The organism is Aliihoeflea aestuarii (assembly GCF_024105665.1).
Taxonomy (GTDB): Bacteria; Pseudomonadota; Alphaproteobacteria; order Rhizobiales; family Rhizobiaceae; genus Aliihoeflea; species Aliihoeflea aestuarii.
Genome location: NZ_JAAAMK010000003.1, coordinates 446,873 through 500,444, shown reverse-complemented (window position 1 = coordinate 500,444; position 53,572 = coordinate 446,873). Strand labels below are relative to the sequence as shown.

Here is a 53,572-nt window from a genome sequence, read left to right as displayed (position 1 = left end):
TTTTCTGGCGACGGCGCTCTCCTCCTGCCAGGCGTTCGATACGGCCTCGCTCTCGGAAGATGCCTTCCGCCCCTCGTCCAATCCGGTCACCGTCGATTCGGTCACGCGCGACGACCGCATGGCCGCGATCGCGCGCGAGCAGCATCCGCGCATTCTGGCGACCTATGGCGGCGAATATTCGGACCCCAAGCTCGAACGTTCCATCGCGCGCATCATCGGTTCGCTGACGCTCGACCCGGACAATCCGAACCAGACCTACCAGATCACGATCCTCAACTCGCCCAACATCAACGCCTTCGCGCTGCCCGGCGGGTTCCTGTATCTGACGCGCGGTCTTCTCGCGCTGGCGAACGATTCGGCCGAAGTCGCTGCCGTCGTCGCGCATGAAATGGCGCATGTGACCGCCAATCACGGCATCCAGCGCCAGCAGCGCGAGGCCGAGGAGGTTCTGGCCGCGCGGGTCGTCTCGGACGTGCTCGACGGCGGCGGAACCGGCGGACAGGTCGCGCTCATTCGCGGCAAGCTCCGGCTCGCCCAGTTCTCGCGCAATCAGGAACTGGAAGCCGACGCCATCGGCATCCGCTCGATCGGCCGCGCCGGCTACGATCCCTACGCGGCCGCCCGCTTCCTGCAGGCGATGGCCGCCTATTCGGAATCGCGAACCGTCTCGTCATCGGCCAATCCCAATCTCGACTTCCTGGCCAGCCACCCCAATCCGCCGCAGCGGATCGATCTGGCCATGCGCCATGCGCGCCAGTTCGGTCAGCCGGGAACCGGCAACCGGGATCGCGACGCCTTCCTCGACGGCGTCGACGGCATGCTTTTCGGCGACACGCCCGACGAAGGCTTCGTGCGCGGCACGAGCTTCATCCACCCGGTCCTGGGCATCAGCTTCGACGTGCCGCAGGGCTTCGTCATCGACAATACGGCCGCCGCCGTGACCGCGTCGGGACCGGGCGACATGGCCGTCCGCTTCGACGGCGTCACGGTCGAACAGCGCCAGTCGCTGACCGATTACGTCCGCTCGGGCTGGGTCGCGGGCCTCGATCCGGCCTCCGTGCGATCCATGACGATCAACGGAAACGAAGCTGTTAACGCGCAGGCGCGCGCCGAAGGCTGGCAGTTCGACGTGACGCTGATCCGTTCCGGCCGGCAGGTCTACCGCCTCCTGACGGCGGCCCCGCTCGCCTCGACCGATCTCCAGCCCGTCGCCCGCGCCGTCGCGGACAGCTTCCGCACCCTGTCCGCCGCCGAAAAAGCCCGGATACGCCCGCTGCGCATCCGCGTGGTGACGGTCGGCGCCGGCGATACGGTCGCCTCGATGGCCAACCGCATGGTCGGCACGGACCGCCCGCAAGACCTCTTCCGCCTCCTGAACGGCCTCGGCCCCGGCGCCAGCCTCTCGGTCGGCAACCGCGTCAAGATCGTGACGGACCGGTAGAAACGGGCGAACGCCTACAGCATTCAGCGACTGGTTTGAAGAACGTCGGGGTTGCTCGACGGTCAAGGCCTGGATTCCTGTGACGAGCACAGGAATGACGACAGCAAAAATAGCTTTGCAAATCTTCGGCGTTGGAGACTGGCTTCAAACCTTTCCACCGTCATTCCTGTGCTCGTCACAGGAATCCATGCCTCAACCTTGCCACCGCACACCGATGCCCAACGTGACGCTGCTCCCCTAGAGTCCGCTTTTCCCATCCGAGCTGATATAGGCGATTCGCAGCATGTTGGTCGCGCCGGGCGTCCTCAGCGGCACGCCGGCGGTGATGATGATCCGGTCGCCCGAATTGCCGAACCCTTCGCGATGCGCGATCCGGCAGGCGCGGTCCACCATGTCGTCGAGGTCGCTGGCGTCTTCCGTCACAACGCAATGCGTGCCCCACAAGAGCGACAGTCGCCGTGCAGTCCCGATCACCGGCGACAGCGCGATGATCGGCACATGCGGACGCTCGCGCGCGACGCGCAGGCCGGTCGTGCCCGACCCCGTGTAGCAGATGACGGCAGACAGGTTGAGCGTGTCGGCGATCTGCCGCGCGGCGAGCGCGATGGCGTCCGGCCCGGTCGCGTCCGGCTCGGTGCGCTGCGCGTTGATGATGCCGGGATAGAGCGGATCGCGCTCGACCTGAACGGCAATCGCATTCATCGTGGCGACCGCCTCGACCGGATATTCGCCGGCCGCCGATTCGGCCGACAGCATGACCGCGTCTGCGCCTTCGAAGACGGCGATCGACACGTCGGACACTTCCGCGCGTGTCGGCACGGGAGCGGAGATCATCGATTCCAGCATCTGGGTTGCGACGACGACCGGCTTGCCGGCGCGGCGCGCGGCGCGCGTGATCTGCTTTTGAATGCCCGGAACGGCTTCGAGCGGCATTTCGACGCCCAGATCGCCGCGCGCGACCATCAGCGCGTCGGACAATTCGATGATTTCGGCGAGCCGGGCGACGGCCTGCGGCTTTTCGATCTTCGACATGATCGCAGCGCGTCCGCGCGCTATCTTGCGCACTTCGGCGATGTCGTCCGGCCGCTGCACGAAGGAGAGCGCGACCCAGTCGACGCCGGTCGCGAGCACCGCGTCGAGATCCTTGCGGTCCTTTTCCGTCAGCGCGCCGACGGGCAGATCCGTGTCCGGCAGTGAGACGCCCTTGCGGTCGGAAATCTTGGAGCCGGCCAGGACGACGCAGCGCACCTTGCGTCCGTCTGTCTCCTCCACCTTCAGCGCCAGGCGGCCGTCGTCGATCAAAAGCCGATGCCCGGGCTGAACCGATGACAGGATTTCGGGATGCGGCAGGTTCACACGGCTCGAATCGCCCGGTGCCGGATCGTCGTCGACGGTAAAGCTCTGGCCGATCTGAAGCTGCTCAGCGCCGTTCCCGAACTTGCCCACGCGCAGCTTCGGTCCCTGCAAATCGGCGAGGATGCCGATCGGCCGGCCGACTTCGCTCTCGACCTTGCGCAGCCGGGCGACCAGCGTGCGCATGAGGTCGTGGCTCGAATGGCTCATATTGATGCGAAAGACATCCGCGCCGGCATCGAAGAGCTTGCGGATCATCGGTTCGTCGGACGAGGCCGGTCCAAGCGTTGCGAGGATCTTGACCTTGCGGCTGCGTCTCATGGGGATTCGCCTGGTGTGGAGCCGTTGGCCGGCGCGCCGGTCATCGGGGTTGTGGTGCCGTCCGCCGGCTCGTCGGTAAGCTGGACCATCCAGCTCGATTGTTCACGCGTGTCGTATTCCTGGAAGCCGGCGCGCTGGAAGCCGCGCGGGACGCAGTCGCCGGGGCCTGAAATCTTGAACTCGCGCTCGGCCACGCACATGTTGATCGGGCCTTCCCAGCGCCCGCCGCGCTGCGCGTCCTCGGCGTAGAGATAGTAATAGCGCGAGGCGAGCGCGCCCTCGATCAGCGTGCGGCAACTCGACGCCTCGATGTGCCACCAGCCTTCGGTCACCCAGCCCGCCTGCGCGCGATAGCCGATCGCGACGCCGACGAGGCTTTGCGTGGCGTTGCAGACGCGGAAATCCGCCATGGCCGGAACCGCCGTCGCGCCGAGCCCGAGTGCGGCGAGGAGGCCGACGAGCGGTATGCGGCGGCGAAGCCGTCGCACGACGGCTGAAAGCAAGTGTTTGAGGGGTGAAATCAGCATGGTTTCAACCTTTTCGGCAATCGCCCGAGTCTTGTCAACGCGTCTGCGGTGCCACATGAATCGATTTAGAACTGGTCGATCGCGAATCATCCACACCTGCTGCCGGGAACGTCCATCGCGATCTTGTCGCATGGATGACATTGCATGGGCCTTGCGTCCATGACACATGGAAATGTCTTCCAACCAGCCGGACCTTGCCTTTTCATGACGCGCGCCGCTGTTTTCAATCCCGTCGAACTGATCGAAGGCGATCGCATGCGCGGCATGGTGCTGATCGCCGACCACGCGCGCAACGCGCTGCCGGACGAATATGGCGATCTCGGCCTGCCCGCAGTCGAGTTCACGCGCCACATCGCCTATGACATCGGCGTCGAGGCGGTGACGCGCGCGCTTGCCGCGCGGCTCGCCGTCCCGGCCGTGATGGCGACGTGGTCGCGCCTCCTGATCGACCCGAACCGGGGCGAGGACGATCCGACGCTGATCCGCCAGCTCTATGACGGAACCATCGTTCCGGCGAATTATCCCATGAGCGAAAGTGAGCGCGAAAACAGGCTGGAGCGCTTCTACCGCCCCTATCACGACGCCGTCTCAGCCACGGTCGCTTCGGTCGCGGCCGAAAGTGAAGGCACGCCCTTCATCGTCTCGATCCATTCCTTCACGCCCACGATGCAGGGCCGCCGCCGGCCGTGGGAGATCGGCATATTGTGGGATTCGGATTCGCGCGCGGTCGAGCCGATGCTGGAGGCCCTGCGCGCCGACGCCGGCCTGACGGTCGGCGACAACGAGCCCTATGACGGCGCGTTGCGCGGCGATACGATGTTCAAGCACGCGATCGTCAACGGCTACGCGCATCTCCTGATCGAGATTCGGCAGGACCTCATCGCGGACGAACGCGGCGTGGAGGAATGGACAAACCGCCTCGCCCCGATCCTTGAAGCGATCAATGCGCGCTCCGACATTCATGTCGCACGACAATTCGGGTCCAGGACCGGCCCAGTCTGATGGAGAAAGCCATGACCGACCTCGACGACACCCAGACGCAAGCGCTGGAAGCTGCGGCGTTCCGGCGGCTCGTGACGCATCTTCGCGAGCGCTCCGACGTCCAGAACATCGACATGATGAATTTCGCGGGATTCTGCCGCAACTGCCTGTCCAACTGGTATCGCGAAGCGGCGGAAGCGGATGGCATCCCGCTGACGAAAGACGAATCGCGCGAGATCGTCTACGGCATGCCCTATGCCGACTGGCAGGCGAAGCACCAGACCGAGGCGAGCGCGTCACAAAAGGCCGCTTTCGAAGCGTCCCGTCCGAAAGACCATTGACCGGCCGGCCCGGCTGAGGCAACGAAGCGCCCGATCCTTATCGCCGCGCATGGTCACCGAGTCGCGACCGCGTGGCCGAACCGCCTGTTTCCAAAGCCGCGCCAGCCGCGCCCATCCCGAATTGAGAGGTCGACCATGGATGATGTCACCACGCAGGACAATGTCGCCGCCGCCGAACTGCGCCAGCTGATCGAACGCATCGAGCGCCTGGAAGAGGAAAAGACCGCGCTTCAGGACGACATCAAGGAAGTCATGGCCGAAGCCAAGGGTCGCGGCTACGACACGAAGGCGATCCGCGCCATCATCCGCCTGCGCAAGAAGGACCCCAACGAGCGGCAGGAAGAAGAAGCCTTGATCGAGCTTTACATGACCGCGCTCGGCATGGCCTGAGCCGACCGGCTCCCGAACGACATGCCGGACCCGTCATGGATCAGGGCGCTTGTCGTCCTCCTCGCATGCCTTTCCTCCGCCATGCCGGCTACGGGCCAGGAGCCCGCGCCCACCCAATGGCAGGTCACGAAATGCCGCGTCTATGCGGACGCGTTGCGTGATGCGCGGCGCGACCGCGAGGACGGATTGAGCAGGTCGTTCATCGAAGAGAACGATGCGTTCATAGCCAAAGGATGCACCGAGCGCATGCCGGTCTGCCCGCGCACGCAGGCCGATCTCGAAATCGCGAACATATTGACGATCCTCGCCATGAACGCCGGCACGGCCAGCACCTTCCTGCCTTTCGCCTGCACGGACGGTTGAGCCGTTAATCGTCAACCCGCGTTGAGAAAGTCCGGCCCCTGCCCGAGGATCATCGGGTCCGGCGCGGCCACCTTATGGCTGTCCTTACCCTCATAGTCGAAACGGCCGAGAATGTGGCGCATCACCGCCAGTCGCGCGCGCCTCTTGTCGTTGGCGCGAACGATCGTCCACGGCGCGTGAGGGCTGTGCGTGCGCTCGATCATCCGGCTGCGGGCTTCTGTGTAGTCGTCCCATCTGGTCATGCCCTGCACATCGATGGGCGAGAATTTCCAGGTCTTGAGCGGATCGTGCAACCGGTCATGAAAGCGCTTGAGCTGCATTTCCCGGCCGATATTGAGCCAGAACTTGAAGATGTGGATGCCCTCGTCGACGATCAGCCGCTCGAAACTCGGCGCGTCCTCCAGAAAGGTCTCGTGCTGCTCCGGCGTGCAAAAACCCATCACGGGCTCGACCACGCCGCGATTGTACCAGGAGCGATCGAAGGTGACGAATTCGCCGCTGGTGGGAAAATGCGCGACATAGCGCTGGAAATACCACTGCCCGCGCTCGCTCTCCGTCGGTTTGGGCAGGGCGACGTTGCGGGCCGAGCGCGGGTTCATGTATTGGCGCAGGACGAAGATCGTGCCGCCCTTGCCGGCCGCATCCCGCCCCTCGAACAGCGCCATCACCCGTTCGCCCTTGGCCTGCAGCCAGTATTGCAGCTTGACCAACTCCTCCTGTAGCGCCTCCAGTTCGGCCTTGTACGCTTTCCTCGCCATCTTTTCGGAATAGGGATAGTCGCCCGAGCCGAGCGCCTCCGATGAGATCCAGTCCGGCAGTTTCGGGTCTTCGATGTCGAAGCTGCGCTTCCGCCCGTCGATCCTGAGATCGACAGGCTTCATCTTTTCGCGGCCATAGCTGGTCTTTTTCGAGGGCATGCCGTCCACCTTTCGATGCGTTGGCTACATGCTAGTCCATCGAACCGGAAAGTGGAATTGCCGGGCGGCCCGCGTCGGGCGCGGGCCGCCCCCTCGTTCACTCGTGGTCGTGAACCGCGCCCGAGCCGCCGACCGTGACGATCGTATAGGGCGTGCCCTCGATTTCGATCGTGCCGGTCTCTTCCAGCGTCTCGGTCGAAATCAGCCGGACGACGCCTTCGCGCGGATCGGTCAGCGCGATCCTGTCGCCGGCAACGGCCAGACGCGGGCGCGGGTCGCGCCAGTGGCCATCCATCGAATAGGGCTCCGTCACCGCCGCGCTTTGCGCAATCGTGCCCGCGACGATGTCGATGAGATGAAGCTGGCCGTCCTCGGTCAGGACATAGGCATTGCGTGGCAGCGCCGGGTCGAGCGCGAAATCGACGCGGCGGGTCGGCAGGTCGATCTTCGTGAACCCCGTCTCGTCACCGGGCTCGATGACGACCACGGATGACGGGCCGTAATTGCCGAGGAAATAGGTCATCGCTGTGCCGCCCTTCAGCGTCGAGACGTTGCCTTCGCCAAGATCGGCGGTTGGAACGTGCCGAAGCGTCGGAGCTTCGCCGCCCGTTCCCGGCGAGGCGATGACGATCCCGTCGCGGCAGCCGAACGCGAAAAGGCGCGCCGACTGCGCCTGGCCGTGGACACCGGGGCACGACACCACCTCGCCGACCTGATCGCCGTCCGCGTCGACGACCTTCAGCCCCACACGCGGCTCGTCGGCGTTTTCGTGCGGCACCGACACGACGAGATGATCGCCCATCGGCGCGGCAAGGCCGTGATGCGCGGCCCCCGGCTTGAGGATACGCGGCTCGAAATTGCCGTCCAGCACCCCGCTCTCGGCAAAAAGCGAAACGTCGCCCGATCCGTCGTCGAACAGCGCGATCCGTCCCGATCCTTCCACCACATGCGCGGGTTTCACACCCTCGATCGCGACATCGAGCAGCGCGGCGTCCTCGACCTTCAGGTCGGCATGGTCGCCATGGTCCTCGAAGGAAATCCCCGTGCTGATCACCGCCACCTTTCCGGTATCGCCCTGAACGGCGAAGAGGGTGCGGCCGCTTTCGCTTCGCGTCAGCGCCGGCGTCTGGTCGATTTCGAAGGTTCCGGCGGCGGCGCCGTCATGAATGTCGAAGGCACGCACGACACCGTCCGCATGGTCGCCGACGAACAGCCGGTAATGCGCTTCATGCGCGTCATCCGCCATGGCCGGAATGGAATGACCGGTGCCAAAGGCAAGCGCGCCGACGGCTGCGCAAAGGCCGAGTGCCCGTGTGGAACGAGAAAGGGAAATCATGGACTGCTCCGTTGATTGAACAGAAACGTAATAACATAACGAAATCGAACGGCAATGGATAAGTCATGAAAATCCGACCTCTCCCCCAAAACGAAAACGAGGCGTCCATAACGGACGCCTCGTTGCAAAGGATCGACGATGAAGTTGCCGGCGTCACCGCTCCTCGATCGGCAGCGCTTTCTTCTGCGCCTCGACCGGATCGGGCTCGTCGCCGCGCGTGGCGAACAGCGAGGCGATGACGCCGATGGCGAGGATCGCGAAGGTCACGCCGAGCGAGATGGTCGGCGGGATTTTCTCGATGCCCATGATGCCGGCAGCGAACACCTTGCCTCCGATGAAGATCAGTACGGCCGACAGCGCGTATTTCAGATAGACGAAGCGGTGCGCCATCGCCGACAGGGCGAAATAGAGCGCGCGCAGGCCCAGAATGGCGAAGATGTTCGACGTGTAGACGATATAGGGGTCGGTCGTGATGGCGAAGATCGCCGGCACCGAATCGACTGCGAAGATCACGTCTGCGATCTCGATCAGAACCAGCGCCATCAAAAGCGGCGTGATGTAGAGCACTTCCTTGCCCGTTTTCGGGTCAGGCAACCGCACGGTGAAGCGCGAGCCGTGGAAATCCTCGGTGACGCGGAAGCGCCGACGCATGAACCGGATCAGCGGATTGTCGCCGATCGGCTTTTCCTCGTCGGAGGAAAACAGCATCTTGATGCCGGTGATGATCAGGAAGCCGGCGAAGATATAGAGCACCCACTCGAAATTGGTGACGATCGCCGCGCCCGCGCCGATCATGATGCCGCGCAGGAGGATGACGCCGAGGATACCCCAGAACAGCACGCGGTACTGGTAGATGCGCGGCACCGCGAAATAGGAAAAGATCAGCGCGATGACGAAGACGTTGTCCATCGCCAGCGTCTTTTCGACGAGGAAACCCGTGACGTAGTTGAGTGCCGGTTCCTCGCCGAGCTGCCACCACACGAAGCCGCCGAAGGCAAGGCCGAGCGCGATATAGAAGCCGGACAGCGCGAAGCTTTCCTTCACGCCGATCTCGCGGTCCTCCTTGTGGAGAACGCCGAGGTCGAAGACGAGCAGCGCGATGACGACGGTGATGAAGCCGAGCCACATCCAGGCGGGCTTGCCGAGCCAGTCGGCAAAAAGAAACGCAAATTCCATCGGAAGAATATCCCTCTCACGGCCGGCACACGATATCGGGGATAACGGTCCGACATCACAAGAGAGCCGGCGCTCTTGCCAGAGGGGCCCGGACCAACGGGACGGCAACCATAATGGGGAGTCTGCGCCTCTTTTTCAAGACGCACCGGTAAACCGGGCTCAGCCTTTCGCCGCGATACCGTGGAAACGGGAGACGATTTCTTCCAGCGGTTCGGGGCGATGCAGGAAAAATCCCTGCCCGAACGCGATGCCGAGATCGGCGAGCAGCGTCAGCGTCTTTTCGTTCTCGATCTTTTCGGCCACGACGTTGAGGCCCGCCGCGTGGGCAACGTCGCGGATTGATCGGACGATCGCCTGATCGAAGGCCGAACCCGCCAGATCCTCGATGAAGTCGCCATTGATCTTGATGCTGTCGACGGGAAAGCGCCGCAGATAGTCGAACGAACTCAATCCCGATCCGAAATCGTCGAGGCTGACGCGGCAGCCGCGCTCGCGCGCCGCGTGGACGAAGCGTTCGGCGGCCGCGAAATTGGTCACCGCCGCCGTCTCGGTTATCTCGAAAACGATGTTGGTATGCTCCGCCTTCGCGGCGGTCGCCTCGTGATCGATGAAATCCCAAAGACCCGGATCGCTCAGCGTCTGCGCGGACAGGTTGAAGCCCAGCACGAGGCCCGCCGGCCCGTTCATCACATGGCCGAAGCGATTGAGCGCGCTGCGGATGATCCAGCGGTCGAGCCGCGCGGCCATACCGAACCGCTCGGCTGCCGGAATGAACGCGCCGGGCGGGATCAGCCGTCCGTCCCTTCCTTCGAGCCGCGTCAGCACCTCGCATCTGCGCGATCGGCTCCAGGGCTCGCCGAGAATGTGGATCTGCTGCGCATAAAGCTTCAGGCGCTGGTCTTCCATCGCGTCGACGGCTTCCGAAACCATACGCGCCGCCGTCAGTCCCGAGGTCAGGCCGGATGCGCCTTCACCGAATGCGACGCAGCGGTTACGCCCGGACGCCTTGGCCGCGTAGCACGCGTCGTCGGCCCGCGCGAGCGCGTCGGCCGGCTTGATCGTGCTGTCCATGATGACCGCGTGGCCGATGCTCGCGCCGAGCTTCGCCGCACCGGTCGGCTCGCCGAAATCCTCTTCGGCGATGCGTGCCAGGATTCGTTCGCCAAGCGCTTCGGGGCCGCCGCCCGCGACGAGCGGTGCGATGATCGCGAACTCGTCGCCGCCGAGCCGGGCGGCGACGGAAGCGGGGGCAAGCACATCTGTAATGATCGTGCCGATCGCACTGAGCGCACGGTCGCCCGCCGCGTGCCCGGCCACGTCGTTCAGGGCCTTGAAATAATCGAGGTCCAGATAATAGACCGCGAACGGACGCTCCTGCGCGGTCTCGATCGCCGCGTTCAGTTCCTCGTCGAAGGCGGCGCGATTGAGAAGACCCGTCAGCGTGTCGTGGCGCGCGGCATAGGCCAGGCTTTCCTCGTGCAGCCACGCCTCGGTCACGTCCCGCACGGTGCCGACGAACTGGCCGGCCTCGCCGAATTCGGGCACGAAACGTGTCAGCGTCTCGATATGGCGGACAAGCCCGCCATTGCGCACGATCCGGTAGCGCAATCTGAGTGTCCTGCCGGTTTCCTGCGGCATCAGATGCTCGCGAACCGCGTTTTCTCGGTCCTCAGGATGCAGCAGGGACGTCCACAGGCCTGTGGGAACGTCGCCTGGAATGGCCGGCAGTCCGAATATTTCGTGCGTGCGTCCATCCCAGAAACTTGTCTGCGTGATGACGTCGTGATGCCACATGCCCGTGCCGCTCGCCTCCAGCGCAAGCCGGAACCGTGCATTGAGCTGGATGAGCCGGTCCTCAGCGCCCTTGCGTCGCGTGATATCGGTCTGGACACCCAAAAGCCGCAACGGCTCGCCCGCCGCATTGCGTTCGACGATACCGCCGCGATCCAGCACCCAGATCCAGCGACCGTCCTTGTGGCGCAGCCGCATTTCGGTTTCGATGCGTTCGGACTGGCCCGCCATGTGGCGCTCGCCGCTGGCGATGGCAGCTTCCCGATCGTCGGGATGGAGCAGCGTCAGCCAGAAATCCGCATCGGCTGGAAGTTCGTTCAGTTCGAAGCCGAGCATCCTGGCCCATCCGGGCGAATAGTAGCAGGTGCCCGCTTCGACATTTAAGTCCCACACACCAAGCCCGGCCCGCTCCAGTGCGCGTAGCCAGACGTCCTTGCGTGCCAGATCGTCTTCGTCTTTCTCGGTCATCATCACCGTTGATCTGCCCGGCAGGCCGGCTTCTCGACTGCCTGCGGACATCGTTCTTGCCTACGCTGGACCGGAAAGCCAGAAAAAACAGTTAAGGGGCGGGCGCTGCCTGCGGGGATGACGGCTGCGCGCATGTCTCGACGTTGAACGCGTCGCCTGCGATGCGGTCCTGAACGATAAGCGACAGAGCCTCGACATCGACATCGCCGCCGCCGACCCTTTCGATCGCGGCGATCGTCAGGTCCGGCGCCACCCAGTCGGGCTTGTGCCCCATATTGCGCACCCACACGCCCTCGGCTCCCGGAATGTCCCGGATCAGGCCCGCGGCATGGATTTCCTCGTAGACGACCGTGTCGCGGTCCCCCGAAATCACGATCGTCGGCGCGGCGATCTCGCGGTAGCGCGGGGAAAGGATGAGCGTCTGTTCGTAAAGGCCGGCGACGTCGACGGCGTTCGCCCGGAAGGACGAGGGCCGCAGGACGAGCGGGATCCCCGCATCGTCGAGATAGGTCTGCGAAAGCCGGTTCGGCGAGAACACGCAGGCCGACGCCGCGCCCATGCGCGTCCATCCGACCGGCAGCGTCAGCGTTTCGGAGAAGATCCGCCCGATGACAGGCCGCGCCGTCAAATCGTAATACCAGGACGTATCGGCGCCCGGCCAGGGATGGCTGGCAGGCGCGAGGAATACCAGACCGGCGACCTTTTGCGGATGATCGAGCGCCAGCGCGGCGGTGATCGCCGCACCGAACGAATGGCCGACGATGATCGCGCTTTCGATCCCCACCTCGTCCATCAGCGCCGCGATCGTGGCGGCCTGTCCTGCCGGCGTCTCGTTGTTTCCGGGGCCGCGATGCGACCAGCCATGGCCCGGCCTGTCGAGAAACAAAAGTTCGGCCCGCCCTTCAAGCTGCCCGCGCACCGGAATCATCGTGTCGAGAAAGTTGCCGCTGGCGCCATGAATGAACACCACCGGCGGCAGGTCCGCATTAGGCCCGGCGGGCAGATGCACATGGTGGAGCCGCGTGTCGTTGACGGTCGTGAACAGGCCGACCGGCGGAAACTTGCGCTCGATCAGCCACACGCCGGCACGGGTGACGCCGACCAGAACAACCAGCACGGCGATGACGAAGACGGCGAGCGCGGTCAGAAAATTCATGCCGGTCCCGCCCCGGAAGGAAATCGCGTCAGATGCCCTGCCCCGCAAGTTCGTCGGCCAGCGTGCCGACCTTGTCCTGCGCGCTGCGCATCATGGGATAAACCTCGAGCACCCGTTCATAGGCCTGTAACGCGCGTTCCTTGCGCCCGCCCCGCTCCAGAATCCGCGCCATGCCGGAGAGGGCGCCGAAATGGCGCGGTTCGAGCCGAAGCGTGCGGTCGATATCGGCCATCGACATCGCGTAATTGTCCATCATGAAATGCACGGTCGCGCGCCGGTTCCAGCCTTCCGCATAGTCCGGCGACAAAGTGACGACCTGATCGAGAAAATCGAGCGCGACGTCGAATTTGCGCGCCTGCATGGCGCTCGCCGACCATTGCATCATCAGGTCGATCGAGCGACTGCCGGAACGGGTCCACTGGCGCTCGATCCGCGCGGCGATCCGCGCCGCGGCCTGCTCGTTTCCGCTGCGCTTCAATTCGGTGAAGAGCGTGTCGAGCGCCCCATCCCGCGCAGCGTCCTGCGCCTCGTCCACCGGACGCGCGGCCTGCGACCCGGCATCGCCGGCATGGGCTATACCGGCGAGAAGGGAAAGTGCAACCGCACATGACAAGACGTTCCGCATGCGCGCCATGGTAGGCGCGCCATGCGGAACGTCAAACTGAAAACTCCGTGAGAAGCGGCCGAACGGCCGCCGCCATCGTCTTTCGCAGTCCCGCCGCAAACCGCGCCGCGCGCGTTTGCCGGACCGCTGCCGATCAGCCCTGACGCGCCTTGAAGCGCGGGTTGGACTTGTTGATGACGTAGATGCGGCCCTTGCGGCGCACGAGGCGGTTTTCGCGGTGACGGCCCTTGAGCGCCTTGAGCGAGTTCTTGATCTTCATCGGTCTGCCCGTTTTTCTTCTTGCCCTTGATCGGGCGCCAAACGACAAGGACGCGCCGCAGGGCGCGCCCGAATTTGTTGGCTGGCTCTTACCGGACAAGGCCCGCGCCTGTCAACCGGACTCGGGCGGGCGGCGGCTCGTCTTCCATGGTGACCGGCGACGAAAAACGCCGCGCCTCACCGGGCGCCCGACCGTCCGTCTCGAACACGGGGAAGCAACTCGGCGAACAATATGTCCCATTGCCGGTCGCTCATCTCGACGAGGCCGAATGTGCGCAGCATGAATGCCCCCTCGCCGGCAAGCAGCGCCAGAGCGGCGTCCCTGTCGGCCTGATCGGTCAGGTCCAGTTGCGCGAAGCGGCTGTTGTACCATTCCCGCGCTGCCGAAACCTGATCGGGATGCTGCAAAAGCGCGGTCATCATCACCGCCGAGCGCGAATACTCGGCCGCATCGGTGTCGCGCGTCGCCTCCAGATGGGCGCGGATGACCGACCGGGGTGACGTGTCGTCCCCTATGCGCGCCGCGACGTCGTGATCGAAAGCCTTTCCCCACCGATCGATCATCGAGCGGATCAGATTGTCTTTGGTGCCGAAGCAGTATTGCACGCCGCTTTTAGTGATTCCGGCCTCCTTCGCCACGGAATCGAAGCTCAAGGCCGCCGCGCCCGACTTCGTGACGATCGCCTCGGCGGCGTCCAGAACCTTGTCCCTGTCGATGCTTCGCGGACGTCCCGACATTTGGCTCTTCCTTTTCTGTACGATCGTATTTATATGGGCCGCCGATAAGGCGCAACTTCGCTATTCAGGAAAATTCGATGACCGACCAGAACCGATGGCTCGTGCTTGTGATCGTCTCCGGCGCCCTGTTCCTGATCGTCATCGACATGACGGTACTCTACACGGCACTGCCGACGCTCACACTGGCGCTGGGTGCGACCGCGAGCGAGAAGCTCTGGATCGTCAATGCCTACCCGCTTGTGGTCGCCGGATTGCTGCCGGGCCTTGGAACGCTGGGGGACCGTCTCGGCCACAAGCAGATGTTCATGGCAGGTCTCCTCGTCTTCGGCGCGGCATCTTTGGGCGCGGCTTTTGCGCCGTCTCCAGCCGTGCTGATCGCATGGCGCGTGGTTCTCGCGGTCGGCGCGGCCATGATGATGCCCGCCACGCTGTCGATCATCCGCATCACCTTCACCGACGACAAGGAACGCTCCTTCGCCATCGGCATCTGGGCGGCCGTGGCATCCGGCGGCGCGGCGCTGGGGCCGGTCGTCGGCGGCGTGCTGCTCGAATATTTCTGGTGGGGCTCGGTCTTCCTGATCAATGTGCCGGTGGTGCTGCTCGCCTTCATCGCGGGCGCGCTCCTGCTCGCCACACGGCCGGGCGATCCGGATCGCCCGTGGGATCTCGTCGCATCCGTCCAGATAATGGTCGGTCTCGTCGGAATCATCTACGCCGTCAAGGAAATGAGCAAGCGGGACCCCTCGCTGGCCATGGCGGCACTGACCTTCATGGCGGGGGTCGCGTCTTTGTTCCTGTTCGTGCGCCGACAGCGCACAAGCGCCGCGCCGCTGATCGACTTTTCCCTGTTTTCCAACCCCAATTTTTCCTCGGGCGTCGCCACGGCTCTGGTGGCGTCGGGAGCGCTCATCGGGGTCGAACTCGTCTTCAGCCAGCGCCTGCAACTGGTTCTCGGCTATTCGCCGCTGGAAGCCGGGCTCCTGATCCTTCCCATTCCGCTGGCCGCCTTCGTCGCGGGACCGCTGACCGGACTGGCGCTTCCTTATATCGCCACGTCCCGCATCCTGTCGGGCTCTCTCCTGCTGACGGCACTGGCCCTTGGACTCTTTCTTCTTACCCGTCACGGCGCGCCGGCAATCTGGATCGCGCCGCTGGCCGCCATGGGCTTCGGCATCGGCGCCGCCATGACAGCGGCCTCCAGCGCCATCATGCTTTCGGCCCCCGCAGAGAGAGCGGGAATGGCGGCCTCGGTCGAGGAAGTCTCATATGAACTGGGGGGCGCGCTTGGAATAGCGCTCCTCGGCAGCCTGCTTTCGATCCTCTACACGCGCGCTCTGGTCATTCCCGACGGGATCGAGATTTCCGCCCGCGCACGCGACAGTCTCGACGAGGCGCTCATCCTGTCGGCAAATCTGGACAGCGACGACGCCGCCCGGATTGCGGCGCTCGCCCGCGACGCCTTCGACCATGCGTTTGCCGGCGTCGTGGGTACGGCCATCGTCTGCCTGTGCCTCGTGACCGTTCTCGTGTGGCACATCTCACGAAAGCGGCCATGATCGCTGTATCGCGACCGCCGGTCGCGGTCAGGATTTGCGCGAAATCCGCGTGAAATGGCCCATCTTGCGGCCGGGCCGCGCATCGGTCTTTCCGTAAAGGTGCAAAACGAGGCCGGGTTCGGCGGCGAGCCTCTCGGCCTCGTCCAGATCGTCGCCGATCAAATTCTCCATCACGCAATCCGAGTGCCGCGCCGTATTGCCCAGCGGCAGGCCGCAAATGGCGCGGATATGCTGCTCGAACTGCGAGACGGCGCAGGCCGCTTCCGTCCAGTGGCCGGAATTGTGGACGCGCGGCGCCATTTCGTTGGCGATGACCGAGCCGTCCCCCAGAACGAAGAATTCGACGCCGATCACGCCGACATAATCGAGCGCGTCGAGAATACGCAACGTCGCCGCGCGCGCCGCCGAAAGCGTCTTGGGCTGGACATGCGCCGGAACGGTCGACCGCTTCAGGATACCGCCCTGATGCAGGTTCTCGCTGGCGTCGAACGCCGCCTTCGTGCCTTGCGCATTGCGTGCCGCCACGACCGAGATTTCGGTCGAGAACGGGACAAAACCTTCCAGAATCAACGGCACGGAGCCCATGCCCTCATAGACGCCGGCCGTCTGGTCGCCGCCGGCATCGCGAAACACCTTCTGTCCCTTGCCGTCGTAACCGAGCCGGCGGGTCTTCAACACGCCCGATCCGCCGAAAACCGCCAGCGCATCGGCAAGGCTTTCATTGCTGTCGACAGCCTTGAACGGCGCCGTCGCGATGCCCGCATCGTTGAGGAACTGCTTTTCCGTCAGCCGGTCCTGCGCCATTTCGAGAGCGCGCGGCGGCGGGAAGACCGGATGATTTGCGCCAAGGCTCTTCGCCGCCTCGACCGGCACGTTCTCGAATTCGTAGGTGACGATTTCGCATTCGGACCCGAGCCGCGCCAACCCGTGCGCGTCGTCATAGGCGGCCACGATCTGCTCGTTGGCGACCTGCGCGGCGGGGCAGTCGCCCTGCGGATCGAGGACGACCGTGCGATAGCCGAGCCTCGCCGCCGCCATGGCCAGCATCCGGCCGAGTTGGCCGCCGCCGATGATGCCGATCGTCGAGCCGGGCTTCAGCGCGCTCATGCCTCGTCCTTCGGCCGCTCTGTCACCGCCTCGCTCTGCGCCCTGCGCCACGCGTCGAGACGCGACGCCAGCGCCTCGTCGTGAAGCGCGAGCACGGCCGCGGCCAAAAGCGCGGCATTGACGGCGCCAGCGCGGCCGATCGCCAGCGTGCCGACGGGAATGCCGGCCGGCATCTGGACGATGGAGAGAAGCGAATCCTGCCCCGAAAGCGCCTTCGATTCGACCGGAACGCCGAAGACCGGCAACGGCGTCAGCGCCGCCGCCATCCCCGGCAGATGCGCCGCGCCGCCCGCGCCCGCGATCACCACCTTGAAGCCTTCACCCTTCGCGCCCTTGGCAAAATCGTAGAGCCGGTCGGGCGTGCGGTGCGCCGAGACGATCCGCGAATCATAGGCGAGTTCGAGCGCGTCGAGCGTCTCGGCGGCGTGGCGCATGGTCGCCCAGTCGGACTGGCTGCCCATGATGATGGCGATTTCGGCTTTGGCTTGCGGCATAAAATCCGTCGCGTGGAATACGGGGTTCAGGCGATGATGTCGGGGATGATCTTATCCTCGAGCTTGGACAATTTGTCCTTCAGCGCGAGCTTTTTCTTCTTCATGCGCTGGACCTGGAGCGGGTCGCATCCGACCTCTATCATCGCATTGATCGCGGCATCGAAATCCGCATGCTCTTGCTTGGTCCGGGCAAATTCGAGACGAATCTCCGCCTGATCCTGTTCCGACATCTTCACCGTCTGCTGAATGCGGGACGCGCCCACGAAAGAAAGGCCGCGCCAAGGCACGGTCCTCATCGTCGTTTCATATCACATGTCGATTTGTCAGGAAATGCTACTACTGGGTGTTCGACAGCTTTTAAGAGTGATGGCACACTGTCACCGTGCTGTCATATCCGGTCCCGACCGGGGGCCGGACGACAGGCACGCAAACGAGGAACCAGGAAGGGAGAGCCCGGAATGTCTCTTGCGTCCCATCTACAGGAACTCCAGCGTAAACACGGCGATGTCGACAGAAAGCTCGACGAGGTGATGGCACATCCCTCGGCGGACCCGCTCGAAATCGCTTCATTGAAACGGCGGAAGCTGGCCCTGAAGGACGAAATGGAAAAAATCCGGTCGCATCCGACCAGACACTGAGCCTGAGGGAGGTTCAAAACGGGGGACCGGCCGGTGGCGTCAGCGCCGCCGGCTTTGTTTTTGGATTACCCCTCCCAGAACTGATCCAACCACAGATTGAGCTTGAGGAACCCGCCGGGCTCGATGGCGTAGACCCGTTTCGTGCCCTCGCTCGTGGCCGAGACGAGACCCGCATCCAGCAGCGCCTTCAAATGTTGCGAAACCGCTGGCCGCGAAATCGGGAGGCCGGTGGCCAGTTCACTCACCGCTTTCGGCCCGCGCCGCAATTCCTCCAGCAGATGCCGCCGCGTCGGGTCGGCGACCGCAGCGAAGGCATCCGCCCCGCTCATGCGGCGGCGTCCCGCTGTTCCTCGACAGGCTCATTCGCCTCTTCGGTGTCGCTGCGCGGGTCGAGCAGCACGGCCTGCGGCGTGACCGCCCGTTCGGACGGCAGCGTCTTGAACGCCTCGCGATCCTCGATCGGCACCGGCGCACGGCGCGAGATGCGCAGCATCGTATATCCGGCAAGAACGAGATGCGGCAGCGCGGTCGCCAGGAACAGGCTTTCGGGGCGCAGATAGTCCATCAGAGGCGCGGCCATCAGCGGCCCGACCATCGTGCCGAAGCCGTAGAGCAGCAGCAATCCGCCCGAAACCTTGACGAAATCCTCCGGGCTCGCATGGTCGTTGGCATGCGCGACGGCGATTGAATAGAGCGTATAGGCGAGCATGCCGTAGGCGCCAGTCATGCCGAGCACCACGATGCCGTTGCGCGGCGCGGCCAGGAAGATGACGAGCGCGATCAGCCCGCAAAATGCCGACGCCCCGGCAAGCACGAAGCGACGGTCGGTGCGGTCGGAGATGCGCCCCACCGGCATCTGCGCCAGCGCGCCGGCAAGCACGACGAGGCTCATCATCAAGGCGATCTCGAAGGTGGTGATTCCGATTCGCGCGCCATAGACCGCGCCCATTGTGCCCCATGCGCCGTTGGCGACGCCGACGAGCAGACAAGCCGCGGAGGCGACCGGCGAGTTGCGGTAAAGCCCCTTGAGATCGAGCGACACGCTTTGCAGGGGCTTCGGCGCCATCGCCGAGGAGATCGCGGTCGGGATCAGCGAGGCGCAGAACAGGATGCCCGCCATCATGAACAGCGACGCGTTGCCGATATCGGCCGAGGCGACGACCATCTGGCCTGCCATGATCGAGGCGTAGGTGACCATCATATAGAGGCCGAAGACCGTGCCGCGATTTTCGTTGGTCGAGCGTTCGTTGAGCCAGCTTTCGATGACCATGAACGCCCCCGCCATGGCAAAACCCGTGCAGGCGCGCAGCAGGATCCACGCAATCTCGTTGATCCAGATGCCGGTCATCAACGCGACGATCGAGGCCGTCGCGGCGAACGCGCCATAGGCGCGCACATGCCCGACCTTGCGCACGAGGCGCGGCGCGAGATAACAGCCTGCGACGAAACCGATGGCCCAGGCCGTGCCCAGAAGGCCGAGCGAGGTCGTCGAAAAACCTTCCGCCTGCCCGCGCAAAGGCAGGACGAGCCCATGCAGGCCCGAGCCGGCAAGCAGGAACGCGGTGCCCCAGAGCAGCGACAGGACCGGACGGAAGGACATGAACATCAGGCGAATCTCTTGATAGTCGGTGCAGGCGTCAGGCGCCGGGACAATAGACCCTTTACGACCTTTTGACGGCGTCGCTGCGACAGCGGCTTGGGAAAAACCGTCGCGCCCGTCAGGAGGGCTTGAAAAGCGCCTCGGCGGCCGTTCGCGTCGAGCTCTTGGCCTCGATATCGGCTTCCAGCCGCGCGATCTCCGCTTTCAGCGCCTCGATGCGCTCGGCCAGTTCGCCGACGGAAAGCAGGGATAGATCCTGCCCTATCTCGTGGATTTTCGTCTTGCGAACCGGCTCGTCGTCGAAAATGGCCATGGCGCATTCTCCCGTTTGATCGTCGGAGACTAAAGCTACATAAGGAGACGCTGACGATCAAACCCATCGAAGGAGCACGAGATGAGCGCAGACCTGCCGGAGAAAATGACCGCGATTGCGATCACGCAGCCGGGCGGACCGCTCGTCCTGAAACCCGAGCGCCGCGCGCTGCCCGAGCCGCGCGAGGGCGAAATCCTGATCCGCGTGCGCGCGGCCGGCGTCAACCGGCCGGACGTGCAGCAGCGCAAGGGCGCCTATCCGCCGCCGCCGGACGCGTCCGACCTGCCGGGTCTGGAAGCTGCCGGCGAGGTCGCCGCCCTCGGCCCGAACGTGACGCGCTGGCGCGTCGGCGATCTGGTCACCGCGCTCACGCCCGGCGGCGCCTATGCCGAATATTGCCGCGTCCACGAAACCAATGCGCTGCCGATCCCGCACGGCTTCACCTTCACCGAAGCCGCCGCCATCCCCGAGACCTTCTTCACCGTCTGGAACAACGTCTTCCAGCGCGGCGCGCTTCAGGAAGGCGAGACGCTTCTCGTCCATGGCGGCTCGTCCGGCATCGGCACGACGGCGATCCAGATCGCCTCGAAACTCGGCGCGAAAGTGATCGTCACCGCCGGTTCGGCCGAAAAATGCGAGGCCTGCGAGAAACTTGGAGCCGCCCTTGCAATCAATTACCGCGAGACCGATTTCGTCGCCGCCGTGAAGGAGTTCACCGATGGCAAGGGCGCGAACGTCATCCTCGACATGGTCGGCGGCTCATACGTGGCGCGCAATTACGACGCCGCCGCCATCGAAGGGCGCATCGTGCAGATCGCCACGATGGGCGGCGCGACCGGCGAGGCGAACTATGCCAAGCTGATGATGAAGCGCCTGACGCATACCGGCTCGACGCTGCGCCCGCGCACCGTCGAATTCAAGGCGAAGGTCGCGTCGGAACTGGAAGCCCGCGTCTGGCCGCTTCTGGCCGCACGCCGGATCGCTCCGGTCATGGACATGATCTTTCCGCTGAAGGAAGCATGGCGCGCCCATGAGCGGATGGAGGAAGGCGACCATATCGGCAAGATCGTGCTCGACGTGGCATGATCGCAGGCAACGGGTAGGCGAGTCGTTTCAGCCCGGCAACACCCTGCCGGGGATCCAGCGTTAACCCTTTGTTAAACATCCGGTTGCCCCGGCAGTGGACAGAGCGCATGCTGGTCCTTGTGAGTGACGGCAATTCGTGGAACCTCAGGCTTCACTTGCCGTTTTCGAGTGGCGCGGGCGAATTTTCGAGGAATTTCAGGGCAATGATGGGAATGGAGCCAAGAAGCGGTGAGGCCGCGATGGTCAATCTCGCCGAACATCGCGTCTTTTCCGGCTCGTTCAAGAAGCTCTACGGCGAGGGCATGCATCTCGTCGAGGAAGCGGCCGAGTATCTCGATGGCGACGGGCGCGTTCATGCCAAGTCGCTGACGCGCATCACGGCGACGCTCTATGCCGCCGAATCCATGCGCCTCACCACGCGCCTGATGCAGATCGCCTCGTGGCTGCTTCTCCAGCGCGCCGCCAATTCGGGCGAGATGACGCGCGATCAGGTCGCGGCCGAAAAGTCCAAGGTCCGTCTCGACACCGCATCCGCCTTCGAGGCCGATCAGTGCTGGGGCGAACTGCCCGAACCGTTCCGCGATCTCGTCGGCCGGTCGCTGCGCCTCCAGGCCCTCGTCCAGCGCATGGACGGCGAGGTCTACGGCCAGCGCCGCCGCGCCGACGACCGCCGAACCGTCAATCCGGTCTCCGACCAGATCACCCTGCTGAAGACCGCCTTCGGACGGTAGCCTTCGAATTTGTTGCTGATTTGTTCACGTTTCCATGCCATATCAGGCTGGAAACGGGGAATTCATGGCAGAAACGATTCGCATCATCGGCATCGATCCGGGCCTGCGCCGCACCGGCTGGGGCGTCATCGATGCGGTCGGCAATTCGCTGCGCTTCGTGGGCTCCGGCACGATCCGCTCGGACGCCGAAATGGACCTCGCCTCGCGGCTGTGCCAGCTCCATGACGGACTGGAAGAGATCATCCACACCTATATGCCGGTGGAAGCCGCCGTCGAGCAGACCTTCGTCAACAAGGACGCGACCGCGACCCTGAAACTCGGTCAGGCGCGCGGCATCGCCATGCTGGTTCCCGCCCGCGGCGGGCTGCGCGTTGCCGAATACGCGCCCAATGCGGTGAAGAAATCCGTCATCGGCGTCGGCCATGGCGACAAGAAGCAGATCCACATGATGGTCAAGGTGCTGATGCCGCGCGCGACCTTCGATACCGACGACGCCGCCGACGCCATCGCCATCGCCATCTGCCACGCCCATCACCGGCAAAGCGTGACCGGCCGTCTGGCTGCGGCCGTGGCGCTTGCGGGGTGATATGTTCTTGACTTGTTCTGGTTTCGGCCATAAGTAATACCACAGAGGTATTACCAATGCGTGTCACCGAAAAAGGCCAAGTCACCATTCCCAAGGCGATCCGCGACCATCTCGGCATCAAGCCGGGAATGGAAGTCGATTTCGTGCAGGACGGCAGCGGTGCGCGCGTTGTGCGCGTCGCATCGAACAGGTCGGATCGTCGCGCGAAAGCGATTGAGGCGTGGGCGGACCGCGTCACCGGCACGCTCGATCTCGACGGCATGGACGGCAAGGAATATGTCGATTGGCTAAGGGGGCCGCGTGACGATCTCGATCCTCGTTGATTCCAACATTCTGCTCGACATGCTGGGAGGCGGCGAAGGAATAGGCTGGACACGCGGAAAGCTTGTACGTCATGGCGCGGAAAGCGATCTTGTCGTCAATCCTATCGTCTGGTCCGAAATCGGCGCCCGTTATGCGAGTGAAGAAGAACTCGAAGACGCACTGAAAGGCCTTGAGCTTGAACGCGAGCCGTTGCCCTTTGCCGCCGCGTGGCGGGCGGGACGCGCCCATGCGTTGTATCGCTCACGCGGAGGCGCCCGCGAGCGCACCCTGCCCGATTTTCTGATCGGCGCGCACGCCGAAGTCGCCGGTCACGCGCTCCTGACCCGCGATCCCGCCCGCTACCGCAGCTATTTCCCCGATATCGACATCATCGCACCGGATACGCATCCATGATCGGCAAGCTCAAGGGCATCATCGACGAGATCGGTGAAGATCATTGCATTCTCGACGTCCACGGCGTCGGCTATGTCGCCTATTGCGCGACACGCACGCTGGCGGGGCTCAATACCGGTGAGGCGGCAATCCTTTTCATCGAGACCTATGTGCGCGAGGACATGATCCGGCTCTACGGGTTCGCCTCGACAATGGAGCGCGAATGGTTCCGGCTGTTGCAAAGCGTGCAGGGTGTCGGCGCCAAGGTGTCGCTCGCCGTCCTGTCCACCCTGACGCCGTCGGAGCTGGCCAATGCCATCGCGCTGCGCGACATTTCCATGGTCGCCCGCGCGCCCGGCGTCGGTAAGAAGGTCGCCGAGCGCATCGTCACCGAGTTGAGAGCCAAGGCGCCCGCCTATGCCGGCGAGGCGACCGGCACGATCGGCCTGAAGCAGGAACTGGGCGAAGGCGTCGCGCCTGCACCGATCGCTGACGCGGTCTCCGCGCTCGTCAATCTCGGCTATTCACGCGACATTGCAGCCAACGCGGTTTCCGCCGCCCTCAAGACGGCGGGAGAGGATGCGGATTCGTCGACGCTGATCCGGCTGGGCCTGAGGGAACTGGCCCAATAACTCCTTGCAAAAAAGTTATCTCCTTACTACTTTCGGTAGGTAAGGAAATCGAGGCGAATACCATGTTGATCGAATCAAAAATTACATCCAAGGGTCAGACAACGATACCTGCTGAAATCCGGGATTATCTCAAGATCGGGACTGGCGATACCATTCAATATCTGCTCGTCGATGGCCGAATCGAAATTCTTCCGCGCAACCGACCCGTTTCCTCGCTGTTCGGCAAGCTGGAAGCGTTTGCCATTCCAGGCACCAGCATCGCGGATTACCGCACGGCCGTGGCAGATGCCTTCCGTGATGGTGGGATGGGCGAGGAAATGACGGATCGGTCGGAATGAGCCGCGTTGGCCTCGATGCGAATATCCTTCTTCGCGCCCTGTTGAACGATGATGCGGTGCATTCTGCCGTCGCCCGCAAACTTCTCGGCAAACTCAACAGCGGCAATCGGGGTTATGTCGGCATTTCAGCCATTCTTGAGACGTTCTGGGTGCTTCGATCGAGATACAAGGTGCCGCGCGAGATCCTGCACGACACGCTCAGGGAATTGCTGACGATCGAGAACCTCGACGTGGAAAGCGCCGAGCCCGTCGCGCAGGCGTTGGCGATGTATGTCAAAGGCAATATGGATTTTCCGGATGCACTTCTGGCAGAACGCAATCTTGAAGCGGGCTGCAGTCATACCTTGACGTTCGACCAAAGGGCCGCCCGGCTCATCCCCTCCATGGAACTCCTCTCGTGAACACCGACCCACGCCTGATCACCCCCGAAAAGCGTGGCGAGGACGTGGACACCACGCTGCGCCCGCAAACGCTCGACGATTTCGTCGGTCAGGCGGCGGCGCGCGCCAATCTGAAGGTCTTCATTGAGGCGGCGAAGACGCGCGGCGAAGCGCTCGATCATGTGTTGTTCGTCGGCCCGCCCGGCCTCGGCAAGACGACGCTGGCGCAGATTATGGCGCGCGAGCTCGGCGTCAATTTCCGCTCCACCTCCGGCCCGGTCATCGCAAAGGCGGGCGATCTGGCCGCGCTGTTGACCAATCTGGAAGACCGCGACGTCCTCTTCATCGATGAAATCCACCGGCTCAACCCGGCGGTCGAGGAAATTCTCTATCCGGCGATGGAGGATTTCCAGCTCGACCTGATCATTGGCGAGGGGCCGGCCGCGCGTTCGGTCAAGATCGATCTTGCCCGCTTCACGCTGGTCGCGGCGACGACACGGCTCGGCCTTTTGACCAACCCGCTGCGCGACCGTTTCGGCATTCCGACCCGGCTCGATTTCTATACGGTCGAGGAACTGGAAAAGATCGTCACGCGCGGCGCGCGCATTCTGTCCTTGCCCATGAGCACGGAAGGCGCGGTCGAGATAGCGCGGCGCGCGCGCGGAACGCCCCGCATCGCCGGCCGCCTCCTGCGCCGCGTGCGCGACTTCGCCTCCGTCGCCGGAGCGGGGATCGTGGATCGCAAAGTCGCCGACGCGGCGCTCACCCGGCTCGAAGTCGACGCGCTCGGCCTCGACAGCCTCGACCGGCGGTACCTTTCTATGATCGCGACCAATTTCGGCGGCGGACCGGTCGGCATCGAGACCATCGCGGCGGGGCTGTCGGAGCCGCGCGATGCGATCGAGGACATCATCGAGCCCTATCTCATCCAGCAGGGCTTCATCCAGCGCACCCCGCGCGGACGTATGCTGACGGCCAATGCCTGGCGGCATCTGGGTTTGGAAGCGCCGCGCGATCTCGTCGTGCGCCAGACGACATTGTTCGAGGACGAGGAATGAACCTGCCATCCTGCCGCCCCGGAACGATTGGCGAGATCGTTCGCCTCCATGCGCAATATTATGCGCGCGAGTGGAATTTTGGCCTCGCCTTCGAGGCCAAGGTCGCCCGCGAATTGTCCGCCTTCCTCACCGGCTTCCGGCCGGATCATGATTTCTTCGCAGCCGAATGGGACGATCAGGGCCGCCTCGCCGGCACGATCAGCCTGGAGGCGCCGCTTGCCGACGAGCCGATGGCGCATCTGCGCTGGTTCATCGTGTCGGACACGACGCGCGGGAGCGGCCTTGGCCAGCGCCTTTTGCAGGCCGCGCTTGCGCATGCCGACGCGCAACGTTTTTCCGCGATCTATCTGACGACCTTCGACGGCCTCGGCCCCGCGCGAAAACTCTACGAGCGCGCCGGTTTCGTCCTGGTGAGCGAGGCGGCGGAGGACCAGTGGCAGGGCGGCGTGCGCGAGCAGCGGTTCGAACGGCACATCGCCCATGCCGAGACGCCGGAAGATCAGGATGCATGATCCGGGCGGCCTTGCCGGAGAACTCACGCCCTTCGGCCACCGTCTTTTTGCGCGCGTCTATTATGCCGACACGGACTTTTCCGGCGTCGTCTATCACGCGCGCTATCTGGAATTCTTCGAGCGCGGGCGGTCCGACTTTCTGCGCCTCGCCGGCGTCCATCACACCGAGCTCGCCGACGGCAAGCACGGCGAAAAGCTTGTCTGGGTGGTCAAGCGCATGGAGATCGATTTTCGCGGTCCCGCGCGGATCGACGATATCCTGACCGTCGAGACCCGCACCGATGCGATTTCCGGCGCGCGCATCACGATGGCGCAGCGATTGAAGCGCGGCGACGATCTTCTCGTCGAGGCGCGCGTCGAGGCCGCCATCATTTCCGAATCGGGCCGTCCGCGGCGTTTCCCGAAGGAGTGGATCGCGGCCTTCATGCCGAGCGCGTGATCGTCCTTTTCACCGTTCCTTAACCCTAACGGCGCATGAACAGGACGATGCAAATCGTCGATAACGCTTCGCGCCTTCCTTTCACCAAATTTGCCTTGAACAAGGCCGGGTATGGTGCCGTGGGGTCGAGGCCGGCACATCATCGACGACATTGAACAGGCGAACCTGGAGGACAATCGGCTTTTGCCGGTCGAACTCTTTTTGAGGACGTTGGGACATGGAAACCGTGACTTTGGCCGCGCCCGGCGGCGATCATTCGATCTGGGGCCTGTTCATGCAGGCAGGCTGGGTCGTCAAGTTCGTGATGCTCGGCCTAATCGCGGCCTCCATCTGGACCTGGGCGATCATCGTTGACAAGATCGTCGCCTACAGGCGCATGGATGCCTCGCTCAACCGCTTCGAACAAGTGTTCTGGTCCGGCCAGTCGCTGGAAGAACTCTACCGCACGCTCGCCGACCGCAAGACGACCGGCATGGGCGCGGTGTTCGTCTCGGCCATGCGCGAGTGGAAGAAGAGCTTCGAGAAGGGCGCAAAATCGCCCATCGGCCTTCAGACCCGCATCGACAAGGCCATGGAGCTTGCCATCACGCGTGAAATGGAGGGCTTGGAAGGCCGCCTCGGCTACCTCGCCTCGATCGGCTCGGCAGCTCCCTTCATCGGCCTGTTCGGCACCGTCGTCGGCATCATGACCTCGTTCCAGGCGATCGCCGGTTCGCAATCGACCAATCTGGCCGTCGTCGCGCCGGGCATCGCGGAAGCGCTGCTCGCCACCGCGCTCGGCCTGCTCGCCGCCATCCCGGCCGTCATCGCCTACAACAAGCTTGCCGCCGACGCCGGAAAGCTGGCGGGCCGCATGGAGGGCTTTTCGGACGAGTTCTCCGCCATACTCTCGCGACAGATCGATGAAAAGGTCGCGCCCCGGCAGGCAGCCTGAGGAGATTTGACGATGGGTATGGCAGTCGGACAGGCTGGCGGCGGACGCGGCCACAGACGGCGGGGCAAGCGCCACGCGCTCGTCTCCGAAATCAACGTGACGCCGTTCGTCGACGTAATGCTGGTCCTGCTGATCATCTTCATGGTCGCAGCGCCCCTGCTCACCGTCGGCGTGCCGATCGACCTGCCCGAATCGCGCGCCAACGCGCTCAATTCCGAGACCACGCCGATCACCGTGTCGGTCAATGCGGACGGGCAGGTTTATCTCCAGGAGACCGAAATCTCGATCGACGACATCGTGGCGACGCTCGAGGCCATCGGCACCACCGGCTATGACGAGCGCATCTATGTGCGCGCCGACGGATCGGCGAATTACGCCATGGTCATGCGCGTGCTCGGCCGCATCAACGGCGCGGGCTATCGCAATGTGGGTCTCGTGACCCTTCCCGAGGATAGCTGAGCCAAGCGATGAAAGCCGGCCTCACAACATCGGTGGCCATGCATGTCGTGCTTCTCGGCGCGGGGCTGATGAGTTTTTCGTCGCCGCGTCCGCTCGAAAGCTCGAATTTCGAATCCTTCCCGGTCGAAATGGTGCCGATTTCGGAAATCTCGTCCTCCGTGCGCGGTGAACTCGACGCGGCCGTCTCCGAGCGCCCTGCGCCGGAGCCGACGACTTCCGAAAGCCAGGTCGAGAACGCGCAGAACATCGGCGACAACGAAATCGACCTGCCGAACGTGGCCGCGCTGCCGGGCAACCGCCCGGTCGAGTCGGCCGCGCCGCCGCCCCTTGCCGAAGAAACTCCGCCGCCGCCTGAACCTGTTCAGGAAGCCGAGCCGACGCCGGACCCCGAACCTGCCCCGCCGCCTGTTGCAGAAGCGCCGCCCGAGCCGGAACCCGAACCCGCGCCGGTCGAGGCCGAAACGCCCGAGCCGACCGAACAGGCCGTTGCGCAGGAGACGACACCCGATGCCGTTGCCTTGCCCGACAGCGCGCCGCGCCCGCAGACCCGCCCGCAGCCGCAGGTCGCACAGCAGCAACCCCCGCGTGAGCGCCAGCCCGAGCCGGCGCAGCCGACGCAGGAAACCGCGCAGCAGCCTTCGCAGGACAGCAATTTCAACGCCGACGAGATCGCCGCCCTCCTCAGCCAGGAAGAAGCGCGCGGCGGCGGTGCCGCGCGCTCGAACGAGCAGGCGTCGCTCGGCGGACGCAACACGACGGGTGCAACGCTCTCCCAAAGCGAGATCGATTCGCTGCGCAGCCAGGTTTCGCGCTGCTGGAACCCGCCGGTCGGCGCGGCCGACGCCGAGAGCATGGTCGTGTCGATCCGCCTGAGGCTCGATCCGTCCGGCGCGCTCGACGGCAACCCGGAAGTGGTGTCGGGCCGCGGCGCGTCCATGGCCGAGCGGGCAGCGGCGGACGCCGCGCGCCGCGCCGTGATGCGCTGCGCCCCCTTCAACGCACCGGCCGACAAATACGAAGCCTGGGCCGACGTCCAGTTCAACTTCGATCCCAGGGACATGTTCTGACCCCAACCCGGAGCAGGCCGGTTCCTTGCCCGGACAATGAGGCGATAAACGATGATGAGACTTTTGAAGACCTGCATTGCGATCAGCGCCGTGGCGCTCGGGGCGGCGATTGCGGCGACCATGCCCGCCCGCGCCCAGCTCCAGATCGACGTGACGCAAGGCGTCGTCGAGCCGATGCCGGTTGCGGTGACGGACTTTTTGTCGAGCGACAATGTCGGCGCGGAGATCAGCCAGGTCATCGAGGCCAATCTGCGCCGGTCGGGCCTGTTCGCGCCCATCGCGCGCAATGCCTTTATCGAGCGCATTTCCAATCCCGACGTCGCGCCGCGCTTCAACGACTGGACGGTCATCAACGCGCAGGCGCTCGTCACCGGACGCGTCAGCCAGGAGGCCGATGGCCGCCTGCGCGCCGAATACCGTCTCTGGGACACGTTTTCGGGCAGCCAAGTCGTCGGCGAGCAGTATTTCGCCAACCGCCAGAACTGGCGCCGCATCGCGCACATCATTTCCGATTCGATCTATGAGAACCTGACCGGCGAGAGCGGTTATTTCGACACCCGCATCGTCTATGTCGACGAATCCGGCCCGAAGAACCAGCGCGTCAAGCGCCTCGCCATCATGGATCAGGACGGGGCCAACCAGCGCACCCTGACGGACGGCAACTCCATCGTCCTGACGCCGCGCTTTTCGCCGACGCGTCAGGAAATCACCTACATGTCCTATGAGGGCGGCACGCCGCAGGTCTACCTGTTGCAGATCGAGACCGGCCAGCGCGAACTCGTCGGCAATTTCCCCGGCATGACCTTCGCACCGCGCTTTTCGCCCGAGGGCCAGCGCATCGTGATGAGCCTTTTGCGCGACGACGGCAATTCCAACATCTATTCGATGGATCTGCGCTCGCGCTCGACCACCCGCCTGACCAGCTCCAACGCCATCGACACTTCGCCGACCTATTCGCCGGACGGCCAGCGGGTCGCCTTCACGTCGGATCGCGGCGGGCGGCCGCACATTTACGTGATGGGCGCCGACGGCTCGAACCCAAACCGCATCTCGTTCGGCGACGGGTCCTATTCCACGCCGGTCTGGTCGCCGCGCGGCGATCTCATCGCCTTCACCAAGCAGAGCGGCGGCCAGTTCCAGATCGGCGTCATGCGCACGGACGGCTCGGGCGAACGCATCCTGACGACCGGCTACCTCCAGGAAGGCCCGACCTGGGCGCCGAACGGCCGCGTCATCATGTTCTTCCGCGAAGCCTCGGGCGCTGCCGGTCCCTCGCTGCATTCCATCGACCTGACGGGCCGCAACGAGCAGCGCATCCCGACGCCGAATTTCGGTTCGGACCCGGCCTGGTCGCCGCTGCTGGAGTAGTGTGGCTCCGACGACACGACCCGGCCCTGCTTTGGCCCCATTCCGACCTAGCGTCACCCATGTTCGCGAAGACAAGCGAATCAAATTGAACCCAGCCTGTTGAGGCCGTGTTAACCTTGTCATGGTTACTGGTAGATCAACGAAACCCTAGCGCGAAGGAGAGGCGGCCATGCGCCGTATCGCAGCCATTACCCGTAGCCCCCTGATCGTCGCCTTCGTCGCCGGACTTGCGCTTGCAGGTTGCGCCAGCAAGCAGACGCCCAACAACGCCGCCGATCTCGGTCTTGGCGGAGGCGCCGGATCGGGCATCGCCGCGACGCCCGGTTCCAGCCAGGACTTCACCGTCAATGTCGGCGACCGCATCTTCTTCGACACGGACTCGACCGTGATCCGCGCCGACGCGCAGCAGACGCTTCAGCGTCAGGCGCAATGGCTGAACCAGTACCGCCAGTACGGGATCACCATGGAAGGCCATGCCGACGAGCGCGGCACGCGCGAATACAACCTCGCGCTTTCCGCCCGCCGCGCGGCAGCCGCCCGCGATTATCTCGTCAGCCAGGGCGTCCAGTCGAACCGCGTCCGCACCATCTCCTACGGCAAGGAGCGTCCGGTCGCGGTCTGCGACGACATCTCCTGCTGGTCGCAGAACCGCCGCGCCGTCACGGTCATCGACGGCGCTGGAAGCTGATCCATTTTTGCAACAGTCTCAGGCGACAAAGGGCGGCTTCCGGGCCGCCCTTTTCTTATTTCGAGCCAAAACAAAATTTGGCCGAACTCGGGAAGGTTAGGTAAAAGCGGAACGGCAGACGTTTCATTCAGCGCCTGTTTCGACACGATCATCGTCAAGCGAGAGACATGATGAGATTTGCAACTTTAGTGAGCTGCGTGATCGCACTGCCGCTTTTCGTGACCGCCCCGGCGTTCGCGCAAACGAGCGATCAGCGCGTCCTTCAGATGGAGGACCAGCTTCGACAACTGAACGGTCTGGTGGAAGAGCTCAACTTCCAGGTCCTCCAGATGCAGGACCAGCTTCGCCGCATGCAGGAAGACAACGAGTTCCGCTTTCAGGAACTGGAAGGCGGCGCGCCCGCCGGCAATTCCGGTTCCAATAGCGGATCGGGCAACGATCAGGGGAACCTGAGCGCGCCCGGCACGACGGATACGGCCAGTGCCGAATCGCACGGCGGCACGATCCAGCCGCAACCGGGCGCCGGCCAGCCCCTGCCGGGTGTCGGCTCCAGCGGCGATCTCGCCGCGCCGCCGCGCGAACTCGGCTCCATCACCTTCGACGCTGACGGCAATGTGCGCGGCGGCGGCGTCGCCGAGCCCGTTGCGCCGCAGCCGGGCGTACCGGGCGCATCGTCGGATGGCACGACGGTCGCCGCGCTTCCGCCGGCCAGTGACGCCGGCCAGCTCTACCGCAACTCCTACGAATTCATCCTGTCGGGCGACTATGCCACTGCGGAGGCAGGCTTTCGCGACCTGATCGCGCGTTTCCCGCAGGATGAGCAGATTCCCGACGCCCAGTTCTGGCTCGGCGAGGCGCTGTTGGGGCAGGAACGCTACCGCGACGCGGCCGAGACCTTCCTTGCGGCCAGCCGCGACCACCCGCAATCGCGCCGCGCGCCCGAAATGCTCTTCAAGCTCGGCGTCTCGCTGGCCGCGCTCAACCAGCGCGAAGTCGCCTGCGCGACCTTCAACGAGGTCGGCCAGCGCTATCCGCAAATGTCCGAGGCGCTGAAAGAGCGCGTCGATCAGGAAAAGCAGCTCACCTCCTGCTGACTGCCGAGCCTGCCATGCGGCTCGACCCCGACCGGCTTTTCGCACCCCTCGACCTTTCGAACCGACGCACGGTTCTGGTGGCGGTTTCCGGCGGCAGCGATTCCACCGCGCTCCTTCATCTCTTCAAATCCTTCGCCGACCGGCACAATCTGCGCATCGTCGCGGCGACCGTCGATCACGGCTTGCGCGCCGCATCCGCCGACGAGGCGCGCCATGTCGCCGCCGATTGCGCATCGCTCGGCATCGCGCATGTCATACTGCGCTGGACCGGCGACAAGCCGTCGACCGGCATTCAGGCCGCCGCCCGCCACGCACGCTATAAGCTTCTAGCCAAGGCTGCGCGAGAGGCCGGCACTGACCTCGTCCTTCTCGGCCACACCACCGACGACCAGCGCGAAACCGTCGCGATGCGTCAGGCGCGTGGAACCGTCAGCCCTGACCGGCGCGGCGATGCGGGTATGGCGCGCGCGACGCTCTACGAGGACCGAACATGGTTCGCCCGCCCGCTGCTCGACATCTCGCGAGCCTATCTGCGCACCTACCTCTCCGACCAGAACATCGGCTGGATCGACGACCCGTCCAATCTCGACCGCACCTATGAGCGCGTGCGCGTTCGGCAGGACTCCCCGGTCGCGCGGCCCGACGCAGCACACCGGCTGACCGACAACGCACATGCCGCCAGATGGCTTTCCACGGTCGAGCAGCCATCGCCGGGGCTCTTCCGGCTCGATCCCGAATACCTCACGGCTCCAGATACCGTCACCGCGTTGCGCATGCTGCTTGCAATTATCGGCGGCACGGATCATTTGCCGGGTCGCGATCGAACCGAGGCGCTCGCCGCGCGCCTCGCCGCGCCTTCCCTGCGCGCCACATTGTCGCGCACCGTGATCGACCGTCGCCGAAACGCGATCTGGCTTTATCGCGAAAACCGCGCCCTCCCGGTACCGATGCCCGCCGAGGCGGGCGCGTTCTGGGACGGACGCTACCTATTGGCTGCGGATCGCGGCACGGTCGCTCCGCTGGGCGCTGCGGCGGATCAAATCGACATCGCCGTTCCCGCCGATGCCAGGCGCGCCCTTGTGCGCGCTGCCCTCGCCGCCGGTCCGGCTTTGTGGGACGGCGCTCATTTCGTCCGTCCGCTCGCGCCCGACGAGGCGCGCCCGGTGCTCGGCCCGTGGCGATTCTTCCTGCCGGCTTTCGACTTCGCCCCGGCCAACGCCCTGCGCGCGGTCCTTGGCCTTTGCGAACTGCCCGCTTCGCCTTGGCGCGACCACATTCGCGAATGACCTTAACCTCATGTGAGAGCTGTGCTTGGCAAGGGTTGGCTATCTTCCTATGTTAGCGCCAAGCCACACGGCTCGGACTTTCGCCCGCAAGGCGGGCATCAACGGGATGGACGATGAATCCGAATTATCGCAACCTGGCGCTGTGGGCGGTTATCGCCGTCCTTTTGATCGCGCTTTTCAACCTTTTCCAGGCGCCCCAGCAGCGCGGCGCGGCGCGCGAAGTGCCGTATTCGGAGTTCGTCCAGGAGATCGAGAGCGGTCGTGTCCAGTCGGTGACGATCACCGGCAGCCGCATCACCGGCACCTACACGGATAGTTCGCAGGGCTTCCAGACCTATGCGCCGACCGACGCCAATCTCGTGCCCCGGCTCGAGGAACGCGGCATCACCATCAATGCGCGCCCTGAAAACGACGGATCGAACTCGATCTTCGGCTATCTGCTTTCCTGGCTGCCGATGATCCTCATCCTCGGCGTGTGGATTTTCTTCATGCGCCAGATGCAGTCGGGTTCGGGCCGCGCCATGGGCTTCGGCAAGTCGAAGGCGAAGCTTTTGACAGAAGCGCATGGCCGCGTCACCTTCGCCGACGTGGCGGGCGTGGACGAGGCCAAGCAGGACCTTGAGGAAATCGTCGAGTTCCTGCGCGATCCGCAGAAGTTCCAGCGCCTCGGCGGCAAGATTCCGCGCGGCGTCCTCCTCGTCGGTCCTCCCGGAACGGGCAAGACGCTCACCGCGCGCGCCGTCGCCGGTGAAGCCAACGTGCCCTTCTTCACCATCTCCGGTTCGGACTTCGTCGAAATGTTCGTCGGCGTTGGCGCGAGCCGCGTGCGCGACATGTTCGAGCAGGCCAAGAAGAACGCGCCCTGCATCATCTTCATCGACGAAATCGACGCGGTCGGTCGTCATCGCGGCGCCGGCCTCGGCGGCGGCAATGACGAGCGCGAGCAGACGCTGAACCAGCTTCTCGTCGAGATGGACGGCTTCGAGGCGAATGAAGGCATCATCCTGATCGCGGCGACCAACCGCCCCGACGTTCTCGATCCCGCGCTGCTTCGTCCCGGCCGCTTCGACCGTCAGGTCGTCGTGCCCAATCCGGACGTTCAGGGCCGCGAGAAAATCCTCAAAGTCCATGTCCGCAACGTTCCGCTGGCTCCCAATGTCGACCTGAAGGTGCTGGCGCGCGGCACACCGGGCTTTTCCGGCGCGGACCTCGCCAACCTCGTCAACGAGGCGGCCCTGATGGCCGCGCGCCGCAACAAGCGCCTCGTCACCATGGCCGAGTTCGAGGACGCCAAGGACAAGATCATGATGGGTGCGGAGCGCCGCTCCAACGCCATGACGCAGGCCGAAAAGGAGCTGACCGCCTATCACGAGGCCGGCCACGCGATCACCGCGCTGCACGTCCCGTCCGCCGATCCACTCCACAAGGCGACGATCATCCCGCGCGGCCGTGCTCTCGGCATGGTCATGCAGTTGCCCGAAGGCGACCGCTATTCGATGAGCTACAAATACATGGTCTCGCGGCTCATCATCATGATGGGCGGGCGCGTCGCCGAGGAGATCAAGTTCGGCAAGGAGAACATCACGTCCGGTGCATCCTCCGACATCGATCAGGCGACCAAGCTCGCGCGCGCGATGGTCACGCGCTGGGGCTTTTCCGACAAGCTTGGCCAGGTCGCCTATGGCGAGAACCAGGAAGAGGTCTTCCTCGGCCACTCGGTCGCGCGCCAGCAGAACATCTCCGAGGAAACCTCGCAGATCATCGACGGCGAAGTGCGCCGCCTGATAGACGAGGCCTACACGGAAGCCCGCCGCATCCTGACCGACCACCGCGACGAATGGCTGGCGATCGCCGAAGGGCTGCTCGAATACGAGACGCTGTCGGGCGACGAAATCCGCCAGTTGATCAAGGGTGAGAAGCCCGCCCGCGACATGGGCGACGACACCCCGCCGACGCGCGGCTCGACCGTCCCGAAAGCCGGCAAGCGCCCCGACCCCAAGAAGGGTGGTGAGGAGCCGGACGCCGGTCTGGAGCCGCAGCCGCAATCCTGAACGGTTTTGCATCGAATGAAAAAGGCCGGGCCATGCGCCCGGCCTTTTCTTTTTGGCAAAATCCAACGCGGCCCTCGTCCGTTCAGGCAACCAAAAGCGGCTAAGCCGATGCCCATCCCGATTGCAGTCGACCCCGTCGCGTATAAACTCAAGATCGCATGGACCAGCCCTCCGCCAAATCCCCCATCGCCATCATCGGCGCTGGCATCATCGGCGTCTCGACCGCCATCTGGCTTCAGCGCGCCGGGCACGACGTCATCCTCGTCGACCGCGCCGGGCCGGGCGAGGGTACCAGCTATGGCAATGGTGGGGTGCTCGCCTCGGCGGCCATCATTCCGGTCACCGTTCCGGGCCTTTTGGGCAAAGCACCGCGCATGCTCCTGTCGCGCAATGAGCCGCTGTTTCTCAATTGGTCCTACCTCCCGCGTCTCGCGCCGTGGCTGCGGCGGTTTCTTTCGCACGCGACCGTCGATGAGACGAAGCGCATCGCCGCCGCGCTGCATGGCATCATCGGTGACAGCCTTGCCGACCATCAGGCGCTCGCATCCGGGACCGAGGCGGAAAAATTGCTCGTGCCGTCCGACTATCTGTTCCTCTACCGCGACCGGGCGGCGTTTGCCGCCGACGCGTTCGGCTGGGACATCCGCCGCGCGCACGGCTTCGAATGGGACGAGTTCGAAGGGCAGGCCCTGCGTGATTACGACCCCGCCTTCTCGCCGCAGATCGGCTTCGCCGTCCGCCTTCCCCGCCACGGCCGGATAGCCGATCCCGGCCGCTACGTGAAAGACCTTGCTGCCCATGCTCAAACGCAGGGCGCGCACATTCTCAAGGCGGCGGTGGACGACTTCGTCATCGAAGACGGCCGCGTCACCGGCCTGCGCGCCGCAGGCGAGACGATCCGCTGCTCGGGCGTGGTGCTGGCAGCCGGCATATGGTCGAAGGAGCTTGCTCGAAAGCTCGGCGTGAACGTGCCGCTCGAAAGCGAGCGCGGTTATCATGTCGAATTGTGGGAGCCGAGCGTCATGCCCCGTTCCCCGGTCATGATCTCGTCGGCGAAATTCGTCGTCACTCCGATGGAGGGGCGGCTTCGGTTGGCCGGCATCGTCGAATTCGGCGGCCTCGACGCCCCGCCCTCGCGTGCGCCGTTCGATCTTCTGATGCGCAATATCCGTGCGGCAATGCCGGGCCTGACATGGACGGAAACGCGCGAATGGATGGGCCATCGCCCGACGGCTACGGATTCCATTCCGCTGATCGGCCCGTCACCGAAGATAGCCGGCGCGTGGCTCGGCTTCGGCCATCACCATGTCGGACTGACCGGCGGGCCGAAAACAGGCCGGCTTTTGGCGCAGATGATCTCCGGCGCAACGCCGAACATCGACATGACGCCTTACGAGCCGGCGCGGTTCGTTTAAGCCTGTTTGGAAAACCGCTCGATCGCAGCGCGCGCCGCATTGTGATGACGGGCGCGGATGTGCGGGCGCACGGCGGCGAGCGCGGCCGTCAGCACGGCGATGTCGTCGGTGAAGCCGATCCCGAGCAGCATGTCGGGGACGATGTCGAAGGGCAGGACGAAATAGGCCAGCGCGGCAAGCAAGGTGCCTCGCACCCGGAACGGCGTCTTCGGGTCGAGCGCGGCGTAGTAGCCGGCGACCAGCTCCTCGGCGAACGGGATGTGCCGCGCCGCCCGCTTGAACGTGCGCCAGAACCCGTCTGCGACGCGCTTTGCGCGGCTTCTGTTGGTCGCCTCGTCGCCGGGCTGGAGAATGTCGTCGATGCTCGCCTGCTTCATGGCCCTGAACCCGTTATTGACGCGATTCAGATGGGATGCCGCTCGCCGGTCTTCAACTTTTGAAGAAGCGGTCCATCTTCGCGGCCAGATCGAAGTCGCGTTCTGACAGCCCGCCCGCGTCGTGGGTGGTGAGCCTGATATCCACCTTGTTGTAGACGTTCGACCATTCGGGATGGTGGTCGGCCTTTTCGGCTTCCAGCGCGCAGCGCGTCATGAAGCCGAACGCCTCGTTGAAGGTCTTGAACTTGAACCGGCGCGAAATGCCAAGACCGTCATCGTCGCGAATCCAGTCCGGCAGGGCCGCGAGCGCCTTCGCGATCGCGGCCTCGTCGAGTTTGGTGACCGGCATCAGCGCGCCTGCCAGGCGGGCTGCGGCGCATACGCCCAGTCCGCGCCGACGCCGGCCTTCTCGTTGGCGTCCAGCGGCCAGGCTTCCTCGACGACGTAAGGTCCGCCGCCGACCGAATCGCGCGACGACATCATGACGAAGCGGGAAACCTTGAACGGCGCGGTGGAAAAATTGCCGCGCTGGGAAAGGTAGTGCGCCACCTCGCCGGGCGTGACGTTGCGCAGCCGCGCGACCGTGACGTGGGGCGTGAACTTGCGCGGATCGGCCGGCACGCCGAGACGGCGGCAAATCCCGTCGATTTCGCCCTGCAACGCATGGAGCGCGGGCGAAGGTGCGATGCCGGCATAGATCGAATGCGGCTTCTTCGAGCCGAACGCGCCGACACCGGAAAGCGCGAGCGTGAAGGAAGCGCGGCGCACGCGGTCCAGCGCAGCGGCGATCTCGTCGGCGACATGGCCTTCGACGTCGCCGAAGAAGCGCAGCGTCAGATGATAATTCTCGGGGTCGATCCAGCGTGCTCCGGGAAGGCCGCCGCGCAAAAGCGACAGCGAGAGGGATACGTCGCGCGGAATTTCGAGTGCTGTGAACAATCGCGGCATGGTCTGGTCCTTCCCCTTAACCCGCCGGCACGTCGTGCCCGGCGCTCAGCGCTTCGGCGTGATGGGTGAAGAGACGCCGAAGCCGGGATCGAAGCCCGAAGATCGGGCGGTGAACCGGTCGGTCAGAGGGACGCGTCTGGAAAAGCGGCATCTGCCGTCCGGGAACTGTCACCGGCACTCGAGTCCGGCCCTGCCACCTCCTCGAATCGACTGCGTCTTCCTTAAACGAATCATCGCTGGCTCTGGTTCGCAAGCGATTTTGCAGCGCAGCGTAAATCTTCAACCGTTAAGATCGTCACTCCTGCGCGCTCAGCCAGGTTTCGACGAGCGGCACCACGCCCTCGACCATCCGATCGACGCCGGCCGCGCTCGGATGCATGCGGTCGTCCAGCGTCATTCCGGCGATTGTCGTCACGCCGTCGAGAAAGAACGGGTAAAGCTCGACGCCGAACTCCCCGGCAAGATCGGGGTAGATCGCGTTGAAGCGTTCGCCGTAGCTCGCGCCCAGATTGGGCGCTGCGAGCATGCCCATCAGAATCACGTCCATGTCGCGCGCCTGAAGCCGCTCGATCATCTCGGTAAGGTTTCGGCGGGGAATGTCGGGGTCGACGCCGCGCAACATGTCGTTGGCCCCGAGGCCGAGGATCACGAGTTCAGTGCCGTCCGGCACCGACCAGTCGAGCCGCGCCAGCCCCGCCGTCGTCGTGTCGCCCGAGACGCCGGCATTGGCGATCACCACATCGTGACCGCGCTCGCGCAGGGCCGCCTGCAGTCGTTCGGGAAAGGATTCGCCCGGATTGAGCTGGTATCCGGCCATCAGACTGTCGCCGAAAGCGACGATCTGCGCCGGTTCTGCCCGCGCGGCCGTCATCGTCGCCATCACGGTCATGAAGGCTGCGACCAAAACGCGTATGGAAGAATTGAACGCCATCACCGAAAACCCATATTCGACCAGCCGGTTTCCCGGCCCTTTCGGGAACGGTCGTTCCCACTCATGGCATCATATAGGAGCGATCGGCCTTGGCAGAACCCGTCATCGAGATGAAGGACGTTTCGCTCACGCTCGGCGAGGGGGCATCGTCGGTCCATGTCCTCAAGAATATCAGCCTCGACATCGCCGCCGGCGAGACGGCCGGCATCGTCGGTCCCTCCGGTTCGGGCAAGTCGACGCTCCTGATGGTGCTGGCAGGGCTGGAGCGCATCGACGCCGGCTCGATCGCGATCGCCGGTGAGAACCTGACGAAGATGAGCGAGGACCAGCTCGCCGCCTTTCGCGGCCGCAATGTCGGCATCGTCTTCCAGTCCTTCCACCTGATCCCCAACATGACGGCGCTTGAAAACGTCGCCGTGCCGCTGGAACTTGCCGGCCGCACCGACGCCTTCGAGATCGCGGAGCGCGAACTGGCCGAAGTCGGCCTCAAGGACCGCCTCACGCACTATCCGGGCGAATTGTCCGGCGGCGAGCAGCAACGCGTCGCCATCGCCCGCGCGCTGGCCCCCTCGCCGCGCCTTCTCATCGCCGACGAGCCGACCGGCAATCTCGACCAGACGACGGGCCGCCAGATATCCGACATGCTGTTCGCCAAGGCCGCCGAGCGCGGCATGACCCTGATGCTCGTCACCCACGACCCCGCCCTCGCCGCCCGCTGCTCGCGCCAGATCGCCATCCGCTCCGGCCGCATCGAGGCCGAACCGCAGCTTCAAGCGGTGAACGCGTGATGTATGCGCTCGACGTCGCTTCCCTCTGGCCTGCCGGCCATCTCCCCCGCGAGGGGGGAGATCAAGCACGTCATCCACTTTGCCTGCACCATGATCGCCTGAGCGGGAAGATGACGAGAATAATCTCCCCCCTCACGGGGGAGATGGCCGGCAGGCCAGAGGGGGGCGCGACAAGGCATCGAACCTTCCCGATCGCTGGCACGACAAAATACCTCCCCTCCCCGGCGAGGCAAAACGCATGACCTCGCATCATCTCGCCCTCGCCTTCCGATTCGCCGCGCGCGAAATGCGGGCCGGGCTCTCCGGCTTCCTGATCTTCATCGCCTGCATCGCGCTCGGCGTCGCGGCCATCGGCGGCGTCAATTCGGTCGCGCAGGCGATCACGCTCGGCGTGTCCAACCAGGGCCAGACGCTGCTCGGCGGCGACATGCGCTTCGAGCTCAACCAGCGCGAAACCTCCGCCGACGAACGCGCCTTCCTCGAAGCGCAGGGCGACGTCACCCACACGGCCGGCATCCGCTCCATGGTGCGACTCGAAGACGGCTCCGACCAGACACTCGTCGAGGCGAAGGCCGTCGACGCAGCCTATCCGCTCTATGGCGCCGTCGAGACCACGCTAACCGAACCGTTTCAGGACCAGCTCTCCGAGCGCGACGGCGTCTATGGCGCGATTGCGCCCGACATCCTCTTCCAGCGCCTCGGCCTTGAAGTCGGCGACCGTGTCATGCTCGGCGAACAGGTATTCGAACTGCGCGCCGAACTCCTCAACGAACCCGACGCGATCTCCGACGGCTTCGGCCTCGCCCCGCGCCTCCTCGTCTCGATGGATGCCTTGCGCGCCTCCGGCCTGTTGCAGGAAGGCAGCATGGTCGAGCACGGCTACAAGATCCGCATGCCGCTCGGCACGTCCGAAGACGATATCGAGGCAGTCCGCGAAGCCGCCGCAACCGATTTTCCCGAAGCCGGCTGGTCGCTCCGCTCGCGCACCAATGCCGCACCGTCGCTGTCGTCCAACATCGAGCGTTTCTCGCAATTCCTGACGCTGGTCGGCCTGACCGCGCTCGTCGTCGGCGGCGTCGGCGTGGCGAATGCGGTGCGCGCCTATCTCGATTCCAAACGCGGCGTCATCGCCACCTTCAAGAGTCTCGGCGCATCGGGCGCGCTGGTTTTCGCGATCTATCTGATCCAGATCCTCATCATCGCAATCGTCGGCATCGCCATCGGACTGGTGCTCGCCGCGCTGATGCCGTTTGCAGCAAGTGCGATGCTCGCCGCCGTCCTGCCGATCCCGTCCGAAGGCGGCATCTATCCCGGCGCATTGGCGCTCGCGGCCGTCTTCGGCCTCATGGTCACGCTGGCCTTCGCCATCCTGCCGCTCGGCCGCGCGCGCGACGTTCCGGCGACGGCGCTTTTCCGCGAACTCGGCCTCGAAGGGCGCGGCCTGCCGCGCGCGATCTATGTGATCACCGCCGCCGCCATCGCCATCGGCCTTGCCGTCCTCGCCATCGGCTTTTCGGGCGACCGGCGCATCGCGATCATCTTCGTCGGCGCGGCGATCTTCGCCTTTCTGGTGCTGCGTGCGGTCGGCTGGCTCGTGCAGTTTCTTGCAAAGCGCGCCCCACGCGTGTCGTCCACCGCGCTGCGCCTTGCCGTCGGTAACATCCACCGGCCCGGCGCGCTAACGCCGTCCGTCGTCCTGTCGCTCGGGCTCGGGCTGACGCTGCTCGTCACGCTCGCGCTGATCGACGGCAATCTGCGCCGCCAGATTTCGGGAAACCTGCCGGCGCAGGCGCCGAACTTCTTCTTCGTGGACATTCAGGCGAGCGAGGTCGACGCCTTCGCCGCGCTGGTCGAGGCGGAAGCGCCGGACGGCAAGCTCATCCGCGTGCCGATGCTGCGCGGGCGGATCATGGGCATCAACGATGTCGATGTGCGCGACATCCAGGTGCCGCCGGAAGGCGCGTGGGTGCTGCGCGGCGATCGCGGCATCACCTATGCGCAGAACGTACCGGAAAACTCGACGCTCACGGCGGGCGAATGGTGGCCGGCCGATTATGACGGCGAGCCGCTCGTCTCCTTCGCCGCGCAGGAAGGATCGGAGATCGGCGTGCAACTGGGCGACACGATCACCGTCAACGTGCTCGGCCGCAACATCACCGCGCGCATCGCCAATTTCCGGCAGGTCGAGTGGGAATCGATGGGCATCAATTTCGTCATGGTGTTTTCGCCCAACACCTTCGCCGGCGCGCCGCATTCATGGCTGGCGACGCTCGCCGACGACGATGCGAGCGCGGCGGACGAGGCGCGCATTCTCAATTCGGTCACACGCACCTTTCCGTCGGTGACCTCGGTTCGCGTCAAGGACGCGCTCGACATCGTCAATGAGATCGTCGCGCAACTCGCCGTCGCCATCCGTGCCGCGGCGGCCGTCGCACTGGTCGCCTCGGTGCTGGTCCTGTCGGGCGCGCTGGCGGCCGGCAACCGCGCGCGGGTGCACGACGCGGTCGTCCTGAAGACCCTCGGCGCAACCCGGCGCACGTTGATCTCCGCCTTCTCGCTCGAATACGCCATCATCGGCTTGGCGACGGCGACCTTCGCGCTCTTCGCGGGCGGCGTCGCCGCATGGTTCGTCATCGCCCGGATCATGGGCCTGCCGTCCGCCTTCCTGCCCGAAGTCGCGTTCTCGACCATTATCCTCGCGCTGGTGCTGACGGTGGGATTCGGGCTGGTGGGCACATGGCGCGTGCTGGGGCACAAGGCGGCGCCTGTGCTGAGGGAGCTTTAGGAAAAGCGCATATTTTCACCGATCGAGACCAATTGCCGCCGTTCACGGCGTATTTCACGTTCGGTTTGGTCTTGTGAACGCCGCAAAGAATGCGCATATTCTGCAACAGGCATGCTGGAGTCCCGCCAGCGGCGCCTGGAGCATGCGCCTATCGGCGGCTCCGACACCGGACGGGATGCATAGCAAGAGGAACCATTCACATGGCTGACCTTCGTAATTATCAGGCGCGGTACGGAGCCGCCGGCGGCGTCCAGGCCGACGCTTCGATCGACCAGGGCCTGCGCGCCTATATGCTCAGGGTCTACAATCTGATGGCGCTGGGCCTTGCCATCACCGGCGTTGCCGCACTCGGCACCGTCTCGCTCGCCGTCACGTCCGATCCGGGCCAGGCGGTCGCCACGCTCGGCAACGGGCAGATGCTCACCGCGCTCGGCGCCACGCTCTACGGTTCGCCGCTGCGCTGGGTCGTCATGCTCGCGCCGCTCGCCATGGTGTTCTTCCTGTCGTTCCGCATCGACAAGATGAGCGTATCGGCCGCGCAGACCACCTTCTGGGCCTATGCCGCGCTGATGGGCGTGTCGCTGTCGTCGATCTTCCTGGTCTACACGGCCCAGTCGATCACGCAGACCTTCTTCATCACCGCAACCGCCTTCGGCGCGCTCTCGCTGTGGGGCTACACGACCAAGCGCGACCTGACGGGCATGGGTTCGTTCCTGATCATGGGCGTGTTCGGCATCATCATCGCGATGATCGTCAACATCTTCCTGCAGTCCTCCGCGCTCCAGTTCGCGGTTTCGGCGATCGGCGTTCTGGTCTTCGCCGGCCTCACCGCCTACGACACGCAGAAGATCAAGGAAATGTACTACGAGGGCGACGGCGCCGTCGCCATGGGCCGCAAGGCCATCATGGGCGCGCTGCGTCTCTACCTCGATTTCATCAACCTGTTTCTGTTCATGCTCCAGTTCCTGGGCAATCGCGAATAGTCACGGCGAACAAACAGACGGATCAGGGCGGCCTTCGGGTCGCCCTTTTTTGTTTCGTTGCAAAGACGTGATATTTCAATCGATTGGAGCGCCCGCCGCAGCATTCCGTTCGTCACACGCATCTGCTATGCGCCAATTCACCCATTTCGATCAGGAGAACATTGCAGATGACGGAACGTCTCGAAGACATCGCGCGCGCCATGGTGGCCGACGGCAAGGGCATTCTGGCCGCCGACGAAAGCTCCGGCACGATCAAGAAGCGCTTCGACGCGATCAAGGTGGAATCGACCGAAGAGAACCGTCGCGATTACCGCGAGCTTCTGTTCCGCTCGCAGGACGCCATGAAGAACCACATTTCCGGCGTCATCCTCTATGACGAGACGATCCGCCAGAAGGCCGCCGACGGCACGCCGCTCGTCGACCTGATCAAGGCGTCCGGCGCGGTTGCCGGCATCAAGGTCGACGCCGGCGCCAAGGCGCTTGCCGGCTTTCCGGGCGACACCGTCACCGAGGGCCTCGACGGCCTTCGCGAGCGTCTGGCCGAATATTACAAGCTCGGCGCGCGCTTCGCCAAATGGCGCGCGGTGATCGACATCGACGAGGAGAACAACGTCCCGTCCGCCACCGCTATCGACGCCAACTGCCATGCGCTCGCCCGCTACGCCGCGCTGTGCCAGGAGGCCGGCATCGTTCCGATCGTCGAGCCGGAAGTGCTGATGGACGGCGCGCACGACATCGACACCTGCTACGAGGTGACGAAGGTCACGCTGCTCCAGCTCTTCTCCGAGCTCTACGCCGCCGACGTGAACCTCGAAGGCACGATCCTCAAGCCGAACATGATCGTCCCCGGCAAGAAGTCCGGCACCGAGGCATCGCCGCAGGAAGTGGCCGAAAAGACCATCAAGGTCTTCCGGGAAACCGTACCGGTCGCCGTTCCGGGCATTGCGTTCCTGTCGGGCGGCCAGTCCGACGAGGAAGCGACCGCCAATCTCAATGCGATCAACGCAGCCGGTCCGCTGCCGTGGAAAGTCACCTTCTCCTACGGCCGCGCGCTTCAGGCCGCACCGCAAAAGGCATGGGCCGGCAAGACCGAAAACGTCGCCGCCGCCCAGACCGCCTTCGCCCACCGCGCCCGCATGAACGGCCTCGCCGCACAGGGCAAATGGTCGGCGGAGCTGGAAAAGCAGGGCTGAGGCCAAGACGCCGCCCTCTCCCCTTGTGGGAGAGGTGGGTCGACGCGAGGCGTCGAGGCAGGTGTGGGGTAGTACTTATGCCGGATACGCAACGTCGGTTGAAATGGCGAGGCGTGGACCTCTGTGACGAGCACAGAGGTGAGGGTGGAAATGTAGAGCCAGCCCCACCGCCGCAAAGTCCGACATGACCTGGATGCCGTCACCCCTGTGCTCGCCTGCCCCCGTGCTTGTCACGCGGGTCACAGGAGTCCATGCCTCACCCGGCAAGGCAACCCGCCACGTTTCCTTAACCCGGTCACAATGACGCAGACGCTCGGATGTCCGTCATCCGGGTTTTTTGCCGCCCGCTTGCCCGCTATAATCGGGCGATGTCGCTTCTGCCCCTCCTCACCTGGCTCGCCTTCCCGGTCTATGTCTGGCAGGGTCTGATAGTGCGCCGCCGCGTCCAGCGTATGCTGCCGGCGCAAGGCCCGGTCATCCACCGCATCGCGGGCGAAGGCGAACCGATCAATCTCCTCGTGCTGGGCGATTCCTCCGCAGCCTCGGTCGGCGTCGAAAGCTCGGAGCGCGGCCTCGCCGCCCGTCTCGCCCACCGCGCGCACGAGGCGACCGGCCGTCCCGTCGTGTGGCGCGCTGCGGGCTTCAATTCCGCCACCGCCGGGCGGCTGCGCGATCATGTCGTGCCCAACATGGACCCCGGCCACTGGACGCATCTGGTGCTCACCGTCGGCTCCAACGACGCAAAGAACTTCCACACCGGCGCGCGGTTCAACCGCGAATTCGGCACGCTGCTCTACGCCCTGCGCGCCAAATGGCCCGAAGCGCGGGTCGTCTGGTCGCCGGTCGTGGAAATGTCGCTGATGCCCGCTCTGCCGCCCGCACTCGGGCGCATCCTCGAAATCCGCGCCGGACTGATCAATTACTGGGGCCATCGCCTCTGCCTCGAACGCGGCGCGGTGCCGGCGACGCGGCTGCCGATCGACGATCCGATCGCGGGCTTTTCGGTCGACGGTTTCCACGCGTCGGAAGCCGGCTACGACCGATGGGCCGAGCACCTCCTGCCGCTGTTGCTCGACACCGACATCGTCGAAGCGTGAGTTTCCGGTTTAAGCTCAGTGCGGCCGGATCAGCACCGTCAGCATCATGATAGCGAGCGCCGCCACGGCGATCTTCCAGAAATCGCCGCGCTTTTTCAGGCCCGGAATGCCGATCGGCTTGATGATCTGCACGACCATCGCGGCGATAAACAGGAAGGCGACGACTTTCGATTGCATGGCGAATCCTCTATCGCCTCCCAATAGCAGGTATCGCCCGCCCTGTCCGACTTTCGCCGCTCTGGACAGGTGCGCCGCCCCCCGGTTACCAATTCGCCATCAGGGAGGACGCATATGGCATCGCGCTATCAGGAGACCTACGCACGCTGGCAGGCGGACCCCGAAGCCTTCTGGCGCGAGGCGGCAAAGCTCGTCGACTGGGTGCGCGAACCCGACCGCATCTTCGACGCGAACGCAGGCGTCTATGGCCGCTGGTTTCCCGATGCGATCTGCAACACCTGCTGGAACGCCGTCGACCGCCATGTCGAAAATGGCCGCGCCGATCAGCTTGCGCTGATCCACGACAGTCCCGTCACGGCTACGAAGCGCACGCTTACCTATGCCGAACTCAAGGCCGAAGTGGTCGCGCTCGCCGCCGTGCTGCAGGATCGCGGCATCGAAAAGGGCGACCGCGTCATCATCTACATGCCGATGGTGCCGGAGGCCGCAATCGCCATGCTCGCCTGCGCGCGGATCGGCGCGGTGCATTCGGTCGTCTTCGGCGGCTTTGCGGCGCGCGAACTCGCCACCCGCATCGACGACGCGAAGCCCAAAGCCATCATCGCCGCCTCCTGCGGCATCGAGCCTACCCGCATCGTCGCCTACCAGCCGCTCTATGACGGCGCGATCGCGCAGGCCCGGCACAAGGTCGAAACCGTCATCGTCCTCCAGCGCGACCAGCAGATTGCGACGCTCACCCCCGGCCGCGACGTCGACTACGCGACCGCCATCGCAAAGGCCAGGGCTGACAAGCGCGACGTGCCCTGCGTGCCGGTCGCGGCCACCGACCCGCTCTACATCCTCTACACCTCCGGTACGACCGGCCAGCCCAAGGGCGTCGTGCGCGACAATGGCGGCCATCTCGTCATGCTCGCCTGGTCGATGGAAAACGAGTTCGGCGTCAGGCCGGGCGAGGTGTTCTGGGCAGGTTCCGATGTCGGCTGGGTCGTCGGCCATTCCTACATCGTCTACGCGCCGCTCTTTCACGGCTGCACGTCCGTCGTCTTCGAGGGCAAGCCGGTCGGCACGCCGGATGCGGGCACCTATTGGCGCGTGATCTCCGAGCACAATGTCGTCGCGCTCTTCACCGCCCCCACCGCCTTTCGCGCCATCAAGGGGCAGGACCCGAAGGGCGAGTTCGTGCGAAAATACGACCTGTCGAAATTCCGCACCCTGTTCCTGGCCGGCGAGCGAGCCGATCCCGAAACGGTCAAATGGGCAGAGAACCAGCTCGGCAAGCCCGTCATCGATCATTGGTGGCAGACCGAAACCGGCGCACCGATGAGCCACAACCCGGTCGGCCTCGGCGCTCTGCCGGTCAAATACGGTTCGCCCGGCGTGCCCATGCCCGGCTGGGACATGGCGATCCTGGACGATGCCGGCCACGAAGTCCCGCGCGGCACGCTCGGCAATGTGGTGGCAAGGCTGCCGCTGCCGCCCGGCAGCCTGCCGACGCTATGGAACGCGGATTCCCGCTTCAAAAGCGCCTATCTCGAAGAGTTCTCCGGCTATTACAAAACCGCCGACGCTGGCATCATCGATGACGACGGCTACCTCTTCATCATGGCGCGCACCGACGACATCATCAACGTCGCCGGCCACCGCCTGTCGACCGGCGGCATGGAGGAGGTCATCGCCGAACACCCCGACGTCGCCGAATGCGCCGTCATCGGAATAATCGACGCGATGAAAGGTCAGGTCCCCTGCGGCTTCGTGGTCCTGAATGCCGGCGTCGACCGCCCGGCGGACGAGATCGAACGCGAAGTCGTCGCGCTGGTCCGCGAAAAGATAGGCCCCGTCGCCGCCTTCCGCACCGTCGTCCCCGTCAAGCGCCTCCCCAAGACCCGCTCCGGCAAGATTCTCCGCGCCACCATGCAAAAGATCGCCGACCGCGAGGACTGGTCAATGCCCGCGACGATCGACGACCCGGCGATTCTGGATGAGGTGGAGGCGGCGTTGCGGGGCAAGGGGATCGGATAGGAGCCACGCAGCCTGTCGTCAGCCGGCATTCGTATTGACGTTACGTAATGTAAGCTGGCGCTGATTTAACCGTTGTGCTTAAGTTCCAATCGTAATTTCAACGGGAGGAACTTCGATGCCTAGCAAGTTATTGACCTGGCAGGCGACCACGCTCGCCGCAACGGCGATGGCCGCTATCTTGCCCGCCGCCGCGCTCGCGCAGAACCAGGGTCCCACTCTCACTCACGAAACGGTGCTTTCCGACCTTCAGGATCCGTGGGATATGGCGTTTCTGCCGGACGGAACCATGTTCTTCACCGAGAAGTGCCGGGGCCTGTCGGTCCTGTTGCCGTCGGGCGACGTGAACGCGCTTCTGGGCATAGGCGGATCGGACGGCTTTTCGAGTACCGGGGAGGATCTGTTCTGTGAGGGGCAGGCCGGCATGAACGGCGTCGCCGTCGATCCGGATTTCGATGAGAACCGGTTCGTCTATGTCTATTCGGCGTCGAACCTCACCGAACCGGGCGGCAACCGCGTCCTGCGGCTGGTGGTGAACGACGACCTCTCCGAAGTGTCCGACCGCACCGACATCGTCGACGACATTCCCTATAAGCCCGTGGCCACGGACCAGCCTTTCGGTGGACCGGGCGCGCATAATGGCGGGCGCATCCGTTTCGATCCCGAAGGCCATCTTTTCGTGACGACGGGCGATACGCACAATGCCGAGGTGCCGCAAAGCCCGACGCTGATCGGCGGCAAGGTGCTGCGCATCGACCGCGACGGCGAACCGATCGAAGGCAACAATGCGCCGGACGGCTTCGATCCGCGCATCTTCACCTACGGTCATCGCAACGTACAGGGCATCGCGTTCCGTCCCGACACCGGGCAGCCCGTGGTTGCCGAGCATGGTCCGTGGCATTCCGACGAGATCACCGCGCTGGTTGCCGGCGGCAATGGCGGCTGGGATCCGCGGCCCGGCGAGGCGGGACGCGGCGAATGTCCCGACGGATATTGCGGCTACGAGCCGAACCAGATGGACGAGATGAACCCGCAGGAACGTGCCGAATACATGCCGATGACGGACCTCAACACCTATCCGGACGCGATGAAGCCGGCATGGAACAACAACGGTCTGTCGCAAGGCAGCGTCTCGGCCGCTTTCCTGTCGGGCGAACAGTGGGGCGAATGGGATGGCCGTATGGTCGTCGGATTGATGGGGATCGGTTTCGGCGGAACGCCGGTCGGCCAGCGTATCGACATCGTCGATCTGGCGGAGGACGGCCTGTCCGTCAACAACGTGACCGAAATGGCGCTTCCGATGGAGTCCGGTCGTTTCCGGTCGCTGGTGCAGGGGCCGGACGGCAATCTCTACGCCGCCATCGACGAGGGCGACATCTATCGCATCACGCCTGAATAAGGCGAAGCAAGCCGCATTGCTGCAAGGCAGTGCGGCTTCGTTTCCGCTGCCGTTCCCCTGTCTCGGGTGCATGCCGCACGCCTGCCGGGGTCGCCGATATCCTGCAAATCCAATGGGTGCTCATCATGAAGATTCCGACCGGCACGGCGCTTTTGCTGGCCCTCGCGGTGCCCGCCATCGCACAGGAACCGCCCGCTGCCGATATTGCGGCGGGAGAAAAAATGTATGCGAGTTCGTGCGCCCGATGTCATGGACGCACCGGTCGCGGCATGGCCAGCTTCCCCCCTGTCGAAGGAAAAGACGTCGACTATCTCGTCGGCCGGCTCGAGCAATATCGCGAGGGGGAAAATGTCGGGCCGAATTCGGCCCTGATGAAACCGGTCGCGGCGAAACTGTCCGACGAAGACATCACCAACCTCTCCGCCTTCATCGCGGCGAACTTTCAGTGAGGTGAATTTGACGTGTCGGGATGCGAGGGGCTTGAGCGAGGTACGCCTTGCCAGAACGGCTTGCGCCCTTCCCGCAATGCGTCCTTGCGGCAGATGCCGATATCGCGAAGCTCATGAGGCTCCAGTTCGAGCAGTCTCGTGCGCTGGCGCCGGCGCTGCGGCCAGACCAGAAAGACGTGGCGCAGCACATTCGAAAGCCGGCCCTCTATCGGGGACTTGCGGAGCGGCGCAGCCATGCTGCGAAATTCGTTTATCGCCATTGTCGGTCACTTTCAAAGCATCGGGTCTCTCGTCCCTACCCGACTTGTCGCCTGCGATGCTTCGGCCGGGGCCGAAGCGTTCGGGCTGGCTTTCCGCATGGCTGGTTCTATGCTGGCATCCATGGCGAATATGGCTTCAGGAAACACCATCGCGACCGTAGCGGCGCTTCTCGGCGAGCCAGCGCGCGCCAACATCATGTCTGCCCTGATGAGCGGACAAGCCTTGACGGCGGGAGAGCTGGCCCGCTCGTCCGGCGTGACGGCGCAAACGACGAGCGGACATCTTGCCCGACTTGCCGAAGCCGAACTGATCGTACCCGAACGGCAGGGCAGGCACCGCTACTACAGATTGGCCTCCGTCGAAGTCGCGCAGATGGTCGAGACGCTGTCGATCGTCGCATCCATGGGGCCGAAGCGACATCATCCTGTCGGCCCGCGCGATGCGGCTTTACGCAAGGCGCGCACCTGCTATGATCACCTAGCGGGAAGACTGGGCCTTGCCATCGCCGATTCCATGCAGGCAAAGGGCCTCATTCTACTGGCCGATGGAGCCGGTTTGCTGACGCCGGCGGGACAAGGCTTCGCCGCGGATTTCGGGCTCGACCTCCACGACGGCTCGAAACGGCCGCTTTGCCGGACATGCCTCGACTGGAGCGAGCGCCGGCACCATCTGGCCGGCCGGCTGGGCGCCGCGATTCTCGCCCGCCTTCTGGAACGTCATTGGGTGAAACGCTCACAGGACAGCCGCGCGCTCATCGTGACGCGCAGCGGCGAACACGGCCTCGCCGAATCCTTCGGCCTGGCGCATGATTGGAGCATGGAATAGCGGACAGGGTGAGGCCTGGATTCCTGTGACGAGCACAGGAATGACGATCTTCATGAACCTTTCTGCAAACCGCAAACGCTGGAGACTGGCATAAACCCTGATCCCGTCATTCCTGTGCTCGTCACAGGAACCCAGGCCTCACCCTGTCCATTCGCACGACGATCCCGGCCGTCGCAAACTTATCCACTCTCTCCCCGCCTCCCCTATCATCCGCCTCAGTTCCTCCTGTCGGAAACGCGTCCGGAGACGTTCTGATGTGGGGGGACCGGCGTTCCGATGATGTGGCCAACGTAGCCGCGCTGTCGGGCGCGCCGTGGCCAGAACTTCAGCGCTCCGTTCAAACGATCGGGCGGCGCGCCGCCATTCCGCGCACCAGTTGGTAAGAGCGTCGGGTTCGCCCGCCGTCGCTGGAGAAGGGACACGGTATGACAGCGCCGGGTGACGGCCCCGCCGATCGCACCATACAAATCAAAAAGAGCGTGAAGCGGACCGTCGCCTTCCCGACTCTCCACACGAACCGGCTTTCGGGCGCGGCGACGATGACGCTTGCCTTGCCGCAGCGCACGGCTGCCCGCTATAGGTTCGGCACCAGACGATTGAAAGGATGCGATATGAGACTCGACGGAAAGACGGCGATCGTGACGGGCGCGGCGAGCGGCATCGGCTACGCCATCGCGGAACGCTTCCTGCGCGAAGGCGCGCGCGTCGTCATCGCCGACATCGACACGACAAAGGGCGACAAGGCCGAAAGCGATCTGTCGGCGCTGGGCGAGGTGCGGTTCGTCAAGGCGGACGTGTCGAAGCGGCTCGACGTGCAGAACCTCGTCACCGCCACGCTCGACGCCTATGGCGACATCGACATCCTCGTCAACAATGCCGGCATCGTTCACGGCGCGGAGTTCCTCGACCTGAAGGAAGAGGATTTCGACCGTGTGCTCGCCGTCAATCTGAAAGGTTCGTTCCTGACCGCGCAGGCCGTCGCCCGCTACATGGCCGAGAAGGTGGGCAAGGGCGGTGCGGCTGGCGCGATCGTCAACATGTCGTCGATCAACGCGGTTTTCGCGCTGCCCAACCAGGTGCCCTACTCGATTTCCAAGGGCGGCGTTTCGCAGCTCACCAAGGCGATGGCGATCTCGCTCGCCCCGCTCGGCATCCGCGTCAACGCGATCGGTCCGGGTTCGATCATGACCGACATGCTGGCGGCGGTGAATGCCGACCCGGCGGCGAAGGATCGCATCCTGTCGCGCACGCCGATGGGCCGCATCGGCGATCCGTCCGAGATCGCGTCGGTCGCCGTGTTCCTCGCCTCCGACGACGCCTCCTACGTCACAGGCCAGACCGTTTATGCCGACGGCGGACGCCTGCCGCTCAATTATACGGTTCCGGTGAAGCCGGAAAACTAGCGCATGTCTCCCGAAAGTGGGCACCGGTTTCGGGATAAAGACATGCGCAAAAGCAAGAACCTAAAGCGCATGGAGCGAATCTGAAAGATCGCGACGCGCTTTAGGCGCGTCGTTTCCGCTGCTGACGCAAGGCTGGCAGGAGGGTCGCGGTATCTTCTTCCCCTCGAAGGTAAAGGGAGAAGAGACATGACCCATGACGATGATTTCCGGCTCTGGCGGGAAATAGTCACGCTCGTCCGCCGTGCCCGCGCCGCCCGGCGCAGCCGGATGACCATCGCCGAGCTTCCGGCCAATATCCGCCGCGATATCGGCGTGACGGCGCCGCCGCGCGTGCGGCCCGGCTCGTCATGGTCGCTATAGGCTACGGACAGGCTCCTGACACAAGGCTGTCAGGAGCCTCTCGCTACTATGCCCGGGCCGAAGCCGCGCGGGGATGCGTCGGTTGTGCTAGACTGTCCCGGACGAAGCGGCCTGCCGGCCGCCGCCGGCAGGAGAGGGTGGACCGGAATGCGACGCGCCGATCGGCTTTTCCAGATCGTGCAATATCTCCGCGGCGGCCGGCTCGTCACCGCGCATATGCTGGCCGAGCGGCTGGAGGTGTCCGACCGCACCATCTATCGCGACATCGCCGATCTGCAATCGACCGGCGTCCCGATCGACGGCGAGGCGGGTGTCGGCTACATCTTGCGCGAGGGCTTCGACCTGCCGCCGCTGATGTTCACGCGCGATGAGATCGTCGCGCTCGTCGCCGGCGCGCGCATGGTGCGCGCCTTCGGCGGCGCGGCGATGGCGCGGGCGGCCGAAGAAGCGCTGGTCAAGATCTCCGCCGTGCTGCCGGACGCCGAGCGCGGGCGCATCGACCGCACCGAAATTCACATGCCGCTTTGGGTCGTCAGCGACGCTGAGCGCCGAACCATCGACACGCTGGAGCGTGCGATCGAGACGCGGCACGTCCTGACGATCGACTATCGCGACGAGGCGGGCGCGTCTTCCTGTCGGCAGATCCGCCCGCTTGGGCTGTGGTTCTGGGGCAAGGTCTGGACCGTCGTCGCCTGGTGCGAACTGCGCGGCGATTTCCGCGCCTTCCGCATCGACCGGATCGCGTCCATCGCCTGCGACGGCGTCGTTTTCAGACATGAGCCCGGCAAGCGCCTCGCCGATTTCTACCGGCGCATGGAGCGCGATCAGGCGGCGCGCGAGGAGATGGAAAGGCGCTCGACCCGCTGAACT

61 protein-coding genes (1 of these 61 only partly in view) are annotated in these 53,572 nt (G+C 64.7%); 39 read left to right on the top strand and 22 right to left on the bottom strand.

All coding sequences use genetic code 11. The annotated features are described in order from the left end of the window. A protein-coding gene (locus tag GTW25_RS10160) for a M48 family metalloprotease (protein ID WP_372493127.1) crosses the window boundary here: on the top strand, positions 1-1,441 show its 3' portion. Its footprint begins 62 nt before the window's first position; 1,441 of the gene's 1,503 nt are visible here — the last part of the coding sequence; its start codon lies beyond the left edge, outside the window; the stop codon is at positions 1,439-1,441. Between the two features lie 237 nt (positions 1,442-1,678). Here GTW25_RS10160 and pyk read toward each other — a convergent pair whose 3' ends face one another. Together pyk and GTW25_RS10150 are read right to left on the bottom strand one after the other, a co-directional pair. Beyond that, complete coding sequence (pyk, locus tag GTW25_RS10155; protein WP_252911977.1) at positions 1,679-3,115, bottom strand: pyruvate kinase; 1,437 nt, start codon at positions 3,113-3,115, stop codon at positions 1,679-1,681. Continuing rightward, the gene (locus GTW25_RS10150; protein WP_252911976.1) at positions 3,112-3,642 is read right to left on the bottom strand and encodes a DUF1036 domain-containing protein; all 531 of its coding nucleotides are present in this window, start codon (positions 3,640-3,642) and stop codon (positions 3,112-3,114) included. The genes pyk and GTW25_RS10150 overlap by 4 nt, the downstream gene beginning before the upstream one ends. Positions 3,643-3,846: 204 nt before the next feature. On the opposite strand from GTW25_RS10150, the gene GTW25_RS10145 reads away from it, so the two are divergent. From GTW25_RS10145 to GTW25_RS10130, 4 genes are all read left to right on the top strand, one after another. After that, a complete protein-coding gene (locus GTW25_RS10145; RefSeq protein ID WP_252911975.1) occupies positions 3,847-4,644 on the top strand; it encodes an N-formylglutamate amidohydrolase in 798 nt (265 codons plus the stop codon). 11 nt (positions 4,645-4,655) lie between these two features. Further along, positions 4,656-4,964 (top strand): DUF1244 domain-containing protein, encoded by a 309-nt coding sequence (locus tag GTW25_RS10140; protein ID WP_252911974.1) that lies wholly within the window; start codon positions 4,656-4,658, stop codon positions 4,962-4,964. A gap of 135 nt (positions 4,965-5,099) precedes the next feature. Next, positions 5,100-5,354 (top strand): DUF2312 domain-containing protein, encoded by a 255-nt coding sequence (locus GTW25_RS10135; RefSeq protein WP_252911973.1) that lies wholly within the window; start codon positions 5,100-5,102, stop codon positions 5,352-5,354. 81 nt (positions 5,355-5,435) lie between these two features. Next, on the top strand, positions 5,436-5,717 hold the full coding sequence (locus GTW25_RS10130) for a hypothetical protein (protein ID WP_252911972.1): 282 nt from the start codon (positions 5,436-5,438) through the stop codon (positions 5,715-5,717). An 11-nt stretch (positions 5,718-5,728) separates the two neighbouring features. Here the strand turns inward: GTW25_RS10130 and ppk2 are convergent, their stop codons facing one another. From ppk2 to GTW25_RS10090, 8 genes are all read right to left on the bottom strand, one after another. After that, positions 5,729-6,634 carry a polyphosphate kinase 2 gene (gene ppk2, locus GTW25_RS10125; protein WP_252911971.1) on the bottom strand — a complete coding sequence of 302 codons (906 nt, stop codon included), beginning with the start codon at positions 6,632-6,634 and terminating at the stop codon, positions 5,729-5,731. Between the two features lie 97 nt (positions 6,635-6,731). Next, positions 6,732-7,970, bottom strand: coding sequence for a hypothetical protein (locus GTW25_RS10120; RefSeq protein WP_252911970.1), 1,239 nt, complete (start codon positions 7,968-7,970; stop codon positions 6,732-6,734). 153 nt (positions 7,971-8,123) lie between these two features. Then, positions 8,124-9,146, bottom strand: coding sequence for a TerC family protein (locus GTW25_RS10115; RefSeq protein ID WP_252911969.1), 1,023 nt, complete (start codon positions 9,144-9,146; stop codon positions 8,124-8,126). Between the two features lie 159 nt (positions 9,147-9,305). Continuing rightward, complete coding sequence (locus GTW25_RS10110) at positions 9,306-11,408, bottom strand: EAL domain-containing protein (protein ID WP_252911968.1); 2,103 nt, start codon at positions 11,406-11,408, stop codon at positions 9,306-9,308. Positions 11,409-11,496: 88 nt separating this feature from the next. Further along, positions 11,497-12,561, bottom strand: coding sequence for an alpha/beta fold hydrolase (locus GTW25_RS10105; protein WP_252911967.1), 1,065 nt, complete (start codon positions 12,559-12,561; stop codon positions 11,497-11,499). A gap of 28 nt (positions 12,562-12,589) precedes the next feature. Continuing rightward, positions 12,590-13,186, bottom strand: a complete 597-nt coding sequence (locus GTW25_RS10100; RefSeq protein ID WP_252912061.1) for a tetratricopeptide repeat protein — start codon at positions 13,184-13,186, stop codon at positions 12,590-12,592. A 133-nt stretch (positions 13,187-13,319) separates the two neighbouring features. Beyond that, a complete protein-coding gene (gene ykgO / locus GTW25_RS10095) occupies positions 13,320-13,445 on the bottom strand; it encodes a type B 50S ribosomal protein L36 (RefSeq protein WP_252911966.1) in 126 nt (41 codons plus the stop codon). 176 nt (positions 13,446-13,621) lie between these two features. Then, complete coding sequence (locus tag GTW25_RS10090; RefSeq protein ID WP_252911965.1) at positions 13,622-14,182, bottom strand: TetR/AcrR family transcriptional regulator; 561 nt, start codon at positions 14,180-14,182, stop codon at positions 13,622-13,624. A 77-nt stretch (positions 14,183-14,259) separates the two neighbouring features. Here GTW25_RS10090 and GTW25_RS10085 point away from each other — a divergent pair, with 77 nt between their 5' ends. Continuing rightward, positions 14,260-15,738: an MFS transporter gene (locus GTW25_RS10085; protein ID WP_252911964.1), complete on the top strand. Its 1,479-nt coding sequence runs from the start codon at positions 14,260-14,262 to the stop codon at positions 15,736-15,738. Between the two features lie 27 nt (positions 15,739-15,765). Here GTW25_RS10085 and GTW25_RS10080 read toward each other — a convergent pair whose 3' ends face one another. From GTW25_RS10080 to GTW25_RS10070, 3 genes are read right to left on the bottom strand one after another with little or no spacing between them, the layout of a single operon-like run. After that, complete coding sequence (locus tag GTW25_RS10080; protein WP_252911963.1) at positions 15,766-16,845, bottom strand: 5-(carboxyamino)imidazole ribonucleotide synthase; 1,080 nt, start codon at positions 16,843-16,845, stop codon at positions 15,766-15,768. Continuing rightward, positions 16,842-17,339, bottom strand: coding sequence for a 5-(carboxyamino)imidazole ribonucleotide mutase (gene purE, locus GTW25_RS10075; protein ID WP_252911962.1), 498 nt, complete (start codon positions 17,337-17,339; stop codon positions 16,842-16,844). Before purE ends, GTW25_RS10080 begins: the two co-directional genes overlap by 4 nt. A 26-nt stretch (positions 17,340-17,365) precedes the next feature. Next, a complete protein-coding gene (locus tag GTW25_RS10070; RefSeq protein ID WP_252912060.1) occupies positions 17,366-17,569 on the bottom strand; it encodes a YdcH family protein in 204 nt (67 codons plus the stop codon). Positions 17,570-17,797: 228 nt separating this feature from the next. Here GTW25_RS10070 and GTW25_RS10065 point away from each other — a divergent pair, with 228 nt between their 5' ends. After that, on the top strand, positions 17,798-17,977 hold the full coding sequence (locus GTW25_RS10065; RefSeq protein ID WP_252911961.1) for a YdcH family protein: 180 nt from the start codon (positions 17,798-17,800) through the stop codon (positions 17,975-17,977). A gap of 65 nt (positions 17,978-18,042) precedes the next feature. On the opposite strand, the gene GTW25_RS10060 is transcribed toward GTW25_RS10065, so the two are convergent. From GTW25_RS10060 to GTW25_RS10050, 3 genes are all read right to left on the bottom strand, one after another. Continuing rightward, the gene (locus GTW25_RS10060) at positions 18,043-18,306 is read right to left on the bottom strand and encodes an ArsR/SmtB family transcription factor (RefSeq protein WP_252911960.1); all 264 of its coding nucleotides are present in this window, start codon (positions 18,304-18,306) and stop codon (positions 18,043-18,045) included. Beyond that, complete coding sequence (locus tag GTW25_RS10055; protein ID WP_252911959.1) at positions 18,303-19,583, bottom strand: MFS transporter; 1,281 nt, start codon at positions 19,581-19,583, stop codon at positions 18,303-18,305. The genes GTW25_RS10060 and GTW25_RS10055 overlap by 4 nt, the downstream gene beginning before the upstream one ends. Before the next feature lie 112 nt (positions 19,584-19,695). After that, positions 19,696-19,890 carry a DUF1192 domain-containing protein gene (locus GTW25_RS10050; RefSeq protein WP_252911958.1) on the bottom strand — a complete coding sequence of 65 codons (195 nt, stop codon included), beginning with the start codon at positions 19,888-19,890 and terminating at the stop codon, positions 19,696-19,698. A gap of 81 nt (positions 19,891-19,971) precedes the next feature. Between GTW25_RS10050 and GTW25_RS10045 the strand changes: the two genes are divergently transcribed. From GTW25_RS10045 to GTW25_RS09950, 20 genes are all read left to right on the top strand, one after another. Then, the gene (locus GTW25_RS10045) at positions 19,972-20,976 is read left to right on the top strand and encodes an NAD(P)H-quinone oxidoreductase (RefSeq protein WP_252911957.1); all 1,005 of its coding nucleotides are present in this window, start codon (positions 19,972-19,974) and stop codon (positions 20,974-20,976) included. A 206-nt stretch (positions 20,977-21,182) separates the two neighbouring features. Then, positions 21,183-21,707, top strand: a complete 525-nt coding sequence (gene rcdA / locus GTW25_RS10040) for a protease adaptor protein RcdA (protein WP_372493126.1) — start codon at positions 21,183-21,185, stop codon at positions 21,705-21,707. 64 nt (positions 21,708-21,771) lie between these two features. After that, on the top strand, positions 21,772-22,293 hold the full coding sequence (ruvC, locus tag GTW25_RS10035) for a crossover junction endodeoxyribonuclease RuvC (RefSeq protein ID WP_252911955.1): 522 nt from the start codon (positions 21,772-21,774) through the stop codon (positions 22,291-22,293). Between the two features lie 56 nt (positions 22,294-22,349). Further along, positions 22,350-22,616, top strand: a complete 267-nt coding sequence (locus GTW25_RS10030) for an AbrB/MazE/SpoVT family DNA-binding domain-containing protein (protein ID WP_252911954.1) — start codon at positions 22,350-22,352, stop codon at positions 22,614-22,616. After that, a complete protein-coding gene (locus GTW25_RS10025; RefSeq protein WP_252911953.1) occupies positions 22,594-23,010 on the top strand; it encodes a type II toxin-antitoxin system VapC family toxin in 417 nt (138 codons plus the stop codon). The genes GTW25_RS10030 and GTW25_RS10025 overlap by 23 nt, the downstream gene beginning before the upstream one ends. After that, entirely contained in the window at positions 23,007-23,621 is a 615-nt protein-coding gene (gene ruvA / locus GTW25_RS10020; protein ID WP_252911952.1) for a Holliday junction branch migration protein RuvA, read from the top strand. The genes GTW25_RS10025 and ruvA overlap by 4 nt, the downstream gene beginning before the upstream one ends. A gap of 62 nt (positions 23,622-23,683) precedes the next feature. Beyond that, the gene (locus GTW25_RS10015; protein WP_252911951.1) at positions 23,684-23,959 is read left to right on the top strand and encodes an AbrB/MazE/SpoVT family DNA-binding domain-containing protein; all 276 of its coding nucleotides are present in this window, start codon (positions 23,684-23,686) and stop codon (positions 23,957-23,959) included. Next, on the top strand, positions 23,956-24,360 hold the full coding sequence (locus tag GTW25_RS10010) for a type II toxin-antitoxin system VapC family toxin (RefSeq protein WP_290127960.1): 405 nt from the start codon (positions 23,956-23,958) through the stop codon (positions 24,358-24,360). Before GTW25_RS10015 ends, GTW25_RS10010 begins: the two co-directional genes overlap by 4 nt. After that, a complete protein-coding gene (gene ruvB, locus GTW25_RS10005) occupies positions 24,357-25,397 on the top strand; it encodes a Holliday junction branch migration DNA helicase RuvB (protein ID WP_252911949.1) in 1,041 nt (346 codons plus the stop codon). Before GTW25_RS10010 ends, ruvB begins: the two co-directional genes overlap by 4 nt. After that, positions 25,394-25,909 carry a GNAT family N-acetyltransferase gene (locus GTW25_RS10000; protein ID WP_252911948.1) on the top strand — a complete coding sequence of 172 codons (516 nt, stop codon included), beginning with the start codon at positions 25,394-25,396 and terminating at the stop codon, positions 25,907-25,909. Before ruvB ends, GTW25_RS10000 begins: the two co-directional genes overlap by 4 nt. Continuing rightward, entirely contained in the window at positions 25,902-26,348 is a 447-nt protein-coding gene (gene ybgC / locus GTW25_RS09995) for a tol-pal system-associated acyl-CoA thioesterase (RefSeq protein ID WP_252911947.1), read from the top strand. The genes GTW25_RS10000 and ybgC overlap by 8 nt, the downstream gene beginning before the upstream one ends. Positions 26,349-26,565: 217 nt before the next feature. Next, complete coding sequence (tolQ, locus tag GTW25_RS09990) at positions 26,566-27,282, top strand: protein TolQ (RefSeq protein ID WP_252911946.1); 717 nt, start codon at positions 26,566-26,568, stop codon at positions 27,280-27,282. 12 nt (positions 27,283-27,294) lie between these two features. Continuing rightward, positions 27,295-27,741, top strand: a complete 447-nt coding sequence (locus tag GTW25_RS09985; RefSeq protein WP_252911945.1) for an ExbD/TolR family protein — start codon at positions 27,295-27,297, stop codon at positions 27,739-27,741. A gap of 8 nt (positions 27,742-27,749) precedes the next feature. Then, positions 27,750-28,808 carry a cell envelope integrity protein TolA gene (gene tolA / locus GTW25_RS09980; RefSeq protein WP_252911944.1) on the top strand — a complete coding sequence of 353 codons (1,059 nt, stop codon included), beginning with the start codon at positions 27,750-27,752 and terminating at the stop codon, positions 28,806-28,808. Positions 28,809-28,859: 51 nt separating this feature from the next. Then, positions 28,860-30,176, top strand: coding sequence for a Tol-Pal system beta propeller repeat protein TolB (gene tolB, locus GTW25_RS09975; RefSeq protein ID WP_252911943.1), 1,317 nt, complete (start codon positions 28,860-28,862; stop codon positions 30,174-30,176). A gap of 169 nt (positions 30,177-30,345) precedes the next feature. Further along, entirely contained in the window at positions 30,346-30,864 is a 519-nt protein-coding gene (gene pal / locus GTW25_RS09970) for a peptidoglycan-associated lipoprotein Pal (RefSeq protein WP_252911942.1), read from the top strand. A gap of 167 nt (positions 30,865-31,031) precedes the next feature. Then, positions 31,032-31,958, top strand: a complete 927-nt coding sequence (gene ybgF / locus GTW25_RS09965) for a tol-pal system protein YbgF (RefSeq protein ID WP_252911941.1) — start codon at positions 31,032-31,034, stop codon at positions 31,956-31,958. A gap of 14 nt (positions 31,959-31,972) precedes the next feature. Further along, positions 31,973-33,244, top strand: coding sequence for a tRNA lysidine(34) synthetase TilS (tilS, locus tag GTW25_RS09960; RefSeq protein ID WP_252911940.1), 1,272 nt, complete (start codon positions 31,973-31,975; stop codon positions 33,242-33,244). A gap of 113 nt (positions 33,245-33,357) precedes the next feature. After that, the gene (gene ftsH, locus GTW25_RS09955; RefSeq protein WP_252911939.1) at positions 33,358-35,295 is read left to right on the top strand and encodes an ATP-dependent zinc metalloprotease FtsH; all 1,938 of its coding nucleotides are present in this window, start codon (positions 33,358-33,360) and stop codon (positions 35,293-35,295) included. Positions 35,296-35,453: 158 nt separating this feature from the next. After that, the gene (locus tag GTW25_RS09950; RefSeq protein WP_252911938.1) at positions 35,454-36,710 is read left to right on the top strand and encodes an NAD(P)/FAD-dependent oxidoreductase; all 1,257 of its coding nucleotides are present in this window, start codon (positions 35,454-35,456) and stop codon (positions 36,708-36,710) included. Here the strand turns inward: GTW25_RS09950 and GTW25_RS09945 are convergent. The 4 genes from GTW25_RS09945 to GTW25_RS09930 form a co-directional block, all read right to left on the bottom strand. After that, the gene (locus tag GTW25_RS09945) at positions 36,707-37,087 is read right to left on the bottom strand and encodes a YkvA family protein (RefSeq protein ID WP_252911937.1); all 381 of its coding nucleotides are present in this window, start codon (positions 37,085-37,087) and stop codon (positions 36,707-36,709) included. The genes GTW25_RS09950 and GTW25_RS09945 overlap by 4 nt on opposite strands. Positions 37,088-37,139: 52 nt before the next feature. Then, the gene (locus GTW25_RS09940) at positions 37,140-37,436 is read right to left on the bottom strand and encodes a 4a-hydroxytetrahydrobiopterin dehydratase (protein ID WP_252911936.1); all 297 of its coding nucleotides are present in this window, start codon (positions 37,434-37,436) and stop codon (positions 37,140-37,142) included. Continuing rightward, the gene (thpR, locus tag GTW25_RS09935; RefSeq protein WP_252911935.1) at positions 37,436-38,035 is read right to left on the bottom strand and encodes an RNA 2',3'-cyclic phosphodiesterase; all 600 of its coding nucleotides are present in this window, start codon (positions 38,033-38,035) and stop codon (positions 37,436-37,438) included. The genes GTW25_RS09940 and thpR overlap by 1 nt, the downstream gene beginning before the upstream one ends. A 295-nt stretch (positions 38,036-38,330) precedes the next feature. After that, complete coding sequence (locus GTW25_RS09930) at positions 38,331-38,966, bottom strand: arylesterase (protein WP_252911934.1); 636 nt, start codon at positions 38,964-38,966, stop codon at positions 38,331-38,333. 89 nt (positions 38,967-39,055) lie between these two features. On the opposite strand from GTW25_RS09930, the gene GTW25_RS09925 reads away from it, so the two are divergent. The 5 genes from GTW25_RS09925 to GTW25_RS09905 all read left to right on the top strand — a co-directional run bounded on the left by GTW25_RS09925 (position 39,056) and on the right by GTW25_RS09905 (position 45,812). Further along, complete coding sequence (locus GTW25_RS09925; RefSeq protein ID WP_252911933.1) at positions 39,056-39,754, top strand: ABC transporter ATP-binding protein; 699 nt, start codon at positions 39,056-39,058, stop codon at positions 39,752-39,754. Positions 39,755-39,992: 238 nt separating this feature from the next. Next, entirely contained in the window at positions 39,993-42,539 is a 2,547-nt protein-coding gene (locus GTW25_RS09920; RefSeq protein ID WP_252911932.1) for an ABC transporter permease, read from the top strand. A 200-nt stretch (positions 42,540-42,739) separates the two neighbouring features. Further along, positions 42,740-43,522, top strand: coding sequence for a Bax inhibitor-1/YccA family protein (locus GTW25_RS09915; RefSeq protein ID WP_252911931.1), 783 nt, complete (start codon positions 42,740-42,742; stop codon positions 43,520-43,522). Positions 43,523-43,689: 167 nt separating this feature from the next. Beyond that, a complete protein-coding gene (locus tag GTW25_RS09910; protein ID WP_252911930.1) occupies positions 43,690-44,715 on the top strand; it encodes a class I fructose-bisphosphate aldolase in 1,026 nt (341 codons plus the stop codon). A 368-nt stretch (positions 44,716-45,083) separates the two neighbouring features. Then, a complete protein-coding gene (locus GTW25_RS09905) occupies positions 45,084-45,812 on the top strand; it encodes an SGNH/GDSL hydrolase family protein (protein WP_252912059.1) in 729 nt (242 codons plus the stop codon). Positions 45,813-45,827: 15 nt separating this feature from the next. On the opposite strand, the gene GTW25_RS09900 is transcribed toward GTW25_RS09905, so the two are convergent. Beyond that, entirely contained in the window at positions 45,828-45,989 is a 162-nt protein-coding gene (locus GTW25_RS09900) for a hypothetical protein (RefSeq protein ID WP_252911929.1), read from the bottom strand. A gap of 114 nt (positions 45,990-46,103) precedes the next feature. On the opposite strand from GTW25_RS09900, the gene GTW25_RS09895 reads away from it, so the two are divergent. The 3 genes from GTW25_RS09895 (at position 46,104) to GTW25_RS09885 (ending at position 49,853) form a co-directional block, all read left to right on the top strand. Next, on the top strand, positions 46,104-48,008 hold the full coding sequence (locus GTW25_RS09895; RefSeq protein ID WP_252911928.1) for a propionyl-CoA synthetase: 1,905 nt from the start codon (positions 46,104-46,106) through the stop codon (positions 48,006-48,008). Positions 48,009-48,123: 115 nt separating this feature from the next. Next, on the top strand, positions 48,124-49,404 hold the full coding sequence (locus GTW25_RS09890; protein WP_252911927.1) for a PQQ-dependent sugar dehydrogenase: 1,281 nt from the start codon (positions 48,124-48,126) through the stop codon (positions 49,402-49,404). A gap of 125 nt (positions 49,405-49,529) precedes the next feature. After that, positions 49,530-49,853 (top strand): c-type cytochrome, encoded by a 324-nt coding sequence (locus GTW25_RS09885; RefSeq protein WP_252911926.1) that lies wholly within the window; start codon positions 49,530-49,532, stop codon positions 49,851-49,853. Here the strand turns inward: GTW25_RS09885 and GTW25_RS09880 are convergent. Continuing rightward, on the bottom strand, positions 49,847-50,089 hold the full coding sequence (locus GTW25_RS09880; RefSeq protein WP_252911925.1) for a DUF1127 domain-containing protein: 243 nt from the start codon (positions 50,087-50,089) through the stop codon (positions 49,847-49,849). The genes GTW25_RS09885 and GTW25_RS09880 overlap by 7 nt on opposite strands. 121 nt (positions 50,090-50,210) lie before the next feature. Here GTW25_RS09880 and GTW25_RS09875 point away from each other — a divergent pair, with 121 nt between their 5' ends. The 4 genes from GTW25_RS09875 (at position 50,211) to GTW25_RS09860 (ending at position 53,569) form a co-directional block, all read left to right on the top strand. Beyond that, positions 50,211-50,939: an ArsR/SmtB family transcription factor gene (locus tag GTW25_RS09875; RefSeq protein ID WP_252911924.1), complete on the top strand. Its 729-nt coding sequence runs from the start codon at positions 50,211-50,213 to the stop codon at positions 50,937-50,939. Between the two features lie 611 nt (positions 50,940-51,550). Next, positions 51,551-52,342, top strand: a complete 792-nt coding sequence (locus tag GTW25_RS09870; protein ID WP_252911923.1) for an SDR family NAD(P)-dependent oxidoreductase — start codon at positions 51,551-51,553, stop codon at positions 52,340-52,342. Between the two features lie 186 nt (positions 52,343-52,528). Continuing rightward, positions 52,529-52,702 carry a hypothetical protein gene (locus GTW25_RS09865; protein ID WP_252911922.1) on the top strand — a complete coding sequence of 58 codons (174 nt, stop codon included), beginning with the start codon at positions 52,529-52,531 and terminating at the stop codon, positions 52,700-52,702. Between the two features lie 147 nt (positions 52,703-52,849). After that, positions 52,850-53,569, top strand: a complete 720-nt coding sequence (locus tag GTW25_RS09860) for a helix-turn-helix transcriptional regulator (protein WP_252911921.1) — start codon at positions 52,850-52,852, stop codon at positions 53,567-53,569. Positions 53,570-53,572 lie beyond the last annotated feature (3 nt).

What these genes read in the sequence shown, in the direction of transcription:
- ybgF (WP_252911941.1), top strand. Translation starts at nt 31,032, where the DNA reads ATGATGAGATTTGCAACTTTAGTGAGCTGCGTGATCGCACTGCCGCTT.
- GTW25_RS10065 (WP_252911961.1), top strand. Translation starts at nt 17,798, where the DNA reads ATGTCTCTTGCGTCCCATCTACAGGAACTCCAGCGTAAACACGGCGAT.
- GTW25_RS10140 (WP_252911974.1), top strand. Translation starts at nt 4,656, where the DNA reads ATGACCGACCTCGACGACACCCAGACGCAAGCGCTGGAAGCTGCGGCG.
- GTW25_RS09985 (WP_252911945.1), top strand. Translation starts at nt 27,295, where the DNA reads ATGGGTATGGCAGTCGGACAGGCTGGCGGCGGACGCGGCCACAGACGG.
- GTW25_RS10015 (WP_252911951.1), top strand. Translation starts at nt 23,684, where the DNA reads ATGTTGATCGAATCAAAAATTACATCCAAGGGTCAGACAACGATACCT.
- ybgC (WP_252911947.1), top strand. Translation starts at nt 25,902, where the DNA reads ATGCATGATCCGGGCGGCCTTGCCGGAGAACTCACGCCCTTCGGCCAC.
- GTW25_RS09875 (WP_252911924.1), top strand. Translation starts at nt 50,211, where the DNA reads ATGGCTGGTTCTATGCTGGCATCCATGGCGAATATGGCTTCAGGAAAC.
- ppk2 (WP_252911971.1), bottom strand. Translation starts at nt 6,634, where the DNA reads ATGCCCTCGAAAAAGACCAGCTATGGCCGCGAAAAGATGAAGCCTGTC.
- GTW25_RS09930 (WP_252911934.1), bottom strand. Translation starts at nt 38,966, where the DNA reads ATGGCGTTCAATTCTTCCATACGCGTTTTGGTCGCAGCCTTCATGACC.
- GTW25_RS10060 (WP_252911960.1), bottom strand. Translation starts at nt 18,306, where the DNA reads ATGAGCGGGGCGGATGCCTTCGCTGCGGTCGCCGACCCGACGCGGCGG.
- GTW25_RS10000 (WP_252911948.1), top strand. Translation starts at nt 25,394, where the DNA reads ATGAACCTGCCATCCTGCCGCCCCGGAACGATTGGCGAGATCGTTCGC.
- GTW25_RS10070 (WP_252912060.1), bottom strand. Translation starts at nt 17,569, where the DNA reads ATGTCGGAACAGGATCAGGCGGAGATTCGTCTCGAATTTGCCCGGACC.
- GTW25_RS09880 (WP_252911925.1), bottom strand. Translation starts at nt 50,089, where the DNA reads ATGGCTGCGCCGCTCCGCAAGTCCCCGATAGAGGGCCGGCTTTCGAAT.
- thpR (WP_252911935.1), bottom strand. Translation starts at nt 38,035, where the DNA reads ATGCCGCGATTGTTCACAGCACTCGAAATTCCGCGCGACGTATCCCTC.
- GTW25_RS10045 (WP_252911957.1), top strand. Translation starts at nt 19,972, where the DNA reads ATGAGCGCAGACCTGCCGGAGAAAATGACCGCGATTGCGATCACGCAG.
- GTW25_RS09950 (WP_252911938.1), top strand. Translation starts at nt 35,454, where the DNA reads ATGGACCAGCCCTCCGCCAAATCCCCCATCGCCATCATCGGCGCTGGC.
- GTW25_RS09915 (WP_252911931.1), top strand. Translation starts at nt 42,740, where the DNA reads ATGGCTGACCTTCGTAATTATCAGGCGCGGTACGGAGCCGCCGGCGGC.
- GTW25_RS09900 (WP_252911929.1), bottom strand. Translation starts at nt 45,989, where the DNA reads ATGCAATCGAAAGTCGTCGCCTTCCTGTTTATCGCCGCGATGGTCGTG.
- purE (WP_252911962.1), bottom strand. Translation starts at nt 17,339, where the DNA reads ATGCCGCAAGCCAAAGCCGAAATCGCCATCATCATGGGCAGCCAGTCC.
- GTW25_RS09920 (WP_252911932.1), top strand. Translation starts at nt 39,993, where the DNA reads ATGACCTCGCATCATCTCGCCCTCGCCTTCCGATTCGCCGCGCGCGAA.
- ruvC (WP_252911955.1), top strand. Translation starts at nt 21,772, where the DNA reads ATGGCAGAAACGATTCGCATCATCGGCATCGATCCGGGCCTGCGCCGC.
- GTW25_RS10105 (WP_252911967.1), bottom strand. Translation starts at nt 12,561, where the DNA reads ATGAATTTTCTGACCGCGCTCGCCGTCTTCGTCATCGCCGTGCTGGTT.
- GTW25_RS10150 (WP_252911976.1), bottom strand. Translation starts at nt 3,642, where the DNA reads ATGCTGATTTCACCCCTCAAACACTTGCTTTCAGCCGTCGTGCGACGG.
- GTW25_RS10135 (WP_252911973.1), top strand. Translation starts at nt 5,100, where the DNA reads ATGGATGATGTCACCACGCAGGACAATGTCGCCGCCGCCGAACTGCGC.
- GTW25_RS10130 (WP_252911972.1), top strand. Translation starts at nt 5,436, where the DNA reads ATGCCGGCTACGGGCCAGGAGCCCGCGCCCACCCAATGGCAGGTCACG.
- GTW25_RS09940 (WP_252911936.1), bottom strand. Translation starts at nt 37,436, where the DNA reads ATGCCGGTCACCAAACTCGACGAGGCCGCGATCGCGAAGGCGCTCGCG.
- GTW25_RS10085 (WP_252911964.1), top strand. Translation starts at nt 14,260, where the DNA reads ATGACCGACCAGAACCGATGGCTCGTGCTTGTGATCGTCTCCGGCGCC.
- ftsH (WP_252911939.1), top strand. Translation starts at nt 33,358, where the DNA reads ATGAATCCGAATTATCGCAACCTGGCGCTGTGGGCGGTTATCGCCGTC.
- GTW25_RS10090 (WP_252911965.1), bottom strand. Translation starts at nt 14,182, where the DNA reads ATGTCGGGACGTCCGCGAAGCATCGACAGGGACAAGGTTCTGGACGCC.
- GTW25_RS09895 (WP_252911928.1), top strand. Translation starts at nt 46,104, where the DNA reads ATGGCATCGCGCTATCAGGAGACCTACGCACGCTGGCAGGCGGACCCC.
- GTW25_RS09870 (WP_252911923.1), top strand. Translation starts at nt 51,551, where the DNA reads ATGAGACTCGACGGAAAGACGGCGATCGTGACGGGCGCGGCGAGCGGC.
- rcdA (WP_372493126.1), top strand. Translation starts at nt 21,183, where the DNA reads ATGGGAATGGAGCCAAGAAGCGGTGAGGCCGCGATGGTCAATCTCGCC.
- GTW25_RS10055 (WP_252911959.1), bottom strand. Translation starts at nt 19,583, where the DNA reads ATGTTCATGTCCTTCCGTCCGGTCCTGTCGCTGCTCTGGGGCACCGCG.
- GTW25_RS09890 (WP_252911927.1), top strand. Translation starts at nt 48,124, where the DNA reads ATGCCTAGCAAGTTATTGACCTGGCAGGCGACCACGCTCGCCGCAACG.
- tilS (WP_252911940.1), top strand. Translation starts at nt 31,973, where the DNA reads ATGCGGCTCGACCCCGACCGGCTTTTCGCACCCCTCGACCTTTCGAAC.
- ruvA (WP_252911952.1), top strand. Translation starts at nt 23,007, where the DNA reads ATGATCGGCAAGCTCAAGGGCATCATCGACGAGATCGGTGAAGATCAT.
- GTW25_RS10110 (WP_252911968.1), bottom strand. Translation starts at nt 11,408, where the DNA reads ATGATGACCGAGAAAGACGAAGACGATCTGGCACGCAAGGACGTCTGG.
- tolB (WP_252911943.1), top strand. Translation starts at nt 28,860, where the DNA reads ATGATGAGACTTTTGAAGACCTGCATTGCGATCAGCGCCGTGGCGCTC.
- GTW25_RS10100 (WP_252912061.1), bottom strand. Translation starts at nt 13,186, where the DNA reads ATGCGGAACGTCTTGTCATGTGCGGTTGCACTTTCCCTTCTCGCCGGT.
- GTW25_RS09860 (WP_252911921.1), top strand. Translation starts at nt 52,850, where the DNA reads ATGCGACGCGCCGATCGGCTTTTCCAGATCGTGCAATATCTCCGCGGC.
- GTW25_RS09910 (WP_252911930.1), top strand. Translation starts at nt 43,690, where the DNA reads ATGACGGAACGTCTCGAAGACATCGCGCGCGCCATGGTGGCCGACGGC.
- GTW25_RS10115 (WP_252911969.1), bottom strand. Translation starts at nt 9,146, where the DNA reads ATGGAATTTGCGTTTCTTTTTGCCGACTGGCTCGGCAAGCCCGCCTGG.
- pyk (WP_252911977.1), bottom strand. Translation starts at nt 3,115, where the DNA reads ATGAGACGCAGCCGCAAGGTCAAGATCCTCGCAACGCTTGGACCGGCC.
- GTW25_RS10145 (WP_252911975.1), top strand. Translation starts at nt 3,847, where the DNA reads ATGACGCGCGCCGCTGTTTTCAATCCCGTCGAACTGATCGAAGGCGAT.
- GTW25_RS10050 (WP_252911958.1), bottom strand. Translation starts at nt 19,890, where the DNA reads ATGGCCATTTTCGACGACGAGCCGGTTCGCAAGACGAAAATCCACGAG.
- GTW25_RS10120 (WP_252911970.1), bottom strand. Translation starts at nt 7,970, where the DNA reads ATGATTTCCCTTTCTCGTTCCACACGGGCACTCGGCCTTTGCGCAGCC.
- tolA (WP_252911944.1), top strand. Translation starts at nt 27,750, where the DNA reads ATGAAAGCCGGCCTCACAACATCGGTGGCCATGCATGTCGTGCTTCTC.
- GTW25_RS09945 (WP_252911937.1), bottom strand. Translation starts at nt 37,087, where the DNA reads ATGAAGCAGGCGAGCATCGACGACATTCTCCAGCCCGGCGACGAGGCG.
- GTW25_RS09865 (WP_252911922.1), top strand. Translation starts at nt 52,529, where the DNA reads ATGACCCATGACGATGATTTCCGGCTCTGGCGGGAAATAGTCACGCTC.
- GTW25_RS09885 (WP_252911926.1), top strand. Translation starts at nt 49,530, where the DNA reads ATGAAGATTCCGACCGGCACGGCGCTTTTGCTGGCCCTCGCGGTGCCC.
- GTW25_RS10080 (WP_252911963.1), bottom strand. Translation starts at nt 16,845, where the DNA reads ATGAGCGCGCTGAAGCCCGGCTCGACGATCGGCATCATCGGCGGCGGC.
- ykgO (WP_252911966.1), bottom strand. Translation starts at nt 13,445, where the DNA reads ATGAAGATCAAGAACTCGCTCAAGGCGCTCAAGGGCCGTCACCGCGAA.
- tolQ (WP_252911946.1), top strand. Translation starts at nt 26,566, where the DNA reads ATGGAAACCGTGACTTTGGCCGCGCCCGGCGGCGATCATTCGATCTGG.
- GTW25_RS10030 (WP_252911954.1), top strand. Translation starts at nt 22,350, where the DNA reads ATGCGTGTCACCGAAAAAGGCCAAGTCACCATTCCCAAGGCGATCCGC.
- GTW25_RS09905 (WP_252912059.1), top strand. Translation starts at nt 45,084, where the DNA reads ATGTCGCTTCTGCCCCTCCTCACCTGGCTCGCCTTCCCGGTCTATGTC.
- GTW25_RS10010 (WP_290127960.1), top strand. Translation starts at nt 23,956, where the DNA reads ATGAGCCGCGTTGGCCTCGATGCGAATATCCTTCTTCGCGCCCTGTTG.
- pal (WP_252911942.1), top strand. Translation starts at nt 30,346, where the DNA reads ATGCGCCGTATCGCAGCCATTACCCGTAGCCCCCTGATCGTCGCCTTC.